This window comes from Streptomyces sp. NBC_00239 (genome assembly GCF_036194065.1).
Taxonomy (GTDB): domain Bacteria; phylum Actinomycetota; class Actinomycetes; order Streptomycetales; family Streptomycetaceae; genus Streptomyces.
Genome location: NZ_CP108095.1, coordinates 2,004,661 through 2,062,331, shown reverse-complemented (window position 1 = coordinate 2,062,331; position 57,671 = coordinate 2,004,661). Strand labels below are relative to the sequence as shown.

Below are 57,671 nucleotides of genomic sequence, written 5' to 3'. Positions count from 1 at the left end.
GGGTCGGCGGCGGGGTCCGCGGGGAGGGCGGGCAGCGGGAGCGGTACGAGTCCGGCGGACGGGAAGAGGTACGCCCGGTTCCCGCCGCCGGTGGCGCTCCACTCCTCGCACTGCCCCGGGTCGTTGCCGCACATGAAGACGGAGAGGACCCCGCGGTCGCCGTCGAGGACGATCTGCGCGATGAACCGGAGCGGTCCCGAACAGGCCGTGCAGGTGGGCCACGTGGTGCCGGCGGGTGCCAGGGGCAGGCCGCCGACGCGGGTGACGAGGGCGTGCGGCGCGGCCGGGCCGCCATTGATCAACAGGGTGGTGTCACTCACCCCCCGACCCTAACCACCGCCTCCGACAACGCCCGGCGCCGCTGGTGTGACCCGTTGGGCGGCAACTCCAGCCTCGCCGGCAACGCCCGCGACGCCCGCGACGCCCGCCACGCCCGCGGGGCAACCTCCAGCCTCGCCGGCGCTGCGTGCGGCAACTTCCAGCCTCGCCGGCGTTTGAGGCGCGGGGTTTGGGGCGGAGCCCCAACGAACAACCCGGCTCCGCCGGGTACCGGGCTCTGCCCGGACCCGCGCCTCAAACGCCGGCGAGGCTGGGGGTGGGCTCTGCCCAGGCCCGTGCCTCAAACGCCGGCGAGGCTGGAAGTTGCCCCTCGGGCAGCCGGGAAGGCTGAAGGGGCGTCACGGTCAGCCGGCGAAGCTGAGGGCGTGCCACGGTCAGCCGGCGGGGCTGGAGGTTGCACCTCAGGGTGTCGGCGGGGGTGGGGGTTGCGCCTCAGGGCGTCGGCGGGGGTGGCGGTTCAGAGGCGTGGCAGGGACGCCGCCAGCCAGTGCAGCGCCGCGTCGACGGACTCCGCCACCGCGACCCCACCCGGCACCGGCGGCCGGTCCACGACGAGTACGGGGATCCCGGCCTCGCGGGCCGCGGCCAGCTTGGGGGCGGTGGCCGAGCCGCCGCTGTCCTTGGTGACCAGCACGTCGATCCGGTGCGCGCGCAGCAGCTCCCGCTCCTCGTCGAGCCCGAACGGCCCCCGGTCCAGCAGCACTTCGCACTGGGCCGGCACCGGCGGCTCCGGCGCGTCCACCGAACGCACCAGGAACCAGAGCGAGTCCAGGCCGGCGAACGCGGCCAGGCCCATCCGCCCGGTGGTGAGGAACGCCCGCCGCCCGAGCCCCGGCAGGACCCGCGCGGCGGCCGCCAGATCGGGGACCCGGTGCCACACGTCGCCGGGCCCCGGCGACCACGCGGGTCGGCGCAGCGCCAGCAGCGGAACTGCTGAAGCGGCCGCCGCGGCCGCCGCGTTGAAGCTCATCCGTTCCGCGAACGGGTGCGTGGCGTCGACCACCGCGGCCACCCGGTGCTCCCGGATCCAGTCCGCGAGGCCCTCGGCACCGCCGAAGCCGCCGATCCGCACCTCACCGGGAGGCAGGACCGGCCGCGCCACCCGCCCGGCCAGCGAACTCGTCACCCGGTACGGAGCCCGCCCGGGAGTCGGCCCCGGCCCCTGCCCGGGAACCTGCCCCGGAGCCCGCTCCGCTACCCGCCCCGGCGCCTGCCCGGGAGCGCGCTCCCGCTCCGGAGTCCGCCCGGGCACCCGCTCCGGACCCGGCGCCAGCGCCTCCGCCAGTCGTCGGGCCTCCGTGGTGCCGCCCAGGATCAGGACGTGCGCGGGCTCCCCGGAAGTCCCCCCGCCCGGCCGGCCCGGCCCGGCGGGCTCAGCAGACATGCCGGTCGCGTTCCGCCGAGTACAGGTGGCTGTCGCGGAACTGCTCCGCGCCCAGCGTCCGGCCGACCAGGATGACCGCCGTGCGGACCAGGCCGTGCGCCTTCACCTGGCCCGCGATGTCCTCCAGCGTGCCGCGCAGGACGAGTTCGTCGGGGCGGCTGGCCATCGCGACGACCGCGGCCGGGCAGTCGGCGCCGTAGTGCGGGAGCAGCTCGTCGACGACCCGGTCGACGTACCGCGTCGCCAGGTGCAGCACCAGCAGGGCCCCGCTGCGGCCCAGCGTCGCCAGGTCCTCGCCCTCCGGCATCGGCGTGGCCTGCTGCGCGATCCGGGTCAGGATGACCGTCTGGCCGACCGTCGGCACCGTCAGTTCCCGCTTGAGGGCCGCGGCCGCCGCCGCGAACGCCGGTACGCCCGGCACCACTTCGTACGGCACGCCGGCCGCGTCCAGGCGCCGCATCTGCTCGGCGACCGCGCTGAAGACCGACGGGTCGCCCGAGTGCAGGCGGGCCACGTCCAGACCCGCCTCGTGGGCCCGTACCAACTCCCCGATGATCTCGTCCAGGTTGAGCTGCGCGGTGTCCACCAGCCGTGCGCCCGGGGGGCATTCGGCCAGCAGTTCGCGCGGCACCAGGCTGCCCGCGTACAGGCAGACCTGGCTGGCGGCGAGCCGGCGGGCGCCGCGGACCGTGATCAGGTCGGCGGCGCCGGGGCCCGCTCCGATGAAGTACACGGTCATGCTTGCTCTCCAGACGTGAGGGACTTGGTGACGGACCACTGGGTGATGGGCATCGCCTGCCGCCAGCCGGTGAAGCCGCCGACCGCGACGGCGTGCGAGACGGCCAGCTTGGCCAGTTCGCCGCCGTGCCGCCGGTACCAGCCGGCCAGCAGCGCCTCGGATTCCAGCGTCACGGTGTTCGCGACCAGCCGGCCGCCGACCGGGAGCGCGTCCCAGCAGGCCTCCAGAAGACCCGGCGCGGTCAGTCCGCCGCCGATGAACACGGCGTCGGGGGACGGGAGTCCGGCGAGCGCGCCCGGCGCGGCGCCCCGTACGACCCGGAGCCCGGGCACCCCGAGGCGGTCCGCGTTGCGGCCGATCCGGTCGGCCCGTACGGCGTCGCGCTCGACGGTGAACGCCCGGCAGGACGGGTGCGTGCGCATCCACTCGATCGCGATCGAGCCGGAACCGCCGCCGACGTCCCACAGCAGCTCGCCGGGGGCGGGGGCGAGCGCGCTCAGCGTCACCGCCCGCACGTGGTGCTTGGTGAGCTGCCCGTCGTGCTCGTAGGCGGCGTCGGGCAGGCCGGGCGCCGCGGCCAGTCGCAGCGCGCCGTCGGCCCGGCGGCACTCGACGGCGATCACGTTCAGCGGGTCGCCCGCCGGATGCGCCCAGTCGGCCGCGGTACCGGTGTGCGCGTCCTCGCGCTCGGAGCCCAGTTGCTCCAGCACGGTCATCGGGCTGGGGCCGAAGCCGCGTTCGCGCAGCAGTTCCGCCACCACGCGCGGGGTGTCCGCGCCCGCGCTGAGCACCAGCAGCCGCCGGCCGTGGTGCAGGGCCGCGGCGAGCCGGGCCGCCGGGCGGCCGACCAGCGTGACCACCTCGGTGTCCTCGGCGGGCCAGCCCAGCCGGGCGCACGCGTACGAGACGGAGGACGGGTGCGGCAGCACCCGCAGCCGCGCGGGGCCCAGCTCCTCGCTGAGCGCCCGCCCGATCCCGTAGAACATCGGGTCGCCGCTGGCCAGTACGGCGATCCGGCGGCCGGCGTGCTCCGCGAGCAGCCGGGGCACGGCGGGACGCAGCGGCGACGGCCAGCCGACCCGCTCGCCCGGGCACTCGCGTACGGGAAGCAGGTCGAGCTGGCGGGGGCCGCCGATGAGGACCTCGGCCTCGCCGAGTGCCTGCCGGGCGGTGGGGGACAGCCCCGGCCACCCGTCTGCGCCGATCCCGACGACGAAGGCCGGGGGGGACGGGGGGACCATGGTGCTCACTGCCGGGTACCTCGGGATCGGGAGGGGATGGATCCGCACTCTACTGGCCCCCTCCGTGCCCCTGCCGGGGGGCCCGGGAGATCACCGTCCGCGGGTGCCCCGGCCCTGTCCGCGCAGGTCCGGCCCGTCAGTCGGTGGGGTGGGGCGGGCGGGTCACCGAGGTGCCGGCAGGTCGGCTGCCGCGCCGCCGCGCCGCCGGGGCGCCGGGGCGCCGGCCCGTCAGTCGGTGAGGTGGGGGAGCGGTGCCAGGTCGGGTTCCACCCAGCCGGTGCGGGCGGCTTCGCCGGCGAGCGTGTCCGCCCGGTAGAAGCGGGTCAGCAGCGCCCGGTCGAGGAGTTCGGGATGGCGCTCGGCGAACTCCGCGGAGTCGTCGAACGCGGCGTAGTCGGAGAACCCGGCCTCGCGGTCCAGCAGCACGTGGTGCGCCACCAGCTCCACCCAGGCCCGCGTCATGGTGACGTGGAACTTGCCCGGCGCGCCCGCGCCCGCGGCAGTGCGCCGGATGCCCTCGCCGACGAAGTCGACCGCGGCGGGCATGCCCAGGCGGCGTACGGCCAGCCAGGTCAGCCGGACGTGCTCGCGGTGCCCGAACCGGCCCGCGTCCGCGGTGACCCCGGCCAGCAGCTCCTCGAAGGTGGTCGTCCCGTTCACGCGCGCACCTCCGCGAGGGCGTGCAGCGCGGTGTTGAAACCGGCGAGGGCCTGCGCGGACAGCCCGCCGAGGGCCCGCTCCTCGATGCCGGCGACGGCCTCGCGGACCGCGCCGGCCGCCTCCCGGCCGGAACCGGTCAGCTCTACGACCACGACCCGGCGGTCGCCGGGCCGGGCGCCGCGCGAGATGTGGCCGCGCCGCTCCAGCCGGTCCAGCACGCTGGTCAGCGTGGTCGGCCGGGTGCCGGCCGCGGCCCCCAGCTCGGACACGGTACGGGCCCGGCCGTCGGCGAGGATGGCCAGCGCGTTCGTCTCCGAGGGGGTCAGCTCCAGGGCGGACAGCTCGGCCGCGAGCAGCTGGAGCGTCACGTGCGTGGCCCGTTGCAGGGCGAGCAGGGGAGATCCGGCCGGCTCCGGGGCGGGCGGCGGAACCGCGGGAAGAGAAGTCACGAGGTCGGAATATACGAGATCGTACTAACGCCCCGCCACCCCGACGCGCCGCCACCGGCCGCATCAGCAGCCGGCCCCGACGTGCGGCCGCGGGCCGCGTCGGCCGCCCGCCGCGTCAGCCGGTGAGCGCGGAGACGAGTCCGGCGAGCTCGGGCTCGCCCGCGGCCGCGTCCAGCGCTTCGCGCAGGGCCGCCTCGTTGGTGGGCCGGGCCTCGGCGAGGAGCGCGGCGCCCGCCTCGCTGACGTTGGTGTAGATCCCGCGGCGGTCGGTCGGGCACAGGTAGCGCGCCAGCAGCCCGCGGTCCTCCAGCCGGGTGACGAGCCGGGTGGTCGCGCTCTGGCTGAGCACCACCGCGTCCGCCACCTGCTTCATCTGCAGGTGGCCGCCGGGTCCGTCGTGCTGCCGGCTGAGGACGTCGAGGAGCGAGTACTCGCGCACGCTCAGCCCGTGCCCGGCCTGCAGGGCGCGTTCCAGGTGGCTCTCGATCCGCCCGTGCAGCAGGGACAGGGCGCACCAGCGCTGGGCGAGTCCGGTCAGGGCGGGGTCCGTGGCGGTCATGCCCCCCAATCTACCGCGTTTGCCAATAACCCGCGTCTGCAATTATTGTGGTCGCAGGTTAAAAGCTTCTGCAATCAATGCGTCACGCGGTCGGCGCGCGATCAGCGCGGTCCACCCGTCGACGCGATCAATCGATAAGGCTGAGATCCATGCCCCTCGCGCTCCTGGCCCTGGCGATCGGCGCCTTCGGCATCGGCACCACCGAATTCGTGATCATGGGACTGCTCCCCGAGGTGGCCGCCGAGTTCGGGGTCACCGTCCCCACCGCGGGCCTCCTGGTCACCGGCTACGCGCTCGGCGTGGTGCTCGGCGCCCCGCTGATGACCGCACTCGGCACCAAGATCTCGCGCAAGCGGATGCTGATGCTGCTGATGGCCCTCTTCATCGCGGGCAACGTCCTCTCGGCGCTCGCCCCCGGCTTCGGGGTGATGCTCGCCGGCCGGGTCGTCGCCTCGCTCGCGCACGGCGCGTTCTTCGGCATCGGCGCGGTCGTCGCCGCCGAACTGGTGGCACCCGACCGCAAGGCCGGCGCCATCGCCACCATGTTCACGGGCCTCACCGTGGCCAACGTGGTGGGTGTCCCGCTCGGCACCTGGATCGGCCAGAGCGCCGGCTGGCGGGTCACCTTCCTCGGCGTCGCCGCGCTCGGCGTGCTCGGCCTCCTCGGTGTCGCCCGGCTGGTCCCCGACCTGCCCAAGCCGGAAGGCGTACGGCTGCGCCACGAACTGGCCGCCTTCCGCAACGTCCAGGTGCTCCTCGCCATGGCCATGACCGTCCTGGGCTTCGGCGGCGTGTTCGCCGCCGTCACCTACATCGCGCCGATGATGACCCACGTGGCCGGCTTCGCCGACTCCTCCGTCACCTGGCTGCTCGTCCTCTTCGGACTGGGCATGGTCGCCGGCAACCTGGTCGGCGGCCGGTTCGCCGACCGCGCCCTGATGCCCATGCTGTACGGGTCGCTCGGCGCGCTCGCCCTGGTCCTCGCCCTGTTCACCGTCACCGCCCACCACCGGGCCGCCGCGGCCGTCACGATCACCCTGATCGGAGCCCTCGGCTTCGCCACCGTCCCGCCGCTCCAGAAGCGCGTACTCGACCAGGCGGCCGGCGCGCCCACCCTCGCCTCGGCCGTCAACATCGGCGCCTTCAACCTCGGCAACGCGCTGGCCGCCTGGCTCGGCGGGCTGGCCATCGCGGGCGGCCTCGGCTGGACCGCCCCCAACTGGGTCGGCGCCGCCCTCGCCGCCTCAGCCCTCGCCCTGGCCCTGCTCTCCGGCACCCTGGAGCGCCGCGCCCACCGCCGCCAGGCCGCCCCCGCGGCGCCCGCCGACCGCACGCCGGCCCCCGCCCTCGCCCCCCGTTGACCGGGGCCGGCGGGCCTCCGACGGCCGGGACCGGTGGCGGTCAGGCGGCGAGCAGCCAGGTGATCACGGACAGGGAGACCATCGAGCAGACCGTGGACAACAGCACGGTGTCCCGGGCCAGGTCGGTGTCGAGCCGGTACTCCGAGGCGAACAGGAAGGCGTTCTGTGCCGTGGGCAGCCCGGCCACCAGGACCACCGACAGCAGCGCGTGACCGTCGAGCCCGAACACCCACCGGCCCACCGCGTACGCCAGCGCCGGCTGCGCCACCACCTTCAGTGCGACGAGCACCCGGCGTTCGGCCCGGCCTTCGGCGTCCGGCCGGGTCCGGGAGTGCAGCGACATGCCGAGCGCGAAGAGCGCGGCGGGCACCGCCGCCCCGCCCAGCAGCTGCAAGGGGTCCACGACCGGGGCGGGCAGCCGCAGCCCCAGCGCGGACACGGCCAGCCCGCCCGCCGAGGCCGCGACGATCGGGTTGCGCAGCGGCAGCGACACCATCCGCCGCAGCCGCCCTTCGGAGTCCGGCCGCACCCCGAGGTCGATCAGGACCAGGATCAGCGGGGTGACCAGCAGCGTCTGGAAGAGCGCCACGGTCACCACGAACGAGGTGTCCTTGAGGACGTGGATGGCCACCGGGATGCCGAGGTTGGCCGAGTTGACGTGCGCCGCCGCCATCGAGGCGATGGCCCGGTCGCCCGGGCCGCGCCGGAACACCCGGTGGGTCAGCACCTGCGCCACCGCGAACACCGACAGCAGACTCAGCGCGAAGACGAGGACGCCGGGGCGCACCAGGTCGGCCGGCCGCGACCGCGCCATCGTCAGGAACAGCAGGGCGGGCATCGCGAAGGTGAAGGCGAACCGGCCGAGCACGGACGGGGCGTGCGGGCCTAGTACCTCGTACCGGCCCGCCGCCCAGCCCACTCCCGTGATCGCCCAGATCGGCAGGAAGGCAAGAAACCCCGCTAGCACCCCACTCGTCACCGAGTCAGCATGCCGGACCGGACGTTCGGTCCGGCGGGCGGGGTCGCCGCGGGCGGTCCGGGCGTGCGCGCAGCCGCCCGGACGGGCGCACGCGCTCCGGCGGTCGGGCGTGGTCGGACGTACGGGCGGGGGAGCCGGTCAGGCGAAGGAGCCGGTCTCCATGTAGGCGACGGTGCCGGTGCGCCGGGCCTCGTCGATCCGGGCGAGCCGCGCGAAGCTCGCCGGGGTCATCTCGCGTTCCCACTCGGCCAGCGACGCCACCCGGTACGCACTGTGCTCCGCGGGGTCCAGGACGATCCCCGCGATCTGCCGGTCCGTGAGGACCCCGCCGTCGAAGATCACGCCCATGTGGTTGGACGGCCATTCCTCGCCGCGCGGCGCGGCGAAGTGGAAGCCCAGCAGCCGTGGTTCGCCGTCGAACACGATCCCGGTCTCCTCGCGGCACTCGCGGACCGCGGTCTCCCAGGGCGTCTCGCCCGGGTCCATGTTCCCGCCCGGCGACTGCCAGGGCTCCGACTCGTACGCCGCCCGCAGTTGCAGCGGCCGGCCCGCGCGGTCGGTGAAGTACAGGCAGGCGTACGCCGTGTTCTGCGGCAGGGTGGCGATGTACTCGCGGGGCGGCAGCCAGGTGTCGGTCATGGTCGGCTCGCTCTCGGTGCGTCGGCGGGCAGGTGCGCCGGCGGGCCGGCCCGGCCGGCCGCCGGGCTCCAGCCTGGCAGCCGACGACGGCCGGACGGGGGACCCCGCCCGCGCGTCGGCCCCACCGGACCGGCTGACGGCCCTGCCCGGCGGGTTCGGCCCGGCCGGGCCGAACCCCGGCCGTACCGGTGCCCGTTGCCCCCCTGATGCGTGCGCGTACGCGTACGCGCGCGCGTGCTCGCGCGAGGGCTACGCCATCATCATCCGGCCGAGGGTGTGCGGCGAGACCGCCGAGGGGGCGATCCGCAGCTGGATGATGGCGCGCACGGCCGGCCACTCCTCGTCGAGGATCGAATAGAAGGCGGTGCTGCGCACGGCCCCGTCCAGCCCGCGCGAATGGGCCCGGCGGACCCCCTCGCAGGTGGCGCCGAGCCGCTCGATGGCCACGCGCGACCGCGTGTTGCGGGCGTCGGCCCGCAGCGAGATCCGCCGCACCCCCCACGTCTCGAAGGCGTGCCGGAGCATGAGCAGCTTGGCCTCGGTGTTGATCCCGGTGCCCTGCGCGCGCGGCGCGAGCCAGGTGTTCCCGATCTCCGCGGCGTCCGGCACCGCCGTACGGGGATCCCCGTACGGGACTCCCGGAACGGCGGGCCACACCAGCGGCCCCTGCCAGTAGTCGAGATCCAGGAACCGGGTCGATCCGACGACCCGGCCGTCCGCGGTACTGACCACGGCGAAGGGCAGTGACCGGCCGGCCGCCTGATCGGCGAGCGCGCGGTCGATGTACTCGTGAGCCGCCTCCAGGCCGTGCGGCACCGGAGTGTAGGCATAACTCGTACGATCCTCTGCGCCGGCTTCGGCGAGTGCCTCTGCGTGGTGCGCTGCGAGGGGCTCCAGCCGCGCAACGCGGCCGGTGAGGACAACGGATACGGGCACGGAGCCTTCGGTCCTTCGAGGAGTCGGAATGCCTCCCACCGGGTCGCGGCTGAGGCTGGTGGGACAGTGTGCGACAGCCGCATCTCAGAGTGGGAAAAGAGAAAGTAAAGGGCGGTGGTCAACCAGGTGAATCCGAGCGATCGGACGCGTGTGCGGGAGCGGGTCCGCGGCAGGGGTCTTCCGGAGGGGCCGCGCGGCCCCTCCCGTAAAGTCGGAGCCGTATCCGCGCACCGCCCGAACCGACCCGAGGAGCAGCCGTGACCGACCCGGCGTCCACCGCCCTGCAGCAGGAGATCGCCCGGGATCTCCAGGTGTCCGAGACCTTCGACGCGGAGCTGGAGATCGAGCGCCGGGTGGCCTTCCTCGCCGAGCGGCTGACCTCGTCCGGCCTGCGCTCCCTGGTCCTCGGCATCAGCGGCGGAGTGGACTCCACCACCGCGGGCCGGCTCTGCCAGCTCGCCGTGGAGCGCGCCCGCGCCGCCGGCCACCCCGCCGTGTTCTACGCCATGCGGCTCCCGTACGGCGTCCAGGCCGACGAGAAGGACGCCCAGCTCGCCCTCGGGTTCATCGCCGCCGACGAGGTCCTGACCGTCGACATCAAGCCCGCGAGCGACGCGGCCCTCGACGCCGCCGCCGCGGCCGGGGTGGCCTTCCGCGACGCCCACCACCAGGACTTCGTCCACGGCAACATCAAGGCCCGCCAGCGCATGGTCGCCCAGTACGCCGTCGCGGGCGCCCGGGACGGCCTGGTCGTGGGCACCGACCACGCCGCCGAGGCGGTCTCCGGCTTCTTCACCAAGTTCGGCGACGGCGCGGCCGACCTCGTGCCGCTGACCGGCCTGACCAAGCGCCGGGTGCGCGCCGTCGCGGAGCGCCTGGGCGCCCCGGTCGAGCTGGTGTGGAAGACCCCGACCGCCGACCTGGAGACCCTCGACCCGGGCAAGCCCGACGAGGACGCGCTCGGCGTGACCTACGACGACATCGACGACTTCCTGGAGGGCAAGCCGGTCGACGAGGCCGCCCACGCGACCATCGTGCGCCGCTACCGCCTCACCGAGCACAAGCGTCAGCTGCCCGTCGCGCCCTGACGGGACCCGGACCCGGACCCGGACCCGGACCCGGAACCGGACCCGGACCCGGACCCGGACCCGGAACCGGAACCGGAACCGGACCCGCGCACCGGCGGGCGGAGCGCCACGCCCCGTCCGCCGGCGCGGCGCCCGGCCGACGGGGCGCGTGCGGGCGCGGCTCACGCCACCCGCGGTCGCTCCCGGACCGCCGCCGGCGCCGCGCACGACGCGGCCCACCGCACGCCCCGGCCCGGCACGCCGCCTCCGTCACGGCGCTAGCCGTGCTCGGCACCGCTGTGCTCCGTGGGCACGCACAGCACCGGCAGCGGCGACAGGTGCAGCAGCTTGTGCGGGGTGGAGCCCAGCAGCGCGCCGCGGATCGGGCTCTCGCCCCAGCTGCCGACCACGATGACCCGCCCGCCGTGCCGCTCGGCGGCTTCCAGCAGTGCCTGGGCCGGCTTCGCGTCGACGATCTCCACCGCGGACGGCACGCCCGCCGCGTCGGCGGCCTCCACGGCGTGCGCGAGCGCGCTGCGCCCCGCCTCCCGTACGGCCTCCTGGTGCGAGCGGTACTCCTCGCCCAGCGCGCCCGGGGCGGCCGCCCCGTACACGAGGACCAGCGGCTCGCCGAAGGCGGCCGCGACCTCGATCGCCACCCGCAGGGCCCGTTCCGCGCCCGGCGACTCGTCGTACCCCAGGACCACAGACATCCTCGCGTCCCCTCGGACTCAGGTTCGAAAATTCGGGTGCCGGGCCGGGCCCGGGGATCAGGGCTTGCGGCCGTGGACGAGGTCCGGGTCGGCGACCCCGCGCCGCTCCTGCCAGAACGTGCCCGACCGCACCCGCCAGAACAGCATCACCAGCACACCGGTCAGCGCGATCCCGATCCCGATCACCAGCGGCGGCCCGAGGCCGAACCAGGAGACCCCGCTGTACGAGTTCTCCGGGTCGGCCATGTCGACGACCGACTCGACCAGCAGCCAGCCCAGCAGCAGCGCGCCGACCACCGGGCCGATCCCGATCAGCACCAGGTTGTGCAGGCTCTCCGTGAGGTGGCGGCGGTAGTAGATCGCACAGGCCAGGCCGGTGAGCGCGTAGTAGAAGGAGATCAGCAGCGACAGCGCCGTGAGCGAGTCGAACAGGGCGTTCTCGCTGATCTGGTTGACGATCAGGTACCAGGCGATCGCGATGCCCGCGACCCACCACGTGCTCACGTCGGGCGTGCGGAAGCGCGGATGGATGCGCGCCAGCCCGTGCGGCAGCGCGTGCCGGCGCGCCATCGACAGGGCCGTCCGGGACGCCGGGATGATCGTGGTCTGCGTCGAGGCGAGCGCCGACGTGCACACCGCGAGCAGCACCACCCAGTCCCAGCCGCCCATCACCTCGTGCGCGAGGACCGCGAAGACGGCCTCCTCCTCACCCGCGTTCTCGGCGAGGAACTCGGTGCCCGCGTAGCCCACCACCGCGAAGCCGACCGACAGGTACGTCACCAGCAGCACCACCGTCGACCAGATGCCCGCCTTGCCGGGTGCGGTCGCGGAGTCCTTGACCTCCTCGGTGAGGTTCACCGCGGACTCCCAGCCCCAGTAGATGAACACGCCGAGCAGCAGCCCGCCGGTGAGCGCCGCCCCGCCCGCGCCGAAGGGGTTGAGCCAGCCGAACTCCGGTTCGATCGAGTCCAGCGTGCTGGTGCCCGCGTACACCCGGTAGATGGCCACCACCGCGAACACCAGCAGGAAGAAGACCTGCGCCAGGATCAGCACGTCCTGGACCCGCGCCGACATCTCCGTGCCGATCACGCACACCGCGGTCATGGCGATGATCACGACCACCGTCAGCGACTGCCGGACGACCTCGTTGTTGGCCGCGCTGTCGGCCCCCGCCGCGAGCAGGCCGAACCGCACGGCCACATCGGCGAGCGAACCGATCACCAGGACACCGGTCATCGTGATCGCCCAGCCGCCGAGCCACCCGGCCCACGGCCCCATCGCCCGGGTCACCCAGGAGAAGGTCGTCCCGCAGTCCTGGTCCACCTTGTTCAGGTAGTAGAACGCCGCGGCGATCAGCAGCATCGGCACGAACGAGGCCAGCATCACCCCGGGCGCGTAGATCCCCACCAGCGCCACGATCGGCCCGATCGCGGCGGCCAGCGAATACGCGGGGGAGGTGGAGTTCAGACCGATCACGAGGGCGTCGAGAAAACCGATCGCATCGGCCTTGAGCCCCTCGTCCGGGGGGCTGACGTCCTCGATGTCCTGACCCATGTACGCAGGATCACGCACACGACCGCGGGCCGCACCACGGGCTGCTGCGCCCGGGGCCGACCGCCCGGTGGGCCACCGGGCACCTTGGTGCCGGGGGCCGGCACCACCCGGTGGGCTAAAATGAGGGTTTTACGGCCGCACGGGAACTCGCTCGCTGCGCGCGATTCGAGGATGGTTCCCCGTGGACGGCTCAGCCCGTACGAACGACGGCACGCCCGCACTGCCGCCGGTGGCCGCATTCGCCGAGCTCGACCTCCCCCGCCCGCTGGCGGAGAAGCTCGCCGCCCTCGACGTCACCGAGCCGTTCCCCATCCAGGCCGCCGCCCTCCCCAACGGCCTCGCCGGCCGCGACGTGCTGGGCCGCGCCCGTACCGGCTCGGGCAAGACCCTCGCCTTCGGCCTGCCGCTGCTCGTGCGCACCGCCGGCCGCCGCGCCGAGCCGAAGCGGCCGCTGGCCCTGGTCCTCGTCCCCACCCGCGAGCTCGCGCAGCAGGTCACCGCGGCCCTCACCCCGTACGCCGAGGCCCTGCGGGTCAGGCTGGCCACCGCGGTCGGCGGTCTCGCGATCCAGCGGCAGATCGTCGCGCTCCGCGAGGGCGTCGACGTGCTCGTCGCGACCCCGGGCCGCATGAAGGACCTCGTCGAACGCAAGGCCTGCCGGCTGGACGAGGTCGCCGTCACGGTGCTCGACGAGGCCGACCAGATGTGCGACCTCGGCTTCCTGCCGCAGGTCACCGAGCTGATGGACCTGGTGCGCCCCGACGGCCAGCGGATGCTGTTCTCCGCCACCCTGGACCGGGACGTCGACACGATCGTCCGCACGTACCTCAAGGACCCGGTGACGCTCAGCGTGGACCCCGCGGCGGCCGCGGTGAACACGATGGAGCACCACGTCCTGCACGTCCACGGCGCCGACAAGTTCGCCGCGGCCACGGAGATCGCCGCCCGTGACGGCCGCGTGATCATGTTCCTGGACACCAAGCAGTCCGTCGACCGCTTCACCCGGCACCTGCGCGACAGCGGCGTACGCGCCGCGGCGCTGCACGGCGGCAAGTCGCAGCCGCAGCGCAGCCACACGCTGGACCAGTTCCGCAAGGGCGAGATCACCACGCTGGTGGCCACCAACGTCGCCGCCCGCGGCCTCGACATCGACGACCTCGACCTCGTGGTCAACATGGACCCGCCCGCGGACCACAAGGACTACCTGCACCGCGCCGGCCGCACCGCCCGCGCCGGCGAGTCCGGCACCGTCGTCACCCTGGTCACCCCCGACCAGCGCCGCGACGTCGCCCGCCTGATGTCCGACGCCGGCATCCGCGCGAAGACCACCCAGGTGCGCTCCGGCGAGGCCGAACTGACCCGCATCACCGGCGCCCAGGCTCCCGCGATCACCCGCAAGGGCGAGCCGCAGCGCGCCTTCAAGGGCATCGGCACCCGCCCGGCCAAGGCCAAGGAGTCCCGCAAGGCCGCCGAAGCCCGCAAGGCGGCGGAAGCCCGCAAGGCCGCCCGCATCCGCCGCGGCAACTAGGGGTCGGCGCGACTCCGGGTTGCGCTGAGTAACGATTCGATCGCCGTGTGTGAGTGAATCGGCATGTTCGATTCCGAGTCTGGGCAGAACCCGTCCGGGGGCATTCCTCCCGTACCGGAAGGGGCGGCTTGCGCACTCTGCTGATCGACCTCGGCGATGACCTGTTCGGCCGGCTCAGGCGGTGGACGGGGCGGTTGCGGCCGTCCGGCGCCGAGCCGCCCGGGCGCGACGGCCCGGCCGTGTTCGTGGCCGACTTCGGCTCGGAGGCCCAGTGGGTCGCGGGCCGCTCCTGGGCGTATCCGGACGGCGGCCCGGTCAATCCCGGCGACAACAAACTCGACCACCTCGTGGCGGACCCCGCCTACAGCCGCAGCGGGGTATTCCGCGCCACGCCCCGGCCGGACGGCAACTGGGACGCCGGGCTGCTCACCACGGAAGGCAGCGACGAGGGGTTCATGGTGCGGACCGGGGACGTGCTGGAGGCGCGGGTCCGGCTGCCCGAGGAGATCGGCGCCTGGCCGGCGATCTGGACCTGGCGCGACGGCGGCAACGAGATCGACGTGTTCGAGTACCACCCCGACAATCCCGACCTGCTGGAACTGTCCAACCACGTCCGCGAGGCCCACCGCTACCACCGGGACCCCGCGGTACGGCCCGGTGGCTGGGTGGAGCTGACCGTCGAGTTCGGGGCCCGCTCGGTGGTGTGGTGGATCGACGGCACCCGGGTCTTCGCCGACCGGCGGGGCGTCGGCCGGCGCTGGGCCGCGTACCTGATCGTCAACCTGTCGGTGTGCGCCGGGCGCTACCACCCGGCTCCCGGCCCCGAGGTGTCGGAGATGAGCTTCGAGGTGGCCCACCTGCGCGTCCACCGCCCCGGCTGGGGCGGTAGCGGTGGCAGCGGCGGCCTCGGGCGGTCAGGAACCGGCGGGGCGGGGCGCGCCGGAGGTGCCGGCGGCGGCGGGTGAGACGGCCGCCGTCGACGTGCCGGCCGGCGCGGTCGGCGACGGGGTCGGCGACGGGGTCGCGGCGCCGGAGGCGGGAGCGGTGGCTCCCGAGGCGGACGGCTCGGCCGCGCCGGAGGTGGTCGCGCTCGGCGTTGCCTCGGGCACGCAGGTGACCTTGTCGCGCGGGGTGTAGTGGGTCCGGAAGGTCTCGTGACCGACCTCCCGGCCGCCCGTCACCATGATCCGGTCGACCGCGACGTCGAAGCCTTCGTACGGGGTCTGCGCCTCGCAGGCCGGTCCGGAGGCCTCCCGCTCGACGGGCTGCGTGACGTGCGTGCGGGGCCCCTTGACCGCGCGCACCTCGTCGAAGCGCTTCGTGCCCAGGAAACTGATCGTCACGGAGTGGTCGGTGGAACGGGCATGGATGTAGATCGGGTGGCCGGAGTCGTTGAGCCACCGCAGGTCGAGGGTGCCCCACGCCACCGTGGCCTCGCGGCCCTCGGGGTAGCGCTCTATGTAGAAGGAGTGCGCCCCGTGCTCCAGCGGCTTGACGCCCGCGAAGAACATCGCGTTGTACATCGTGGTCGCGACGGCGGAGACACCGCCGCCGGGGGACTTCACGTACCGGCCGTCATTGATCATGATGCCGTCGACGAAACCGTTCTCCTTGGTCCGCTCGCCGACCGTCTTGTTGAAGCTCCACGTCTCGCCGGGGAGGACGATGGAGCCGTTGATCAGCTCGACGGCGCGCCCGACGTTGGTGGTCCGGTACGGCGCGGCCGGGAACTTCACGGTGAAGGAGGACATCTTCTCCTTGATGTCGAGCTGCCGGGCCGCCTCGGCGGACAGCCCGGGGGCGAGCGGCGGCGCCACGGCGTCCCGGCCCTGCGTGCCCGTGCCCGAGCCCGCGCCCGTGTTCGCTCCGGAGCCGGAGCCTGCGCCCGAAGCGGCGCCCGCGCCCGTGTTCGCGCCCGAGCCGGTGCCTGCGCCCGAGCCCGCCTTCGGGCCGGAGCCGGCGCCGGGCCTCGTGTCCGTATCCGCCGCGCCGGGCCCGGACGCGGCCTGGGCGGCCGTGGCGGTGACGCCGCCCAGGCAGAGGGCGGTGGCCACCCCCGCAGCGGGCAGGGCGGTACGGGTCCAGTGGGGGCGGCGCATGTCTCTCCCGGGCATCTCGGCATGAACGGGATCAATCATTCACTCTTTATGTCCAATTTGGGCAAAAATGTGGCTTACCCCACGAGGATGCGCCGAAGCCACCGGGTACGCGCGTCCTGGGCGTCCCGGCTGAGCGCCGCCTGGGGTGCGTAGGAGTCGAAGCCGTGGTAGGCCCCGGGCCATACGTGGAGTTCTGCCCGGCCGCCGGCCCGCCAGAGCGCGTCGGCGTACGCCACGCCCTCGTCCCGGAAGCTCTCGGCCGACCCGACGTCGATGTACGCCTGAGGGAGCCCGGTGAGATCCGTCGCCCGGGCGGGAGCCGCGTAGGGCGGCAGGTCCGCGTCGCCGTACCGGTCGCCCAGCAGCGCCTGCCAGGCCGTCGCGTTGGAGGTGCGGTCCCAGGTGTCGATGCCGGCCATCTGGTGGCTGGAGTACGTGCCGCCCCGGTCGTCGAGCATCGGGCAGAGCAGCAGCTGCCCCATCGGTGCGGGCCCGCCGCGGTCGCGGGTCAGCAGGGCGAGCGCCGCCGCGAGTCCGCCGCCGGCGCTCTTGCCCCCGATGACGATGCGGTCCGCGTCGATCCCCAGCTCGGCGGCGTGTGCGGCCACCCAGACCAGCCCGGCGTAACAGTCCTCCACCGGTCCGGGATACCGCGTCCGCGGCGCCAGCCGGTACTCGACGGAGACCACGGCGAGCCCCAGCGGCAGCGCCCATTCGCGCAGCAGCTGCGGGAGCACGGACCACGCATTGCCCATGATCATCCCGCCGCCGTGCATGTAGTACAGCGCCGGCAGCGGGCCGGCGACCCCGGCGGGCCGTGCGCACACGAGCGTGACCTCCGGCGCGCCCGCCCCGCCCGGCACCCGCACCTCGGACACCTCGAAGCGGCCGCCGTCCCGCAGCTCCCGCACCGAAGGCCTGGGCCGCCTCGCCGCGTCCCGCTCCTGCAGCGCCGCGAGGTTCGCCGGCGTCACCGGCTCCCGGTCCTCGCTCGCGACCCCGGCCAGCGTCACCGCCAGCTCGGGGTCGAACGGAGGCACCCCGCCGGCCCGCGCCCGGGCCTCAGCCTCTTCCCTCGCCATACCCACCCACTCCAGACAGGCCCGCGGCCCCCGCGGGCCCGTTCCCTGCCAGTCTCGCCTCTCGCGGACCGCGCACGGGCCGGCGCGGACGACGAACGCCGCGGCCGCCCCGGGGCGTGTCAGACGCCGACCGCTGCGACCGGCGCCGCGCCGCGCTCCCGGGACCGCTCGGCCCAGCGGGCCACCGAAGGCGCCGCGCAGCCGGCGGCGGCCAGCATGGCGCCCATCACCAGCCAGCCGATCCAGCCGTGCTGCACGATCAGCAGCGCGGTGACGGCCGGGGTCATCGCGGTGCCCATCTGGGTGGTCAGGCCGAACATGCCCTGGTACTGCCCTTGGGCGTGTTCGGGAGCCAGCTCGTACGACAGCGCCCAGGAGCCGGCGCTGTAGAGCAGCTCGCCCACCGTGTGGATCGCGACACCGGCCACGAGGAACACCACGGCCAGCCACGCCGAACGGCCCGAGGCCAGGGCGATGGCCGCACAGCAGGCCGCCAGCCACAGCCCGGACCGGAACAGCGCCCTGGCGCCCCCGCGCACGTCGTCGACGCCCTTGCTGACGGGGACCTGGAGGAAGACCACCATGACCGTGTTGACCAGCAGCAGGGGTGCGAACACGGACATCGGCGCGTCGGTCTTCTCGGCGATCCAGATCGGCAGGGCGACGTCGAGGATGCCGGCGTTCATCATCAAGACGGCATTGATCATTCCGACGGCCACGAAGGGGCCGTCGCGCAGCACCCCCCACGGCGAGGCCTCGGCGGGACGCGGCACCTTCGGCACCGCGTCGAGTGCGAGGAAGGCCAGGCCCGCCACGATGAAGAGGGCTCCCGAGGCGAGCAGCGCACCGGTGTAGACGGCGGGCGAGTTCCTGCTGAGCACCAGGCCGCCGAGGAGGGCGCCGACGGAGAACCCGACGTTGGTCACCGACCGGAGGTAGGCACGCGTGCGCACCCGGTCCTGCTGCGGAACGGCGAGGGCGACGAGTGCGCCGCGCGAGGCGTTCGACGCGGAGTCGGCGACCGCCACCAGGGCCGCGGCGGCGACGAGCGCGGCGAAGCCCCCGACGAGGACGTACCCCCAGACGGCGATGCCCTGCAGGACCACGGACCAGATGGCCGCCGGCCGCGCTCCCAGCACGTCGGTGGCGTGTCCGGCCGGGATGCTGACGACCATGCCGACGACGGCGGCGACCGTCAGGGCCAGGCCCACGTGCGTCGAGCTGATGTCCACGGAGTGCGTGAGGTACAGCACGATGATCGCGACGACGACGCCGTTGCCGGTGCTCCGGGCGAGCGTGCTCAGTGCCAGCACCCACAGGGGACGCGACGAGGGCAGCAGCGAGCGAAGGGATATCGCCCTTTTCTTCTGTTTCAATGCGGTCTCCATGAAGTGCAAGATTGAGCAGAATGGATCTAATCAGGGTCTATTCTGGTGATCAACATGCTTCAGCGGGGATGCTTTGTGATCTTCCTCACGTGGCCGCTCCGGGAGTGTCGGCATTAAATTGAACCGAATCGGAAAATAACCAGGGGGACCCTGTGGCAAATGCACCTGAATCCGTTCTCCATATCGGCTGGATGTTCCGCGCGGTCGACGCCCTGCATCGCTCGGGAGCCGAAGTCACCTGTGTTCTGACGCCGGGTGATGTCGAAGCCGCTCGGCAGGAATTCCCGCACATGCGGACCGTGCTGGTGACCGACCAGGCGAGCGTCGACCAGGCCCTCGCCGGGCTGACCAGGAACGGACTCGACCTGCGCGATTTCGATGCGGTCTGCAGTGGGCTGGAGTTCTGCCTGGCGACCGCGGCCGTGCTGTCCGACCTCGCCCGCATCACCGAGCGGGCGGCCTTCGGGGCTGTCGCGATGCGGGACAAGGATGTCCAGAAAGCGCTGGTCAGAGCAGCTGGAGTGGCTACCGCCCAGTGCGTGACGGTCGCCGGGCATGCGGACGTGGCCGCCCACCCCGACCGGTTCCCCGTCGTGGTGAAGCCGCTCAGCGGCAGCGGCGCCCTCGACACGTTCCGCATCGACGGCCGGGACGGGCTGGCCGCATACGTGCGCGGCACGGACACCGCCGGGCCCTGGCTCGTCGAGGAATTCATTTCCGGGGCCGAGTTCCAGGTCGACGGCGTGGTGCGCGGCGGTGCGGTGACATTCCTTTCGATGGGCCGCTATCTGGAGAACATCATCGACATTCACGACGGTGGACTCGTGGGGTGCATCGCCGTTCCGCCGGCCCTGCATCCGGAGCTGTACGAGAATGCCAAGGCGGTCGCCCACGACTCCCTCAAGGCGCTGGAACACGTCGACGGCGTATTCCACATGGAGGTTTTCGTACGCGACGGCGAAATCGTTTTCGGTGAATGCGGCGCACGTGTCGGAGGCGGCCGGACCGACGAGGTGGTGGAGCGCTCGTTCGGTGTGAACCTGCACGATGAATGGGTCCGCGGGGTGCTCCGCCGGCCGGCCGTCCCGGAGCCCGCCGACGTCGGCGGCGCGGGCGCCGTCCACGGCGACATGCACCTCTACGCCCCCCAGGGCCTGGTACGGGAGATGCCCACGAGGGAAGAGGTGCTCGCCCGCCCGGGTGTCGTGTACGCCGAACTGAAGATCGCGCGGGGCGCGACCATGCCCGACGTCACCTCCGCCTCGTACCTGCGCGCCGGCGTGGCCGTGGTCTCCGGGGCCGACGAGCAGGAGGTCGAGGCCCGCATGAAGGACCTGTCCGCCTGGTTCGCCGCGAGCGTGGTCACCGAGCGGGCGCCGGAAGGCCCGTGAACCGAGCAGGTGCCGGAAGGCCCGTGCGGGGTCGCCCCGCACGGGCCTTCCGGGGCGCGCGGTGAGGCGCCCGGCGCCCGGCACCCGGTCAGGCCGGATCGGCCACCGCGTGTCGGGCCTCTCGCCGCAGGCGCGCCACGGTGTACGGCAGGACCCCGCCGGCCGCGAAGTAGGCGCATTCACGTCCCGTCTCGAGCGCGGCGACGACTTCGAACGTCCGCTCCGCACCCCCCGGCCGGCGGACGCGTACGGTCACCGTGCCGCGCGGGCCCAGACCCGCCAGTCCCAGCAGGTCGAGTTCCTCCGTGCCGTCGAGGCCCAGGGCCGCGGCGTCCAGCCCGGCGGGGAAGAGCAGGGGCAGCACGCCCATGCCGACCAGATTGCTCCGGTGGATCCGCTCGAAGCTCTTCGCGAGCACCGCCCGGACGCCCAGGAGAGCGGTCCCCTTGGCAGCCCAGTCACGGGCGCTGCCACAGCCGTACTCCGCCCCCGCGACCACGACGAGCGGTACCCCCGCGGCGCGGTAGGACTCCGCCGCCCCGTGGATGGACAGCAGTTCACCCGTCGGCTGCAGCCGGGTCCAGGGCCCCTCCTTCCCGCCGGCCAGCGCGTTGCGGAGCCGGACGTTGCCGAAAGTGCCCCGCACCATGACGTGGTGGTTGCCGCGGCGGGCCCCGAAGCTGTTGAACTCGCCCTCGGCCAGGCCCAGTCCGCTCAGGAACCGGCCGGCGTCACTGTCGCGCGGGATGGCACCGACCGGCGAGATGTGATCGGTGGACACCGCGTCGCCGAGCAGCGCCAGGATCCGCCCGCCCGTCAGATCCCCGTCGGCCGCGGGCCCGTCCGACGCCGCGTCGAGGTACGGCGGCTCCAGGATGTAGTCCGATCCCGCGGGCCAGTCGTACCGGTCGCTCCGGGGGGTGTCGAGGGCGCGCCAGGAGGCGCCGCCCTCGTACAGGCCCGCGTACGCGGTGTCGTACAGCTCGGCGCCGACGGCCGTCCTGACCGCCTCTGCGACCTCCTCCGGCGTGGGCCACAGGTCCCGCAGGAACACCTCCCGCCCGTCGGGGGCGACGCCGACCGGTTCCGTGGTCAGGTCGCGGGCGACCGTACCGGCCAGGGCGTAGGCGACCACCAGGCCGGGCGAGGCCAGATAAGCGGCCTTCACGTGCGGATGGATCCGGCCCTCGAAATTGCGGTTTCCGCTGAGCACGGCCGCGCCCAGGACCCCGTCCTCGGCGAGCGCCCGGGAGGCCTCGGGCAGCAGGTTCCCGCTCATGCCGTGGCAGGTGGTGCAGCCGAACGCCACGACGTGGAAGCCCAGTTCCTCCAGAGCGGGCAGCACACCGGCCCGGTCCAGGTAGGCGGGGACCGTGCGACTGCCGGGGGCCAGACTGGTCTTCACCCACGAGGGCACCGTGAGGCCGTACTCCACCGCACGCCGTGCCACCAGGCCCGCGGTCAGCATCGATCCCGGGTTCGAGGTGTTGGTGCAGCTCGTGAGCGCGGCGATGAACACCGCGCCGTCGGCCGGCCGGGCGCCGTGGTCCCCGGCCGCGGGCCGGAGGTCCAGACTCCGCGGGACGGCGTGCAGGGCGACCCTCTGGTCGGGTCGGCCCGGGCCCGCGACACAGGCCTCCACCTCGCCCAGGTCGAGGGTCAGCACCTCCGCGTAGCGCACCCGCGCGTCGGAGGCCGGCTCGCGGTACAGGCCCTGCGCCCGGCAGTAGCGCTCGACCAGCTCGATCTGCTGCTCGGACCTGCCGGTGATCCGCAGGAACGCGAGTGTCTCGGCGTCCACCGGGAAGAGGGCCGTGGTCGCCCCGTAGTCGGGCGCCATGTTCGCCAGCGTCGCCCGGTCCGGGACACTCAGCCCCGCGCATCCCTCCCCGAAGAACTCGACGAAGGCGCCCACGACGCCGTGGCGGCGCAGCCGTTCCGTGAGGGTGAGCACGAGGTCGGTGGTCGTGGTGCCGGGCGGCAGCGACCCGGTCAGCCGGACACCGACGACCCGGGGCGCGGCGAGCAGCACCGGCTCGCCCAGCAGGACCGAGGTCGCCTCGATGCCTCCGACGCCCCAGCCGAGGACGCCGAGCGCACCCACCATCGGGGTGTGCGAGTCCGTGCCGAGCACGGTGTCCGGACGGGCGAGGAGGTGTCCGTCCGGTCCTTCGGTCCGCACCACCACCTGCGCCAGGCGCTCCAGGTTGACCTGGTGCACGATGCCGTTGCCGGGCGGTACGACGCGGAAGCCGTCGAACGCCTGCTCCGCCCAGCGGAGCAGGGCGTACCGCTCCCGGTTGCGCGAGAACTCCAGCCGCATGTTGACGCGCAGCGCGTCCTTGGTGCCGGCCTCGTCCACCCGCACCGAGTGGTCCACGACGAGATCGGCGGGGATGGCCGTGCCCACGGCGTCCGCGGGCAGGCCGTGCCGTACCGCCGCCGCGCGCAGCGCCGCGAGGTCCAGGGCGACCGGGACGCCCGAGAAGTCCTGGAGCACCACGCGGGCCGGATGGAAGGCCACGTCCGCGCCGTCGGCCGGCCGCAGGACCGCGTCGAGTACCTCGGGCCCCGCCGTGCCCGCCGCCACGAGGTGCGCGGCGTTCTCCAGCAGCAACCGCACCGTGTACGGGAGGGTGTCCAGCTCGACGCCCGCGGCAGCCGCGAGGTCGCGCAGCGGATACACCAGGACGCCGGGGGCCACCTCGTCGCAGCGCACGGGTCCGTGTCCCGGCCGGGGGCGGGTGGCGGTTCGGTCGCTCACAGGCTCTCACTCCTCGCAGAAGGCGGGTTCGCGGCGGCGGAGCCGGCCTGCTCCAGCCAGGCGCCGAGGCTCAGCAGGGGGAACACCAGGCCCGTGGCGCCGGGCCGGCCGGCGCGCACGTCGCCGAGCAGCCGGTCGATGCCGTCGGATCGCAGCCCGGCGGAGGCGAACAGGTCCCGGCGCGCCGCCAGTTCGCCCAGTACCGCGTCGCGCCGGGGTCCGGTGAGCCACGCCTCGACGGGAGCCCGGAACGGCTTCTTGACCTCGTCGCTCCAGCGGGGCAGCCGATCCGCGTACGCCTGCCGCAGCGGCACCTTGGTCTGCCCTCCGCGGACCAGGGCCGACATGGGGAAGGAGCGCCCCAGCGCGGGCAGCCCGCCGTGCAGGAACGGCGTACGCCCTTCGATGCCCCGGGACATCAGGAGGTGGTCGGCGCGGCGGAGCAGCGGCTCGAGGCTGTGCTCGTACTCGAACTCGCGCGTGATCTCGGCCGGGGGCCGGCCCCGGTCCGCGGGCAGCGCGGCCCGGAGCGCCTCCCGCGCCGCGGCCAGGGCCTCGGGCCCCAGCAGGCCGCCGGCCAGCGCGAGCCGGTCCGGCGAGAGGTAGAACTCCTCCGCGGAGGCGAGTCCGTCGAGCCCGAGGTAGCTGCGGTACCCGCCGAACACCTCGTCCGCGCCCTCGCCCAGCAGGAGGACGACGATGCCCGACTCGCGGGCGAGACGGGCGAGCGCCGCGTACATCGGGACGCTCGTCAGCGCGCTCGGCTCGCCGAGCACGGCCACCGCGTCGCGGACGCCGGCGAGCAGGTCGGCCGGCCCGAATCCGGTCCACGCGTGGCGCCAGGAGCGCCAGGCGGTGCCGGGCAGGCCCAGCTCGGCGACGTCGCGCACGCCGTCGCCGTTGCCGTGGGGCACCACGCTGACGGTGGCGAGGTCCGTGACCCCGCGGTCGGCGAGTTCGAGCGCGAGCACCGTGGAGTCCAGTCCGCCGCTCAGCGCCAGCCCCAGCGGCCGGTCGGAGACGAGCAGCCGGTCCACCGCACGCGAGACGGCGGCGCGTACGGCTTCCGGTGTCGTCTGCGCGGGGGCGGCCGCCACGTCGGCCTGCCAGGACCCGGATCCCGGCAGCAGTTCGCAGCGGCCTTCCTTCAGGAGGAGGCGGGCACCGGGCGGTACGGGCTCGATGTCCTCGTAGCACGTGCCGCCGTCCACGACCCGGCCGAGCAGCACGAACTGGGCGACGGCCGCCGGGCGGACCCGCGCCGGACCGAACAGGTCCAGCAGCGCGGGTATCTCGGAGGCCACCGCGACGCCCTCGGGAGTGCGCCGCAGGTAGAGCGGCTTGATCCCCAGCGGGTCGCGGCAGACTTCGACGGATCCGTCGGCGGCCCGGCGGACCAGGGCGTACATGCCGTCCAGCGCGGAGGTGTCGTACGCGGCGACCGCCTGCGCCTCGTCCAGCCCGCCGCGCGGTGCGGTCACCGCGGTCGTCCCGCCCGCCCCGGTCGCGCCGTCGCGCGCGCCGGACCCCACGGCGTACACCTCACCGTTGTAGGCGAGGTGTACGCCGTCGTGGCCGGCGGTGAAGGGGACCCCGTCAGCGGGCCGGCTGCGCACGCGGAGCCGGCACATGGCGACCGCGGACGACGCGGTCCCGGCCACGCCGTGGCCGTCCGGTCCGCGGTGCGCCATCAGGCCGATGGCGTGCCGCGCGAGAGCGCGGGCGTCCGGGGCGCTCCCCGCTCCGCTCCCGGCCGGCGCCAGGCTCACTCCGACGACTCCGCACATGGGTCAGGCGTCCTGGCGCGGACGGACGGCCGCGGCCGTGTACATCCGGGTCTTGGGCGCCTGTCCGAACTCGGTGGCCGAGACCAGGGACAGGCCCCGGTCCTCGACCGCGGCGGTGGCGACGAGGGCGAGGACGTCCTCGTGGTCGAAGCGCTGCTCGCGGCCGCGTCCCCGGTACCAGTCGAGCAGCAGGCCGGAATCGATCCCGCCGTGCGGGAGCAGCGAGTCGGTGAGGACCTCCCCGGCCGCGGCGAAGTCGATGACCTTCGCGTCGGCGTCGAAGAAGGTCTCCAGCGTGCCGCGCTCACGGCCGTTGTCGATCATCCGCTCGTCCATCGGGTACAGGCCGAGCTTGATGGAGGCCCGCAGCTGACCGCCGTCCGCGAGCAGGTCCAGCATGCCTTCCAGCCCGCGGCGCGCCTCGTCCTCGCTGAAGCGGTTGACCAGGCGGTCGTTGAGGACGAACTGCTGCGTTCCGCGCAGCTCCTGGGGGGCCCGCTGGGTGATGTCGTGGCGCAGGATGCGGCAGGAGCCCTCGGGCAGCGCGGCCCGCAGGTCCTCGCACATGCGCTCGGAGAAGTCCATGACGGTGACGTCGGCGCCGAGGGCGATCAGGGCCTCCACGAGGTCCTTGGTGGAGGCGCCGACGACCGTACAGCGGGTGCCGGCGGTGATCCCGGCGAGGAACAGGCCGATCTCCTCGTCGCTGGGCTTCGCGGTGGTGCGTCCGGTCTCCCAGAACAGGGAACCGATGAGGTCCCAGGCGGCGGCCTTGGTGTTCTCGGTCTGAATGGTCATCAGTTGCTCCCTACAGGGTCGATCAGGCTGGAGTTGTACTCGCCCGCGAGGACGTGGTTGAGGTAGGTGCCGGCGCCGCCGACCACCCGGTATCCGTGCGCGACACCGGCCGGGATGAAGACCGAGGCGGGGCTCTGCACGGGGAAGACCCGGTCGTCGAGCGTCACTTCGACGGACAGGCCGGTGTAGCCGTCGCCTTCCCCGAGGAACATGAAGAGGCTGTCGCAGTGGTGCACGTGGGTGTCGACGTGGCCCGCGCCGTAGTCGTCGAGCTGCGGGATGCGGCGCGCGATGCAGTACTGGTCCGCGCCCGGCACGAAGCGGTTGTCCACCAGGACGTAGCGCTCGCCGGGACCGGCCCGGTGGTGGCGCAGCTCGGTGGCTGAGATGACCTGCGGGTCGACGATCCAGGACGCGGGGTCGGCGGGCAGCTGCGGGCGGGTCACGCTGCCGGTCCGTCCGAACGTGGCCGGATCGGCCCACTCGTACGATCCGGGCTCGCGCTCCACCGCACGGACGTGCAGCTTGGCGACGTGGTGGAAGACGTCGCGGCCGACCACGGGCCGGCGGTGGTCCGGCATGGAACGCGCGTACGCGCCGACGCGGCGGCTCAGGTCGTTCAGGAGGCCGCCGTCGGCGAGCTCACGGGTCCCCCGGTAGTGGAGGTTGGCCAGCAGGGCCGCGTAGTCCGTGATGCCGGCGCGTTCGCCGAGACCGTTGACGGAGGTCGACATCCAGGTGGCGCCCGCGTCGACGGCCGCGAGGGCGTTGGCCATGGCCAGCCCCCGGTCGTCGTGCAGGTGGACCTCGATGTCGACGCCGGGACACCGCTTCCGCAGCTGCCGGACCCGGTCGGCGGTGTCCTGGGGCTCCAGGATGCCGAGGGTGTCGGCGAAGCAGATCCGCTCGGCGCCCGCTTCGATCGCGACGAGGTAGGCCTCGACGAGCTCGGCGGGATCGGTACGGCTGCTGTCCTCGACGGTGAACCGTACGCGCAGCCCCAGCTCGCGGGCGTGGGCGACGGTCTCCCGGATGCGGCCGTACAGGTCGGTCAGGGCGCTGCCGGGGAGCCGGGAGCGCCGCGACACGTCGTTGACGCCGAGGAAGATGCCGACCCAGGCGGCGCCGGTCTTGGCCACGGTCTCGATGTCGCCCAGGTGGGCGCGGGCGTGGGCGAGCACGGGCGTGTTACCGGCCGCTTCGACGACGGCCGCGACGCGCAGCATCTCGGTGTTGTCGACAGCGGGGTGGCCGCACTCGATGGCGTCCACGCCGGATCGGATCAGCAGGGTGGCGATTTCCACGCTCTGTTCGAGGGTGAAGCAGCCGTGTGCCGACTGCATCCCCTCGCGCAGGGTGCTGTCGATGATGAAGGTCACCTGGTCTCCGGCGGCTGAGAGGGTTGCGGGGTCTTGGGCGGTCACTCGGCACCGAGCGCGTGCAGAGCGTCCAACGGGAAGTGGTCCTTCGCCGCGAAGCCGGGGGCCGAGGAGTCGGCGAAGACGACGACCATGCCCCGGCGGTCGGCGGGCGAGGTGTTCGCGGCGCTGCCGTGGGCGAAGAAGCGGTCCCACATGACCCCGTCGCCGGGGCGGAGTTCGAACTGCACGGGCTCGCGCAGGCCGTCCTCCGCGGCGTCCAGGCTGGCGTGCCAGCGGTACTCCGGCCGGTCGCGGTGCGGCACCTGACCGCCGCTGTGCGAACCGGGGCTGCCGAAGAGGCCGCCGTTGGCGGGCGACACCTCGGTCAGGGCGAACCACACGCTGAACGCGCCGGGGTAGGTGTGGGTCCACAGCGCCTGGTCCTGGTGGAGCGCCACCTCGGTGCCGACCAGCGCCGGCTTGAGGAACGCCGCGTGGAAGACCACCCCGGCACCGTCACCGATGACCTGCCGGGCCAGGTCGGTGACGCCGGCGCGGTTCAGCAGGGGCCCCCAGACCTGCGGGTCGTTCCACAGCAGCCGCCGGAGCTTGCGCAGCCGGCGTACACCGCCCCCTTCGTCGTACTCGGGCTCGTACGAGGGGGCCACCTCCGCGGCGCCGTCGAGGTCGTCGAAGAACGCGACGGCCCGGCGGCGGTCCTCGTCCGTGAGGAGTTCCGGGAGCAGCTGATATCCGTCCCGTCGATAGCGGTCCGGGTCGATGACAGGCATTGCGGCACCTGCTTTCTTTTCGGGGATTACCTGCAGTACGTAAGTCGTCCCGGAACGAATTCCGGGCAGCCTTTACGTCAAAGGCGGAAGGCGAATCAATCGGTCGCCGGAAAATGAATTGCCGGATGCGGCAGACCTGATGGTTCGAGAAAGGAATCGGAACTCGGTGGAATGTGGATCCACGCACCGTGGGGGAGGGCAGGGGAGGGCCCGGTCCCTCGCACGGAAAATGAGTGGCGGGGTCGCGGAACTTCCGCTACCGCGAGCGCGGGGAGGAAACCGCGGAGCGGTTCATCCGAGTTCGGAAACCTGCCGGCCGAACTCCGCGGGGATCGTCCCGGGGGCCCACACGCCGCCCCGGTAGCTGCCGGCCGCGACCGCTCCGTACAGCGACGCGTAGTGCTCGGGAAGCTCCGGGCTACCGGCGAAAGCCAGCCACAGGCGCAGGAGGAGCCGCCCCTTGCCGCCGCCGTCCGCGAACGCCGTGCGCGCGTGCAGGATGTGGAAGTTGTTGATCAACTGCAGGTCGCCCCTGCGGAGTTCCATGTCGAGGGAGACGCCGGGCCGGTCCAGGACCTCGTCCAGTGCCGCCATCGCCTCGAGCTGGCGCTCGGTGAGGCGCGGGGCCGAGGCGTGACGCTGGGATCCTTCGATGAACCGCCGCAGGTACCGGGTCGCGAACGAGTCGCCGGTCCGGCTGAAGACGGGGATCGACGACCAGGGCGCCTCCCCCGGCTGCTCCTCGCCCCGCCGATCGTTCGGGAACGGCCGGTGCAGCACTTCCAGCAGGTCAGGACGCTCTTCGAGGAGCAGGTCGTGGACGGCTTTCGAGGAGACGAGCCGACTCAGACCGCCGGATACCGCGGGCCGGACGCACAGGAGTCCGATCACGTCGGTGCGGTCCGCGTGGAAGGGGAGTGCCGCGGAACTCTCGTAACCCCGCTGGACGGGACTGGCGATGTCCGCGCCGCGGTCCTCGACCCTGCCGAGCAGGTCCGCCTTGCGGCTCTGGGTGACCGGGCGGCCCAGCAGGAGCCCGAAGAGCCAGTAGGCCTTCTCGGTTTCCCGCGGGTCCTCGGCGTCCACGGGGAAGTCCTCGACGACGGCGAAGCCGGGGCTGCCGGCGAGTCGGTGGCTCAGATCGGCGGCGAACTCCTCGGTCAGGCGCAGGCCTTGGGGGCGGGGAGCGGCGAGATCCAGCCGGGCGCCCGCGGCCAGCGCGGACCGTGCGGCACGGGTCAGCTCCGCCGCGACCGCGGGTGCCATGGGCACGCGCCACTGTTGTTCGTCGTCGGCCAGGGAGGCTCCCAGCCAACCATCGCCTACCAGAATTCCCGGCCCGTCCGCCGGTGAAGGTCCTGATTGATCGGGAGAAAGCACAGAAATCGCTCTTCACTAAATCGATATGCGCAACAAAGGCTTTTATTCATTGTGTAAATTTCGGCCCTTTATTGCACTTGGAAAACGTGATCACACCCTAGGCAGGCTCAAGCGAGAGTGTCGATGTGACGATGATCACGAACGGTCGGGAGATCTTCCGTTCCCTTGTCCCGCTTGCCGCGAACAATTCTGTGAAGGGGTTCGGGAAGTACTGAATCATTCATTCCGCATCCCGTCGCTTGAAAGGTGACCTGGGTCATACCGGAGCCTCGGTTGATCATGGGTATGGTGCACCGACCCAGGAGAGGCCGTCCCCGCCGGAGGCTGCGCGGACCCGCCCGGAACACCATCGCGGTGCCCTCCTTCCCGCTGCTCACTCCCTGGCGATCGCATGCACTTGACCCAGTCGACCCTGGAGCACCATGTCCCGTCGCCTGTTCACCTCGGAGTCCGTGACCGAGGGGCATCCCGACAAGATCGCTGACCAGATCAGCGACACGATCCTCGACGCACTGCTGCGCGAGGACCCCGCCTCTCGCGTTGCCGTGGAGACCCTCATCACCACGGGTCTCGTGCACATCGCGGGCGAGGTGACGACCAAGGCCTACGCGCCGATCGCCTCCCTGGTCCGCGAGAAGATCCTCGAGATCGGCTACGACTCCTCGACGAAGGGCTTCGACGGCGCCTCGTGCGGCGTCTCCGAGTCCATCGGCGCGCAGTCCCCGGACATCGCCCAGGGTGTCGACACCGCGTACGAGCAGCGGGTAGGGGGTGCCCGCCGGGGCGACGGGACCGAGGATCTGGACCGTCAGGGTGCGGGCGACCAAGGGCTGATGTTCGGCTACGCCACCGACGAGACCCCCACCTTCATGCCGCTGCCGATCGAGCTGGCGCACCGGCTCTCGCGCCGTCTCGCCGAGGTCCGCAAGGACGGGACCATCCCGTACCTGCGTCCCGACGGCAAGACCCAGGTCACCATCGAGTACGACGGCGACAAGCCGGTCCGCCTCGACACCGTGGTCGTCTCCTCGCAGCACGCGTCCGACATCGACCTTGAGTCGCTGTTGGACCCCGACATCCGTGAGTTCGTCGTCGAGCACGTCCTCGAGCAGCTTGTCGAGGACGGCATCAAGCTGGACACCGAGGGCTACCGCCTGCTCGTGAACCCGACCGGGCGCTTCGAGATCGGCGGCCCGATGGGCGACGCCGGCCTCACCGGCCGCAAGATCATCATCGACACGTACGGCGGCATGGCCCGCCACGGTGGCGGCGCGTTCTCCGGCAAGGACCCGTCCAAGGTCGACCGCTCCGCCGCGTACGCGATGCGCTGGGTTGCCAAGAACGTGGTCGCCGCCGGTCTCGCCTCGCGCTGCGAGGTCCAGGTCGCGTACGCCATCGGCAAGGCCGAGCCCGTGGGCCTGTTCGTCGAGACCTTCGGCAGCGAGAAGATCGAGGTCGCCAAGATCGAGCACGCCATCGGCGAGGTCTTCGACCTCCGCCCGGCCGCGATCATCCGCGACCTCGACCTGCTGCGCCCGATCTACGCCCAGACCGCCGCCTACGGCCACTTCGGCCGCGAGCTGCCGGACTTCACCTGGGAGCGCACCGACCGCGTCGACGCCCTGCACACGGCGGCGGGCCTGCGATGACCACCATGCGTCCCACGCCCGCCACCGACGCCCCGCGCACCCTCGTCGACGTGTTCACCGCCGCCGCCACCGCCTGCCCCGACCGCCCCGCCGTGTCGGACGAGACCACCCGGGTCACCTACCGCGCGCTCGACGAGTGGAGCCGCCGCATCGCCCACGCCCTGCGCGCCGACGGAGTGCGCCCCGGCGACGCGGTGGCCCTGCGGATGGAAGCGGGCTGCGCGGCCGTCGCCGCCATCCTCGGCATCCTGCGTACGGGAGCCGCGTACGTTCCCCTCGACCTGCGCAACCCGGCCGAACGCAACGAGTTCATCGTCACCGACAGCGGCGTCCGGCACCTGGTCGGCGAGCGGGACGCCGACTGGGGCGCGGCGCTGACCTGCACCGCCACGGCGACCGTGACCGGCCTGAGCGAGGGCGGCCCGGCGCCGGCCGAGCCCGAGCCCGCCGCCGCGCCCTCGGGCGAGGACCTCGCGTACGTCATCTACACCTCCGGCACCACGGGGCGGCCGAAGGGGGTTCCGGTGCGCCACAGCAGTGTGGTCGCCCTGCTGACGGCCGCCCGGGACCTCTTCGCGTTCGAACGGGAAGACCGCTGGCTGCTGTTCCACTCCCTCGCCTTCGACTTCTCGGTGTGGGAGATCTGGGGCCCGCTGTCCTCGGGCGCGGCACTCGTGGTGCCGCCGCAGTGGGTGACACGGGCGCCGGAGGACCTCATCGCCCTGATCGCGGACGAACGGATCTCGGTGCTGAACCAGACCCCGACCGCGTTCACCATGCTCGCCCGGGCCAGGGAGAGCGCGGACCGCCCCCTGCCCGACCTCCGCTACATCGTCTTCGGCGGGGAGAAGCTCGCTCCGTCCGTCCTGCGCGACTGGGCGCGCGCGGTGGGACTCGACCGGCCGCGGCTGGTGAACATGTACGGCATCACCGAGGTGACCGTCCACGCGACGTTCCACCACGTCACCCCCCGCGATCTCGAGGGCACGGAATCCGTCGTCGGCACCCCGCTGGACGGCTTCACGGTCCGGATCGCCGGGCCCGACGGCACCGAGGTCACCGAGCCGGGCGTACCGGGCGAACTCTGGCTTTCCGGACCGCAGGTGACGGAGGGATACCTGAACCGCCCCGAGCTGAACGCGGATCGCTTCCCGGCCGTCCCGCCGGGCCCCGACGGGGTCCGCCACTACCGGTCCGGGGACCTGGTCAGCCGGAACGCCGACGGCGCCCTCGTCTACCACGGCCGCGCGGACCTCCAGGTCAAGCTGCGCGGCCACCGGGTGGAACTCGGCGACATCGAGGCCGCGGTGCGCTCGCACGACTCAGTGCTGGAGGCCGTCGCCTGGCCGCGCGAATCCGCGGACGGGGGCCGGCGGCTGTTCTGCGTGGTGCTCGGCAAGGAGGGCGCGGAGCCGGACATCCGGGCGCTGCGCCGGCACGTGGCCGCGAAGCTCCCCTCGTACATGCACCCGTCCCGCTACCAGGTCGTCCACGAGCTGCCCCGGACGGTCAACGGGAAGACCGACCGCGCCGCTCTGGCGAAGACGTGGAGTGAGAACAGTGGCTGAACCGGCACCGGCTCCTTCCGGGCCCTACCTGCGCGACGTCGAGCACGTCGCCCTGCTCGACCACGACCTCGTCCCGGGACGCCCCGGTGTGCGCGGGGCCGGCGCTCCCCTCCTCCTGCTGCACGGACTGGAGGACGACAGGACGCAGCTGCGCTTCCTCAGCGACGCGCTGTGTCCCGAGGGCGAGTTCGCCCTGCTGCCCACGCTGCGCGACCATCCGCCGAGTCCGGCGCCCGCGTGGGGGTACTCGCCGCTCGACTACGCCGCCGACGTGCACCGCCTCACCGACTGCCTCCGCTCGCCCGCCCATGTCATCGGCTACTCGTACGGCGCGCTGGTCGGTCTGGTCCACGCCGTGGCGATGGGCCCCGCCCGGGTCCGCAGCGTCGTCGTGCTCGACCAGTCCCTGGAGCGGCGGCCGGCCCGGATCGAGGGCGGCGAATGGGCCGAGTCGAGCTTCCTCAAGTGGGAGTTCGACTACACCCACCTCCTCGGGATGCTGACGGCGGCCGGCATCCCCGTACTCGTGGTGATCCCCGCCGAAAGCCATGTGATTCCGCCGGCCGAGCGGGCCGCGCTCCTCGCGCGCCGCGATCCGGGCTTCTCCTGCGTGGTGATGCCCGGCGTGCACGCGGACGTCGTGCGCCCGGACGGCCCGGTCACCTCGATCATCGAAGACTTCTACGCCACGCACTGCCCGCTCCCCCCGAAGGAGAACGCATGACCCGCGATGCCGGTCACGAGCAGATGATCCGCACCAGGGTCCTCGACATCCACCGCGCCGTCCTGGAGGACGATTCGCTCCTCGCGGAGGACAACTTCTACGACATGGGCGGCGACAGCCTGCTCTCCCTCCAGGTGCTGGGCCGCATCGAGCGGGAACTGGGCGTGAAGGTGCCCCCGCGGACGTTCTTCACGGCGGAGTGCATCGCCGAAGTCGCGGACCGGGTGGCCGAGTTGACGCAGGTCGGTCCTGCCGACGACGCGCCCCGCCGGGCGGGCGGCCACGCCGGTCGTGCCTCCATGGCCCAGGAGTGGGCGCTGCTCTCCTCGCTGCGCGACCCCCGGGCGCCGATACTCCAGTTCCACGCCGTGTTCCGGGTCTCGGGCCCCCTCGACACGCAGCGGCTGGAGGCCGCCCTGAACCGGGTCTGCGAGCGGCACGGATCGCTGCGCACGTCCTTCACGGCGGTGGACGACACGGCCCGGCAGGCCGTCGACCCCGGGGCGCGGGCGGATCTGACGGTCGTGGACCGACGCGGTGTGCCGGACGCGGAAGTCGACGACTTCCTGCGCGGGTACGTCCGGGAGCCCTTCGACCGGTCCCGCGCCCCGCTGTGGCGGACGCTCGTGGTGCGCCGCGAGGACGCACAGGCCCTGCTGGTGTTCGTGTTCGACCACATGATCGCGGACGGCTGGTCGCTCGACACCTTCGTCGAAGACCTCTCCGCCGCCTACGAGGGGGTCGAACTCCCGGACCGCGAGGGCCAGTCCGGGCCGTACGCCGACTGGGCCGCCGGACAGTGGGAGAGCTGGGAGGGGTCCCGGGCCGGGGAGCTGGTCGACTACTGGCGGGACCAACTGCCGACGGATCCCGCAGACTTCGCGCTGCGGCTGCCCGGCTACCGGGGCGCCGAGGAACTGTCGAAGCCCTCGTCCCTGGTGTGGGACCTGGACCCGGCGACGGCCCGCGGCCTGCGTACCGCCTGCCAGGAGCTGCGGGCCACCGCGTACTGCGTGGCCATGTCCGTGGTGAAGGCCCTCGTCGCCCACGCCACCCGGCAGCGGCGCGTGACCCTGCTGACCACCAACGCGAACCGGCTGGACGGCGCGTACCAGAGCACCATCGGCTGGTTCGCCAACGGCGTCTTCCCGACCACCGACGTGGACCTCTCCGGCACCTTCCGGGAGTTGGTGTCCGCCGTGCAGGCAAGCATCCTGGGCGCGACCGCGCACGGCGACATGCCCGCCATGTTCGTACGGCGCAGGATCTGGCCGGAGCTGCCCGCGGGATTCCGCAAGGACCCCGGGGTGTACTTCATGTACAACGACGTGTGGGGCGGCGGCCTCCGCTTCGGTGCCGGCGTGACCGTGTCGACGCACCACCTCTCCGAGGACGCGGACTCGCCCGGCCTGCACATGTGGCTGCTGCGCGAGGGCGAAACCCTGCGCCTGCAGGCCCTGCACTACGAGTCCGAGTACCCGGCCGAGTACGTCGAGGGGTTCGCCGGCTGCCTGGTGAAGGCCCTGGACCTGCTCACCGGCCGGCCGGACCGGCCGATCCGCGACCTGCTGGACCCCGAGGAGTTCGCCGCCGTACGCGGCTGACCCGCGCGGTACGACCCCGCGCGGTCCATGGGCGGCGGCGCGGGCCTCTCCGGGGAGCAAGTGGTCTCGGTCCGCGTGAACTTGACCGCCATCCTGCGCGACCGCTTCCCCGGCGACGTCCTGCCGGTGCCGCACCGGGCCCGGTCGGCGGTGGCGACTGCGGCCAGTCGCGCCTCTTGAAGATGACCTTGCGCGTTCGCGCCCGTGACACCGCGCGGGTCTCGTCCTTCACCGGTTGTGCGCCGTCGTGCCAACCCCTGGGCGCAGAAGGTCAACACGGTCGATGGGGTCGCTCGTAGCTTGAAGGAGTGCCGAGCCGCGGACGCGGGGGGCACGTTACCGATTGCTTCGAGAGGACCCCTCATGTTCGACATCACCAAGGTGCAGGCCGCCCCGAGCAAGGACCTGCTCACGCCCGACAACGCGGTCATGGTCTTCGTGGACCACCAGCCGCAGATGTTCTTCGGCACCGGAAGCGGCGACCGCGCCGCGATCATCAACAGCACCGTGGGTCTCGCCAAGGCGGCTCGGGCCTTCGACGTGCCGGCCGTCCTGACCACGGTGGCCGCCGAGTCGTTCTCCGGGCCCCTGCTGCCGCAGCTCGCCGAGGTGTTCCCCGAGAACGAGACCATCGACCGCACCACCATGAACGCCTGGGAGGACGAGGCGCTCGTGGCGGCGGTCAAGGCGACCGGGCGCAAGAAGATCATCCTGTCGGGTCTGTGGACCGAGGTCTGCCTCGTGCTGCCCGCGCTCTCGGCGCTCGAGCAGGGGTACGAGGTGTACGTCGTGACCGACGCCTCCGGTGGCGTCAGCCCGGCCGCCCACGAGCACGCGCTGCAGCGGATGATCGCCGCCGGCGCCGTCCCGGTGACCTGGGTCCAGGTCCTCCTGGAGCTGCAGCGCGACTGGGCCCGTCAGGAGACGTACGGCGCGGTCATGGAGATCGTCAAGGCCCACGCGGGTGCGTACGGCCTGGGCGTCGTGTACGCGCAGAGCATCATCGGCGCGCACGCAGCCGGCTGACCCCCGTGGACACCGGCATTCTGATCCTGCGTCTGCTGGTGGGACTGCTCGTCGCCGGCCACGGTGTGCAGAAGATCAGCTCGCACCTGGGCGGCAAGGGACTCGAGGGCGGCACGGAGGAGTTCCGCGCCGACGGCTTCCGCGGCGGCGCCCTCACCGCCCTGGCGGCGGGCGGTGGTCAGATCGGATCGGGCCTGCTGCTCGCGGCCGGCCTCCTGACCCCGCTCGCCGCGACCGGCGCCATCGGGGTCATGACGGTCGCGCTCACCGTGAAACGGCGCCACGGGCTCTGGGTGCAGAACGACGGGTACGAGTACCCGCTCGTCCTCATCGGCACCGCCGCCGCCCTCGCCGCCACCGGCCCCGGCGCCTGGTCCCTCGACGCTGCCCTCGGCCTCGCGCCGTACCCGCTGTGGTGGGCCGCCCTCGCGCTCGTGGCCGGTCTCGGCAGCGGACTCCTCACCCGGCTCGTCCTGCACCGGACCGCCGCCCCGGCGATCGCCGAGCGCTGAGCGCGAGCCGCGCAGGCCGGGTCCGGCCGCCCGCGCACCCCCGACCGGGCGGCCGGGCCCTCCCCACCTTCCCTCCCGAACAGGAGCACTCGATGGACACCCGCACGCCCCCGCACGGCGGCGGCCAGCCGCTGCTGCACCAGAAGGGCGCCGAGACCCAGGCGTTCGGCACGCTCAAGCAGTTGCCGATCGGCCTCGGCCACGACACCCGCATGTACGCCTGCCAGCGGCTGAACCGCGTCCTCGCCGACACGCAGATCCTCCACTCCCTCTACAAGAAGCACCACTGGCTCATGCGAGGGGCGACCTTCTACTCGCTCCACGTCATGCTGGACAAGCACGCGGAGGCCCAGCTGGCCATCGTGGACGCGCTGGCCGAGCGGGTCCAGAGCCTCGGCGGCGTCGCCGTCGGGGACCCGCGCCACGTCGCGGAACTGACGGCGATCCCCCGTCCGCCGGACGGCGTCGAGCCGGTGCCCGTCATGCTGTCGCGGCTCCTCGACGCGCACGAGCGGATCCTGATCGACGGCCGGGACGCCGCCGCCCGGCTCTCCGGAGAGGGCGACGAGGGCAGCGCCGACCTGCTCGTCTCCGATGTCATCCGCACCGGCGAGGCGCAGGTGTGGTTCCTGGCCGAGCACCTCGTGGACACCCCTCTGGTGCGCGGCTGATGGACACCTACGACGTCGTCGCGGTCGGCGGCGGTCCGGCCGGCGAGGTCGTCGCCGATCGGACCGCCCGGGCGGGGCTGACCGCCGTCGTCGTCGAGGCCGAGGCGGTCGGCGGCGAGTGTTCCTACCGCGGGTGCGTGCCGAGCAAGGCCCTGCTGCGACCCGGCGCCGCCCGCGCGGCGGCCCGGTCGGCCGACGGGGCCCGGCAGGCGGTCACGGCGGCACTCGACCCGGCGCGCGTCCTGGCCCGGCGCGCCGGCCCGCACATCACCGAAGCGGGCGCGCCGCACGCCCTGGCCGTCTGCCCTCCGGCCGTGGTCACCTACGTGGTCCCCGACGCCGTACGGGCGGCCCGCCGATCCCCCGACCCGCGCACTCTCGTGCATCCCGAGAAGGAGAACCCCTTGTGAAGAACCGTCCGATCCTCGAACCCGCCGCCCAGGCCTTCGCCGACGCCACCGCCCGGCCGCCGTACCTCCACCAGATCCCCGTCGCAGAAGGCCGCAAGGCCGTGGCCGGTGTCCAGAGCGGTCAGGGCGTCCCCCTGCCCGAGGTCGACGAGGCCCTCGCATGACCGGGCCGTCGACGAGCATGCCGGTGGCGGGCCTCGTCCCCGCCCCGCGTCGGGAACACGAGCACGCCGACCTCCTCGTCCGCAACGCCAAGGTGTTCACCGGTGACCCCGACCGCCCCGAGGCCCGTGCCGTCGCCCTCCGCGGCGGCAGGGTCGCGGCCCTCGGCGACGACCACGACCTCGCCCACCTCGTCGGGCCGGGAACGAAGGTCGTGGACGCCCTCGGCCGCCGGGTGATCCCCGGCCTCAACGACTCGCACCTGCATGTCATCCGGGGCGGCCTGAACTACGTCCTGGAGCTGCGCTGGGACGGCGTACGAACCCTGCGACACGCCCTCGCGATGCTGCGCGAGCAGGCCGGCCGCACCCCGAAGGGGCAGTGGATCCGCGTGGTGGGCGGCTGGACCGCCGAGCAGTTCGCCGAGCGCAGGATGCCGACCGTCGCGGAGCTGAACGCCGCCGCCCCCGACACCCCGGTCTTCGTCCTGCACCTGTACCAGTCGGCGCTGATGAACCGCGCCGCGGTGCGGGCAGCCGGCTTCACCCGCGACACCCCGGATCCCCGCGGCGGGCAGATCGTCCGCGGCCGGGACGGCGAACCCAACGGCGTGCTCCTCGCGGCGCCGAGCGCCCTCATCCTGTACTCGACCCTGGCCAAGGCGCCGACACTCGACGAGGCCGACAAGCGGACGTCGACGCGCCACTTCCTGCGCGAGCTGAACCGCTTCGGACTGACGTCCGCGGTCGACGCCGCCGGCGGGTTCCAGAACTTCCCCGACAACTACGCGACGGTCGTCGACCTCGCCCGGTCGGGAGAGCTGACGCTCCGGATCGCCTACCACCTCTTCCCGCAGACCGCCGGGCAGGAACTCGCCGACCTGAAGCGCTGGACCGAGATGGTCAAGCCCGGGGAGGGGGACGAGTGGCTCCGCCTCAACGGCGCGGGAGAGAACCTGACCTGGGCCGCCGCCGACTTCGAGAACTTCTCCGAGCCCCGGCCCGAGCTCGCCGCAGGGTACGAGGCCGAGTTCGAGAGCGCCGTCCGGCTTCTCCTCGAGAACGGCTGGGGCTTCCGGCTCCACGCGACCTACGACGAGACGATCCGCCGCGACCTGGCCGTCTTCGAGAAGCTCGCCGCGGAAGGACTCTTCCCCGGCGGCAACCGCTGGCTCTTCGACCACGCGGAGACCGTCTCGGCCGACAGCCTCGACCGGATCGCGACCCTCGGCGGCGCCCTGTCCGTCCAGAACCGCATGTCCTTCCAGGGCACCGCCTTCCGCGACCGCTACGGCGCCGAGGCCGCCGCCCACACCCCGCCCGTCCGGGCCATGCTCGACCGGGGCCTGACCGTCGCCGCAGGCACCGACGCCACCCGCGTCTCCTCGTACAACCCGTGGGTCGCCCTCCACTGGCTGGTCGCCGGGCGCACCGTCGGCGGCACGGCCCTCTACCCGGCCGGCAACCTGATCGACCGGGAGACCGCCCTCGGTCTCTACACCCGGGGCGGAGCGCAGCTCACCGGCGAGGCGGACGTCAAGGGAACCCTGCGGGAGGGGACTTACGGCGACCTCGCGATCCTCTCCGACGACTTCCTCACCGTGCCCGAGGACGTCATCCCCGACATCGAGTCCGTCCTCACCGTCGTCGGCGGCCGGATCGTCTACGCGACCGCCGAGTACGAGGGGCTCGACGAGGCCATCCCGCCGGTGACCCCCGGGTGGAGCCCGGTGGCCCACTTCGGCGGGTACCAGAGCGGTGCCCGCCAGGCATCGGCCGTGGCCGAGGCCGTCGCCGAGTCCGAGCAGCACCGCCGCTGGCGCGTCGCACGCGGCTCCGTTCCCGACTCGGCGCCGTCCCTCGTCGATCCCTGCTTCGATCACTGAAAGAGAGATCCCACCCGATGTCCGCAGCCTCCCCCGCCGCCGACGGCGGCGACACGCCGGCAGCCCTGCCGGACGTTCCCCCGGGACGCCGTTTCGAGCCGGACCTCCGGTCGATGACACGCATCAACCTGCGCCCCATCGCCTCGCCCATGCCGCTCGGCTTCTTCACGATAGCCATCGCCTCCGTGATGACAGGCTGCCTGCAGCTCGGGATCTTCGACGAGACGGCCCGCAGCGCCGTCGCCCTCACCGTGCTGCCGGCCTTCGCCCTGCAACTCCTGGTGAGCTTCCTGGCCTTCGGCGCCCGTGACGTGATCGCGGCGACGCTGATGGCGGTGTTCGCCGGCAGCTGGCTCCCCTACTCGCTCATCATGCTCAGCGGCGCGGCCGACGGCCTCCAGGTCCTCGGCGTGTTCAACCTGGCGCTCCTGTGCTTCGGGGCCCTGATGACCGCCGTGACCCGGCCCAAGCGCGCGCTGTGGTTCGTCCTCGCGGTCTCCCTGCCCCGCTGGGCGGCCACCGGCCTCGCGGGCATCACCGGCGTCGAATGGCTGACGCGCATGTCCGGCGCGCTCGGCCTCGTGGTGGCGCTCGTCGCGATGTACACGGCGTTCGCCCTGATGCTCGAGGACATGCGCAGCGAGCAGGTCCTGCCCATCGGCCGCAGCGGCCCCGCCCACCTCGCCGTGGAAGGCGACCTGTCCGTCCAACTCCGCAACCTGGAACGCCAGGCAGGCGTACGCCGCACGCTCTGACGGCACCCACCCACCCCTTCATCCGCGGCTGGATCGGCAAGCACCCCGAGCACACCGACCTGGTGCCCGAGGCGAGGCGCGCCCGCTTCGGCCTGTGAAGCACCACGCGAACCCCACGCATCCGCCTCCCGCATCCCCGTCCCCAGCCCCATCCCCAGCCCCAGTCACGCACCGAGGAGTTCCCCCATGCCCCGACACGCCCGCCCCACCGTCGTCCTGGTCCACGGCGCCTTCGCCGACGCCTCCAGCTTCGCCCGCGTCATCCCCGAACTGACCGCCGCCGGCATGGAAGTGGTGGCCCCGGCCGTGCCCAACCGCGGCCTCGTCGACGACGCCGCGTACATCGCCTCGGTGATCCGCGCCGTCGAAGGCCCCGTGATCCTGGTCGGGCACTCCTACGGCGGCGCCGTCATCACCCTCGCCGGGACGGAGGACAACGTCCGCGCACTGGTGTACCTGGCGGGATACGCGCTGGAGGAAGGAGAGAGCCTGGGCGAGCTGCAGGGCCGCTTCCCCGACTCCGGCCTCGCCGACGCGCTCGTCCACACCCCGTTCCCGGTGGCCGGCTCCACCGAGACCGGCACCGACGTCTCGGTGGCGGTCGACCGGTTCCCCTCCCTCTTCGCGGCGGACGTCGACCCCGACCTCGCCGCGGTGCTCGCCGTCTCCCAGCGCCCCCTGGCCGCACGTGCCTTCTCGGAGGCGGCGCCCGTCGCGGCGTGGAAGACCAAGCCCTCGTGGGGCCTGGTCGCCTCCTCCGACCGCACGATCAACCCCGATGTGGAGCGCTACGGGTACGAGCGCGCCGGCATGACCACCGTCGAGGTCGACTCCTCCCATCTGGTCATGCTCGCCCAGCCCAAGGCCGTGGCGGAGCTGATCCAGGACGCGGCCCGGTCCACCGCCCACTGACCAGATCGTTCAGGATCGAACGATTAGTCGATAATGTTCGAGCGCTGGTAGCTTCTGATCGCCCCCGAGGAACCTTCGGCGGGCGATCGGAGAAGATGTACCCATGAGGTTCGGCGCGAGGCTCGCGCTCGCCGTCATCGCCCTCGCCGCCCTTGCCACCGCCTGCGGTGTTCCGCAGGACAGTGTTTCCCGGTCGCAGATCGCCTCGGACTGCGGGCCGTACGCCAGGTACGGCAAGCACCCCGGCAGCAAGGTCACCGTCTACGCGGAGAACCGGGACCGGGAAGCCGACCTGTTCGAAGAGACCTGGGCGGACTTCGCGGACTGCACGGGAATCGACGTCCAGTACGAGGGGGACGGGGAGTTCGAGGCCCAGATCCAGCTGCGGGTCGACGGCGGGAGTGCGCCGGACGTGGCGTTCTTCCCGCAGCCCGGGCTCCTGGAACGCTTCGCGCGGGCGGGGAAGCTCAAGCCCGCGAGCGCCGGGGTCGTGGCCCTCGCGAAGCAGGGCTGGTCGGCTGACTGGAACGGCTACGCGACCGTGGACGGCACCCTCTACGGCACGCCGCTGGTCGCGAACGTGAAGTCGTTCGTCTGGTACTCGCCGAAGTTCTTCCGCGACAGGGGACTGAGCGTTCCCCGCACGTGGTCCGAACTGATGGCCGTGACGGAGAAGGCCGCGGCGTCGGGCGTCAAGCCGTGGTGCGCGGGCATCGAGTCCGCCGAGGCGACCGGCTGGCCCGTGACGGACTGGATCGAGGACGTCCTGCTGCGCCAGCAGGGCACGGACGTCTACGACCAGTGGGTCGCCCACACGATCCCGTTCAACGATCCGCGGGTGATCAGGGCCATGGACACCGTGGGGTCCATCCTCAAGAACGATCGGTACGCCAACGGCGGTTTCGGTCCGGCCCGTTCGATGGCGTCGATCTCCTTCCAGGAGGCAGGCACACCGGTTCTCTCCGGCGACTGTGCGATGCACCGCCAGGCCTCGTTCTACGCCGGCATGTGGCCGAAGGGCACCGAGATCGGACCGGACAAGGACGTCTACGCCTTCCTCCTGCCGGGAGCCGACCCGGCCGGCCGCCCCGTACTGGGCGGTGGGGTGTTCACCGCGACGTTCGCCGACCGTCCCGAAGTGCGGGCGTTCCAGGAGTACCTGGCCTCCGCGGCCTTCGCGAACGCGCGCATGAAGAGGGGCCCGTTCGTCTCGGCGAACAGGGGCGTGGATCCGGCGAACGCCGCGACCCCGGTCGACAGGCTCTCCATCCGGCTGCTCCAGGACCCCAGGACACAGTTCAGGTTCGACGGTTCCGACCTGATGCCCGCGTCGGTCGGCGCCGGGACGTTCTGGAAGGGAGCCGTCGACTGGATCGGCGGCGCGAGCACCCGCCAGGTCGCCGACTCCATCGAACGGTCCTGGCCGAGCCGCTGATGTCGTTCGACGCCGTCGCCCAGCAGCCCAAGCTGCTGTACCTGCTCCAGGGCGTCGCCGCCTTCGCGGCGGTCGTCTCCCTGACCCTGCTGGCGCTGCACCGGGGGCCGGTACGGAGGAGGGCCGCGGCCCTGATCCTGCTGGCCCCCGCACTGCTGCTGCTCACCGTCGGTCTTCTCCTGCCCGGTCTGCGCACCCTGGTCCTGTCGTTCACCGACAGCGGGGGAGACGCGTGGGCCGGCTTCGACAACTACGTGTGGATGGTCACCGACCCCCGGGCGCTGGTCGCGCTGCGCAACACCCTGGCGTGGGTGGTGCTCGTGCCGTTGGCGGCGACCTCGGTCGGTCTGCTCTACGCGGCGGCCGTCGTACGGTCGCGGTGCAGAGCGCTCGCGCTGTCCCTCGTCCTGATGCCGATGGCGATCTCCTCCGTCGGCGCGGGCGTCGTCTGGAAGTTCGTCTACGCCTACCGTCCCGCGGAGACCGGGCAGATCGGGCTGCTGAACCGGCTCGTCGTCGCGTTCGGCGGCGAACCGAGGCAATGGCTCGTGGAATCCCCCTGGAACGTCCTCTTCCTCATCGTGGTGATGGTGTGGACACAGGCGGGCTTCGCGGCCGTCCTGCTGGCCGGCGCGATCAGGGCCGTTCCCGGAGAGCTGACCGAGGCGGCCCGACTCGACGGCGCGTCCCCCCGGCAGATCTTCCGGTGGATCACCATGCCGTCGATCAGGCCCACGCTGCTCGTCGTGGTCCTCGCCCAGGCGATCGGCACCTTCAAGGCCTTCGACATCGTCAAGACCATGACCGGCGGACAGTTCGACACGGGCGTCATCGCCCACGGGATGTACGACCAGGCCTTCCGCTACGGCGAGACGGGCCGCGGTGCGGCGCTCGCCGTGCTCCTCTTCGTCCTCGTCACCCCCTTCGTCGCCCACCAGGTCCGGGCACGGCGGAGGACAGCGTGAACGGCGTCCGGGAGCGTCTGGCCTCCCGCGCCTTCACGTCGATCGCCGTGGTGATCGCGGTCCTGTGGACGACACCGACCCTCGGTCTGCTGCTCTCCTCGTTCCGTCCCGAGGAGGAGATCAAGACGACGGGCTGGTGGAACGTGTTCGGTGCGCCGCACCTCACGCTCGACAACTACGGCGAGGTGCTGTCCGGCGGCGGGAACGGGTCGGGGCGGCTCGCGGAGCACTTCGTCAACTCCGTCGTCATCACCCTTCCCTCGGTGCTGTTCCCGCTCGTGCTGGCGTTCCTCGCGGCGTACGCCCTGGCGTGGATCGACTTCAGGGGGCGGGACGCGCTCGTCGTCGGCATCTTCGCGCTCCAGGTCGTGCCGCTCCAGATGGCGCTCGTCCCCCTCCTGAAGCTGTTCTCCCAGGGCTGGCTGTTCCTGCCCGCGTGGAACCTCACCGGTCCCGCGCGTTTCGGCCAGGCCTGGTTCGCCCACACGGTCTTCGCGCTGCCGTTCGCGGTGTTCCTCCTGCACAACTTCCTGGCAGGGCTGCCCCGGGACCTGATCGAGGCCGCCCGCGTCGACGGCGCCTCGCACGGGACGCTGCTGCTCCGGATCGTGCTGCCCCTGGCCCGCCCGGCCCTGGTCTCCTTCGCCATCATCCAGTTCATCTGGGTGTGGAACGACCTCCTCGTGGCACTGACGCTGTTGGGCGGAACGACCGAGACAGCGCCGATGACGGTCAGACTGGCGAGCATGGCCGGGACGTACGGCAACGAGTGGCAGCGGCTCACCGCAGGAGCCTTCGTGGCGGCGTTCGTCCCGCTGCTCGTCTTCTTCTCCCTCCGGCGGCACTTCGCGCGGGGACTGCTCGCCGGATCGGTCAAGGGATGAGCCCCGAGCGACCCGGGGGAGAAGGCACCGCGGTGCCCGGGAGCGCGGGGCTGAGCCGGCCCGGGCTGCGGGGCCGCGAAGCCGAGCTGGAGCGGCTGCGCGCCCTGGTCGAGGCGGTGCGCGACGGCGAGGGAGGAGCGATCGCGCTGATCCTGGGCGAGCCCGGGATCGGGAAGACCGTACTGCTGCAGGAGACCGTCTCGATCGCGCGGGCCCACGGGTTCGTCGTCAGCCACGGACGCGCCGAGGAACTGCACGAGCTGGCACCGCTCGCCTCACTGGCCTCCGGCCTCCTGCACGGTGACCCGCCGCTGCTGTCCAGCACGGACTTCGCAGACCTCGCGGGCCACCACGACCAGCGCATCTGGCTCGTCGAACGACTGGCCCAGCTGATCGAGGAACGCTCCGCGGGCACGCCGGTACTGATCGCGGTCGACGACGTCCAATGGGCCGACCCGCTGAGCCGGTTCGCCCTGAGCGTCATGCCGGCACGGCTGCTCAGCTCCCCGGTCCTCTGGCTGCTCACGGGCAGGAACGACCCGGAACCGTACGGGCAGGGACCGCGGACGACGACCCTCCCCCTCCGGCCGCTGTCCGACACGGCCCTGGCCGAGCTGGGACGGGACGTCCTCGGCTGTGACGTGCCGGTGAAGGTCGCGGAACTCCTCGACGGGGCGGGAGGCAACCCCTTCCTCGCGGCCGAGCTGCTCACGGGGATCGCGACGTCGGACGCGGACGCGCCGGAGCCGCCGGAGCGGCTGGTCCTCGGTGTGCGCGACCGGCTGGCCGACCTCCGGCCGGACACCCTCCACTTCCTGCGGATCGGCTCGGTCCTCGGCCGCGCGTTCTCGCTAGCGGACGCCGCCGCCCTGTGCGGCCGGCCCGCCTCAGGACTCAGCGCCGAAGTGGACGAGGCGATCGCCGCCGCCCTCCTCCACGACGACGGCGAACGCCTCCTGTTCCGCCACGACCTGCTCCGCCAGGCCGTGTACGCCGATCTCGCCCCCTCCGTACGCCGGGCGCTGCACCGGGAGGCCGCGAGCCGGCTCGTCGCGGCGGGCCGGAGCTCCACCGACGCGGTCCCGCATCTGCTGAAGAGCGCCGAACCCGGTGACCAGGAGGCGATCGGGCTGCTCGGCACGGCCGCCACGGACGTGATCGCCGTGATGCCCGACCTCGCCGCCGACCTGGCCGTACGCGCCCTGGAACTCGTACCGCCCCATGCGCCCATGGTGTTCGACGTGGGAGAACGGGCCATCGTCGCGCTGACCCGCGCGGGCCGGTACACCCAGGCACGGGACACCGGCGACACGCTTCTCGCCCGCCGGCCACCCCTGGACGTCTTCGCCCGTCTGCAGTCCGTACTCGGCGACACGCTGTGGCACCTCGACGACGTCCACGAGCTGACCCGCCGCTCGACGGCAGCACTGGCAGCCGTCACCGACCCGACGATCCGCGCCCGTCTCACCGCCCGGCAGGCCCTCGCCCGGTCCCGCGGGCGCGACCTCGGGGCCGCTCGCGAGACCGGCGAACAGGCGCTCGCCGAGGCGGAGCGGTCCGGTGACCGGGAGGCCCGTGTCCTCGCGCTGTGGGGCCTCGGCGAGATCGCCCTCAACGCGGGCGACTGCGCCGCCGCCGTCGAACACCACACGGCCCTGAGCGTGTTCGACACGGCCTTCCTGCCCGAAGAAGCCGTCGCCCGGATCCACATGGACGACTTCGACACCGTACGGAGACTGCTCCGGACTGCGGGCGACGCCCCCCTGCGCCCCGCCATGCTGATCTGGGCCCAGGGAACCCTGAACATCGGGCTCGGCCGGCTCGACGACGCGGACGCCGACCTCGTCACCGCCGAGCGGCTCGAAGCGGACCTCCACCTGCCCGGCAACCTGGTCAACATCCGCGTCAACCGCGGCCTCCTCGCGATGCTGCGCGGCGACCGCGAAGCCGCGCGGGAACACCTGGACCTCGTGCGGGCGACCGTGGCCGAGCGGCCGAACACGGGCAACCACGCCACGCACCAGTACTTCGAGGCGGTCGTCGCCGACGCCGACGGCGACCACGCGGCAGCGGCCGAACTGGTCCGATCCGTGCAGCGCGACCATCCCTTCCTCCGATGGCGGCTCCTGCGCCCCCACGTCGTGACGGCCGTGCGGATCGCCCTGCGCGGCGGGGACCGCAACCTGGCCGAGGACCTCGCGGCCCAGGCCGTCGAACACGCCACCCGCAACCCCGGCGTGCCGACCGCCCAGGGGGCGGCCGCCCACGCGTCCGCCCTGGCGAACGCCGACCACGGACTCCTGGAGCGGTCGGTCCGCATCCTCCTCACCGGCCCCCGGCCGCTGCCCCTCGCCGCCGCATCCGCCGACCTCGGGCGCGCGCTCCTCGCAGCAGGCGACCCCGCCGCGACACCCGCCCTGACCAGGGCCCACGACATCTACGCCCAGGCGGGGGCCGATGCCGAGGCCGACCGGGTCCGGGCCGATCTGGAACGGGCCAGCAGCCGCTCCGGCCGGCGCACCGGAGGTCTCCGGCCGCGCCCCGGCCAGGGCTGGGACGCCCTCACGACCTCGGAACGCAAGGTGGCCCGGCTGATCGCCGCGGGCCACACCAACCGGTCGGCCGCACAGGTCCTCGTCGTCTCCCCGCACACGGTCAACACCCATCTGGCGTCGATCTTCCGCAAGCTCTCGGTGCGCTCGAGGGTCCACCTGGCCCGGATCGTGCTTGCGGAGGGCGACGCCGGAACAGCCGACGGCGGCTGAGAGACCCCTGCGCCTGCGTGCCAGGTGTGGTGCGCGGTACGGCAACAGGAGGTGCGGGACCGGTCCTAGCGTGACGGGCGTACCGCGCCGCTTCGACGCGCGGACCAGCCGACCTGAATCGAGAGAGCATCCCCATGCCGTACATCACCGTGGGCCAGGAGAACACCAACCCCATCGAGCTGTACTTCGAGGACCAGGGCGCCGGGCAGCCCGTCGTCCTCATCCACGGCTTCCCGCTCGACGGCCACTCCTGGGAGCGCCAGAGCGCCGCCCTGCTCGACGCCGGCCACCGCGTCATCACGTACGACCGCCGCGGTTTCGGGCGGTCCTCGCAGCCGACCGTCGGCTACGACTACGACACCTTCGCGGCCGACCTGAACACCGTGATGGAGACCCTCGACCTGAACGACGCCGTCCTGGTCGGCTTCTCCATGGGCACCGGCGAGGTCGCCCGCTACGTGTCCACGTACGGATCCGGCCGGGTCGCCAAGGTCGCCTTCCTGGCCTCGCTCGAGCCCTGCCTGCTCAAGAGCGACGACAACCCGGACGGCGTCGCCCCGAAGGAGTTCTTCGACGGCGTCGTCGCCGCCGTCAAGGCCGACCGCTACGCCTACTACACGGCCTTCTTCAACGACTTCTACAACCTCGACGAGAACCTGGGCACCCGCATCAGCGAGGAGGCCGTCCGCAACAGCTGGAACACCGCGGCCCGCGGCGGCTCCTTCGCCGCGTCCGCCGCGCCGGCGACCTGGTACACCGACTTCCGCGCCGACATACCCGCCGTCGACGTGCCGGCCCTGATCCTGCACGGCACCGCCGACCGCATCCTGCCGGCCGAGGGCACGGCGCGCCCGTTCCACAAGGCGCTCCCGTCGGCCGACTACGTCGAGATCGAGGGCGCCCCGCACGGTCTGCTGTGGACCCACGCCGAGGAGGTCAACACCGCCCTCCTCGCCTTCCTGGCGAAGTGACGCCGCACCGTTGACCCGCCGGGTGACGCCGGAGCCCCCGGCGTCACCCCGGCCCCCGGTTCCCCGGCGCGGGAACCGGACGAGCCCAGGAGGGCAGACACCCCATGCAGTTCGGCATCTTCACCGTCGGGGACGTGACCCCCGACCCCACCGACGGCCGCACTCCGACCGAACGCGAGCGCATCAAGGCGATGGTCGCCATCGCGCTCAAGGCCGAGGAGGTCGGCCTGGACGTCTTCGCGACCGGCGAGCACCACAACCCGCCGTTCGTACCGTCGTCGCCGACCACCATGCTCGGCTACATCGCCGCCCGCACCGAGAAGCTGATCCTGTCCACGTCCACGACGCTGATCACCACGAACGACCCGGTGAAGATCGCCGAGGACTACGCGATGCTCCAGCACCTGGCCGACGGCCGGGTCGACCTCATGCTGGGGCGCGGCAACACCGGTCCGGTCTACCCGTGGTTCGGCCAGGACATCCGCCAGGGCATCAACCTCGCCAAGGAGAACTACGCGCTGCTGCGCCGGCTGTGGCGCGAGGACGTCGTGGACTGGGAGGGCACGTTCCGGACACCGCTCCAGGCCTTCACCTCGACACCGCGGCCCCTGGACGGCGTCCCGCCCTTCGTCTGGCACGGCTCCATCAGGTCCCCCGAGATCGCCGAGCAGGCCGCCTTCCACGGCGACGGCTTCTTCCACAACAACATCTTCTGGCCGGCCGACCACACCAGGCGCATGGTGCAGCTCTACCGGCGCCGGTTCGCGCACCACGGCCACGGCCGGCCGCAGGACGCCGTCGTCGGCCTGGGCGGACAGGTCTTCATGCGGAAGAACTCCCAAGACGCCGTACGGGAGTTCCGGCCCTACTTCGACAACGCGCCCGTGTACGGCCACGGCCCGTCGCTCGAGGACTTCACCGAGCAGACCCCGCTGACGGTGGGCTCTCCCCAGCAGGTCATCGAGCGGACCCTGTCGTTCCGGGAGGCCGTCGGCGACTACCAGCGCCAGCTGTTCCTGATGGACCACGCGGGCCTGCCCCTGAAGACCGTCCTCGAACAGCTCGACATCCTCGGCGAAGAGGTCGTGCCCGTGCTGCGGAGGGAATTCGCCAAGGGGCGTCCGGCCGACGTGCCGGAGGCCCCCACGCACGCGTCCCTTCGCGCCGTCGGGGAGGTGTCCGCCGCATGAAGCTGATCGTCGTCTCCGCGGGGCTGAGCACCCCCTCCTCCACCCGCCTGCTCGCGGACCGGCTGGCCGAGGCGGCCCGCGACGAACTCGCCGCCCGAGGGCAGGCGCCGTCCACCGGGGTCGTGGAGCTGCGGGAACTGGCCGGCGACATCGCCGACCACCTCGTGACCGGCTTTCCGCCGCCGCGACTGAGCGCCGCGATCGACGCGGTGACGGCGGCTGACGGGCTGATCGTGGTGACTCCCGTGTTCGCGGCTTCCTACAGCGGCCTCTTCAAGTCCTTCTTCGACGTGATCGATCCGGACGCCCTCACCGGACACCCGGTCCTGATCGCGGCGACGGGCGGTACCGCCCGCCATTCCCTGGTCCTTGAGCACGCCGTGCGCCCGCTCTTCGCCCATCTCCGCGCCGTCGTCGTCCCCACCGCCGTGTTCGCGGCCTCCGAGGACTGGGGCTCGGGGGGAGACGAGTACACCGACGGCCTGCCCGGCCGCGTCCGCCGGGCGGCCGCCGAGCTCGCCGTGCTCATGGCGGCGCGCCCGGTCGGTGAAGAGCCCGAGGACGACGTCACCGTCCTCGAACGGCAACTCGCCGACCTGCGCTTCGACTGAGGCGGGCACCCGGTCCGGGCACCCCGGGCCGGGCGACGGCGGGGTGGTTCACGTGGTCCATACTGTTCGGCCGTATGAGCGTGAACCGAGTGACGACGAGGACCGTGCCCGAGGAACTCGAGGGTGTACGGACGCCCCTGCGCGGCAGGGACGCCGAACTGGCGTTCATCGAGGAGCGGCTCGACGCGCTCGACCGGGGCGAAGGCGGGATCGTCCGCGTCGAAGGCTTCGTCGGCATCGGCAGGTCCAGGATCCTCGCGGAGGCCGCGGCATCCGCGAGGCGGCGGGGGACGAGGGTGTTCGAGGGAGCGGCGGACCCCGACGAACAGTTCGTGCCGCTCGGCCCGCTCCTCGACGGTCTGCTCTCCGGCGAGCAACCGCTGTCGGGCGCCGTCCGTCTCAGGGACCTCGCCACGACGCCCGGCCAGCGCTTCTGGCTGCTCCAGGAACTGGGGGACCGCCTGCGGGAGACGGCTCGAAACGGCCCCCTGCTCGTCGTCCTCGACGACCTCCAGTGGTGCGACGACCTGACCCTTCTCACCTTCAACACCCTCGCGGCCGGCCTCTCGTCGCACGCGATCCTGTGGCTGGTCGCCGTGCGCGGCGGCAACGTGCCGTCGGGAGTGCGCACGACCCTGGACCGGATCCGGCAGGCGGGCGCACACGAGCTGGCGCTGGGAGCGCTGGACGACGGGGCGACCACACGGATCACCGAGGACGTCCTCGGCGCCGCTCCCGACCCGGACGTCCTCCGCGCCGCCCGCCGCGCCGAAGGAGTCCCGCAGCTGCTGGTCGAGCTGCTCGGCTCGCTGCGGGAGGCAGTGACGATCGAGAACGGCACGGCCAGGCTGCCGGCCGGACCCCCCGCCCCACGGGAACTCCCCTCCGTCGTGCGCCGCCTCGCCCAGCTGTCCGACGAGGCACGGGGGCTGGTGCAGACGGCGGCCGCCGCCGGCGGCCCGGTCACCGTGGCGCTGCTGGCCGAACTGCTCGGCAGGTCCTCGGCGGCGCTCATCACAGCGGTACGGGAATCCCTCGACGCCGATCTGCTCACCGAAAGCGGCGATCGCCTCGCCTTCCGCCACGACCTGATCCGTGAGGCGGTGGACGCCGGCCTCCCCCTGCCCCTGCGTCAGGCCCTGCGTCAGGCCCTGCGTGGTCAAGCCGCCGAGCTGCCGCCGGGTCGCGCGGCCTCCTCCGTCGAGCGTCCCGGGCCGTCGGCAGGGAGAGCGCCGGCAGATGCGGCGGAGGCCGGGAGAGCGGGGGCGGGAGACGCGGCGGAGGCCGACCGGCTGCGCGCCGCCGCGGCGGAACTCGCGGCCACCGCTCCCGGACCCGCCGCGGAACGCAGCCTCAAGGCGCTGGAACTCACCACGGCGGACGCTCCGGAACGGCCGCGGGTCATCGCCGAGACGATCCCGCTGCTCTGGCAGACGGGCCGGGCCGCCCAGGCGCGTGAGCTGGGAGCATCCGCCCTGGCGACCGGCGGCCTCCGACCTGAGGACGAGGCGCGCATACGCCTCGCCCTGGCACGCCTCGCCGTACCGTTCGACTTCTCCGAGGCGGCCCGGCAGGCCCGCGCCGGGGCGGCACTGCCCGGGATCCCCGTGGACGTGAGGGGGCGCCTGCTCGCCATGCTCGCTGTCGGCCTGTCGATGGCGGGCGAGCACGCGGCGGCCGAGCAGGTCGCCGCCGAGGCGTGGGAGACCGCAGCGGCAGCGGGGGACCGCTCCGCCGAGGCCACGTTGACGACGGTCCGCTCGGCCTTGAGTTTCCACCGCATGGACCTCACCGAGGCGTTCCGGCAGGCCGAGCGGGCCGCCGCGCTGGCCGACGCCCTGGGCGTCAGCACCTCGCTGTGGGTTCCGGAGGCCTTGTGGCACGCTCTCCTGTCGAACACCACCGGACGTTCCGCGGCTGCCCTCGCCGCCGCGGAGGAGGGCATCCGGATCACCGGGGAGCAGGGCCGGACGGCGGCCACCCGTATGTGGCTCATGACCCGCTCCCGCATCCTTCTGGAGGCCGGACGGCTGACGGAGGCCCGGGCCGATGCCGAAGCCGCGTCCGCGACGACCGACGACCTCGGCCCGGGCAACCTCGCCGACGTCACGCTCCGGTACGTGATGATGCGCGTCGCCCTCCACACCGACGACCGGCAGACCGCCCGCGCGTACGCGGCGGAGGCGAGGCGCATGCGGAGCGACGGCGCACCCGTCGTCCGGCACTTCGGCTCCTGGATGCTGGCACTGATGGCCGACTTCGAAGGCCGGCCCGACCGTGCCATGGCCGAACTCGACGAGGTGATGACGTCGCCCGCCGCGGACCGGCCGGCCTACGGCGGCTTGGTCGACCCCGCCGACGCCCCGGTCCTCGTCCGCCTGGCGCTGCGTGCCGGCGCGCACGAACGGGCCGCGCAGGCGGTGGCCCTGGCCGAGCGACTGGCCGTGCTCAACCCCGACCTCGCGTTCCTCACCGCCACCGCCGCGCACGCCCGGGGGCTCCTCGACAACGACCTCGCCCCTCTCGTACGTGCCGTCCGGCTGTACGAGGACTGCCCTCGGCCGATGGCCCGGGCGTCGGCACTGGAGGACGCCGGACGCAAGCTGGCGGCCACCCGCACGTCCGAAGCGGTGCCGTACTTCGAGACGGCCCTCGCGCTCTACGTGCGAGCGGGCGCCGAGCGGGACGTCGCCCGCGTCCGCCGGCGCCTGCGGGCCGCCGGTGTCCGCCGCCGGCCCTCGACGGCCGGTCTCTGCGGTGCATGGCCCGAGCTGACGGCCGCGGAGATACGGGTGGTACGGCTCGTGGCCCGTGGGCTGACCAACCACCAGGTGGCCGAGCACCTCTCCCTCTCGCCGCACACGGTGGGTTCGCACCTGCGCCGGACCTTCACCAAGCTCGACATCACCTCGCGCGTGGAGCTGACCCGGCTGGCGAAGCATCGCGACAGCGGAGAGTAGTCGCTTCGCATCCCCCGTGGGCGTCATGGCAATGGACGATTCGTGTGATGTGCCGACGTCCTCGCTTCCTCAAAATGATCAAGAGCCGCGGAATGGAGAAGTCCGCGGGGAACCCGGTCGAGAGAGGAACAGCGCATGACCGCAAGGCTCCAGCGAGCCCGCCCCGGCAGCCCCGAGCTCCAGGCGCTTGTCGACGAGCTCGCGGAGCGGCTCGGCCGGTCCGTCGCCGTCGACGACCCGCTGGTCCGCATGGTCTGCACGAGCCGCCACTTCGGCGACGAGGACCCGGTGCGCATCGGCACCCTGTTGCAGGGCCGCGCCGACAACGCGACCATCCGCTACGTCCTCGCCCAGGGCGTGACCCAGTGGCCCCGGGCCGGATTCATCGATGGCCGCGACGACCTTGGACTGCTGCCCCGTTACGTCGTGCCCCTGCGTGAGCGCGGGCACCTTTTCGGACTGCTCATGGTGGTCGTGCCCGAGAAGACGCTCGCAGAGCACGAGACACGTGCCATCGCCCGGGCCGCGGACGCCATGGCCGCCCAGATGCACGGAGAGCACATCGCCACCGACACCCGGAAGGCCGACGAGCGGGACCTCGTCCTCGAACTCGTCGGCACCGACGTCGCCGCCCGTACCACCGCACGGCGGCGAGGCAAGGAACTCGGACTGCTCGGAGCAGCCGAGCACGTCCTGGTCACCGTCGTCCAGCTGAGCTGCGCGAGCGAACTCGGGCGGCAGTCCGAGGCGGCCCTGTGGGGGGCGCTGGAGGGGTTCCGGCAGACGCGTTCGGCCCAGGGCCTCATCGCGATCGGCAAGGAGCGGGCGACACTCCTCCAGCTGCGCGACCGCCCACCCGGCCAGGACGAGGTCACCGCACAGTCCGCTCGCATCCTGGACGAACTCCGCACCTTCCTGGGCCCGTCGGCGGACCCCGTGATCGGCGTCGGCGGCCGGCACCCCAGCCTGGACGACGCATGGACGTCGTACGAGCAGGCGCTCGTGGCGGCACGCGCGGCACGCCGTCTGCCCACCCTGAAGAGCGCCGGTGACTGGGAGCTGCTGGGGGAGCTCGCGGTGCTCCTCCAGCTCCCCGAGCACGCCCTGAACGCCTCTGTGGTCCCGAAGCCGCTCCGTACCCTGACCGACACGCACGGCGGCGACCGCCTGCGGGACACCCTGCGCTGCTTCCTCGAACACGCGGGATCGATTCCCCGGACCGCGGACGCGCTGGGAATCCACCGCACCTCGCTCTACTACCGCCTGCGCCAGATTCATGAGATCACCGGACTCGACCTCGACAACGGCGCCCACCGGCTCACTCTGCACCTCGGCCTCAGGGTCGAGGAGCTCCTCGCCCCGGCCGGCGACGGGGCCGTGTGACCACGGACTCGCTTCGACAAAGCGAGGAGGATCCACGGCCCGATTCCTACAGCTCGCGGTGGTGCGGGCGGCGGGCCCCATTCGATGATGTTCGGGACGGGCGGGGACGATGTACCGCCTCTGACCAGGAGAGAGGTCATGAAGGAACTGATCACGACGGACGGCGCGCGGCTCGCGTACCAGGACACCGGCGGCGAGGGCGTCCCGCTGGTGATGCTGCACGGCTGGGGGCAGACGCAGGCGATGTTCCGCCACCAGATCGAGGGCTTGGCGCCCGGCCGTCGCGTCGTCACCGTCGACCTCCGCGGCCACGGGAAGTCCGGCAAGCCACGTCACGGCTACCGCATCGCCCGGCTCTCCCGCGATGTGCTCGAACTCGTCGACCACCTCGGTCTCGACCGTTTCGACGCACTGGGCTGGTCCATGGGTGTCTCGGTGTGGTGGAGCTTCATCGACCAGTACGGGACCGGACGGGTCCGGCGCTTCGTCGCCGTCGACCAGCCCGCGGCGGTCGCCGCCGTGCCCTGGATGACCGAGCGGGAACAGCGGGACTCCGGTGCCATCTTCGACGTGTCGGGCCTGTTGTACCTGGGTGCGGCCCTCGCGGGGCCGGAGGGCGACGCGGTCCGCGCCGACTTCGTGCGCGGCATGTTCTCCGGCGAGCCCGACCCCGAGGTGCTGGCCTTCGTCGGCGAGGAGATCCGGTCGACACCCGACTACGCGGGCGTACCGCTGCTGTTCGACCACTGCGCGCAGGACTGGCGCGACGTGCTTCCCCGGATAGATGTGCCGACCCTGGTGATCGGCTGTGAGGGAAGCCACGTGCACCCCGATTCGCAGCGCTTCGTCGCCGAACGGATTCCCGGCGCACGCCTGCACGTCTTCCCCTCCGACGTGGCGAGCTCGCACTTCCCCTTCCTGGAGAACCCGCCGGCCTTCAACGCCGTGGTGGAGAAGTTCCTGGCCGAGGAGCCGGCGAACGGGGCGTGAATCCACCCTCCGCTCGCACGCACCTACGGCTAGGAATCCCCATGACCCTCACACTCATGTCACCCGCGCCCCAACGGGTGCCCCGGCAGGCGCCCGATCCGGCCCCGCCCTCCTCCCGCTCGGGGTGGCTGGTCCGGATGCTTTCCGAGATGCCGGAGACGAACGACCGGACCCACGTCTACCTCGGCGTCCATGTCGGTGGGCCGGTCGCCGTCGTCCACGAGCGCGCCACGACCCTGTTGGAACCGAACGACCTGGTCTTCTGCGACCCGGCCCGACGCCACCTGCTGCGGTTCGGAGAAGACTGCCAGATGATCTTCTTCCGGGTGCCCCGGTGCTATCTGGGCGTCACCGAGTCGGAACTGAACCGGGTGCTCGGCGTACCCGTACGCGGCGGGGAGGGGATCGGGGCGCTGGCGTCCGGCTTCCTGACCGCGCTCGCCGCCGAGGCGGAGTTCCGACGGTCCACGATCGGGGACCGTCGTGCCCGGACGGCCGTACACCTCCTCTCCGTCCTGGTCATGGAGCTCCTCGAAGCGGACACGACGGACGAGGCCGACGACGGGTCCGGGGCCGTCAACGAGATGCTGTCCCGTATCCACGGCTACATCGAAGAGCATCTGATGGACCCGGACCTCTCACCGGAGTCGATCGCACGCGCCCACCACATCTCCGTCCGGTACCTGCAGAAGCTCTTCCAGAACGACGGCAGCACGGTGAGCCAATGGGTGCGGCGGCGCAGGCTCGAGTTCTGCCGGCTCGAACTGGGCCGCTCCAACCGGCGGATCACCATGGCCGCGGTGGCACACCGCTGGGGCTTCAGCAGCCCCTCGCACTTCAGCCGCACGTTCCGCGGGGCCTACGGCATGAGCCCCAGCGAATGGCAGGCGCTGGCGACCTCGGCCTTCGCGACGACGACTGCCGGCGCCCAGGACGAGCGACGGCATTGAGACGCCCGTGCGCCGTCGTGTCAGCGCGGATGCGCGCACGTACACGAGTACCGCTGCCACGGCCGTAACGTGCGTGACAGTCCCACGGACCTCTCGCCGAATTCCGGGCCGCGCCCCGACCGTCGTGGCGACGCCCCCACACGTGGCCCGACACCGAGAAGAGAACTCGCATGACCAACCCCACCGTCGTCCTCGTGCACGGTGCCTTCTCCGACGCGACGGGCTGGATAGGCGTCATCTCGGAACTGCGGAGCAGCGGTATCCCGGTGATCGCTCCGTCGAACCCGCTGCGGGGCCTGACGTCGGACGCCGCCTACCTCGCCTCCGTCCTGGCCCAGGTCGACGGCCCGGCCGTACTCGTCGGCCACGCGTACGGCGGTGCGCTGATCACCGTGGCCGGCGCCGCGGAGAACGTCGTGGGGCTCGTCTACGTGGCCGCCTACGTGCCCAACGAGGGCGAGAGCCTCGGCCGGCTCCAAGGGAGCTTCCCCGAGTCCCCGCTGGCGGGCAGCCTGAAGGAGTGGACCTACCCGCTCCTCGACGGCGACTCCGGGGTCGAGGTCACCATCGAGGAGAAGGCCTTTCCCTCCGTGTTCGCGGCGGACGTGCCCGAGGACGTCGCCGGCGTCCTGGCGGCGTCCCAACGCCCGCTCGCCACGGCCGCGTTCACCGAGACCGCGTCCGCGGCGGCGTGGCGGACCAAACCGTCCTGGGCCCTGGTGGCCGGGGCGGACCGCACGATCGGCCCCGAGGTCCAGCGCTTCGGCGCCGCACGGGCCGGCGCCGTCGTCGTCGAACTTCCGCACGCCTCCCACGCCGTCGCCCTCTCCGAGCCCACCCGGGTCGCCGACCTGATCAGGGACGCGGTCCGGGCGACGAGCTGACCGACCGACCTCCTCGAGACAGGACCGGGACCGGGCCGGTCGGGGTCTCGGTCGCTCCCTAGAGCCAGTCCCGTCGCTTGAAGATCACGTACAAACTGGTGCAGACAATGCCCATCAAGCCGATCGCGAACGGATACCCGCCCACCCAGTGCAGCTCCGGCATCGAGTCGAAGTTCATGCCGTAGATGGTTCCCACGAGTGTGGGGGCGAAGAGGATGGCCGCCCACGAGGAGATCTTCTTGATTTCCTCGTTCTGTTCGAAGCCGGCTTCGGCGAGGGCTCGCATTTCGGCGTTCTGTTGCTGGGTTACCAGGGTGGCGTTGACCGTGAGGATGTCGGTGAGGGCCTGGCGGAAGCCGTCGACGCGTTCGCTGGTGTGGGTGACGTGGTCGGCTACGTCGCGGAGGTAGCGCTGGAGTTCCTCGTCCGTGCCGTACTTGGCGAAGCCCGCCATCAGGGCGTGCAGCATGCCGACCAGGGGGCGGGTCGCGCGCTGGAACTCGACCATTTCGCGGGAGAGTTCGTAGATGCGGCGGGAGACCTCGGGGTCGCCGCGGAAGACTTCGGTCTCGATCTCGTCGATGTCGATCTGCACGCCCTCGACCACGGGCAGATAGCCGTCGACGACGGCGTCGAGGATCGCGTAGAGGACGGCCTCCGGGCCCAGGGCCAGGAGTTCAGGGGTTTCCTCCATGCGGCGGCGGACGGCCGAGAGGTCCGGGGCGGCCGCGTGGCGGACCGTGATGAGGAAGTCCGGGCCGACGAAGACGTGGAGTTCGCCGAAGTCGACCTCTTCGGGGGCGTCCAGGTAGCGGG

At 72.7% G+C, this 57,671-nt stretch carries 49 protein-coding genes and 2 pseudogenes (2 of these 51 only partly in view); 29 read left to right on the top strand and 22 right to left on the bottom strand.

The features are described from left to right. From OG764_RS08955 to OG764_RS08925, 7 genes are all read right to left on the bottom strand, one after another. Positions 1-320, bottom strand: partial view of a hypothetical protein gene (locus OG764_RS08955; RefSeq protein WP_328967872.1) — the beginning only. 349 nt of this gene lie to the left of the window's left edge; 320 of the gene's 669 nt are visible here — the first part of the coding sequence; its start codon is at positions 318-320; its stop codon lies off the left edge, out of view. 476 nt (positions 321-796) lie between these two features. Further along, the gene (locus OG764_RS08950) at positions 797-1,723 is read right to left on the bottom strand and encodes a cobalt-precorrin-6A reductase (RefSeq protein WP_328967871.1); all 927 of its coding nucleotides are present in this window, start codon (positions 1,721-1,723) and stop codon (positions 797-799) included. Then, complete coding sequence (gene cobM, locus OG764_RS08945) at positions 1,713-2,462, bottom strand: precorrin-4 C(11)-methyltransferase (protein ID WP_328967870.1); 750 nt, start codon at positions 2,460-2,462, stop codon at positions 1,713-1,715. The genes OG764_RS08950 and cobM overlap by 11 nt, the downstream gene beginning before the upstream one ends. Further along, positions 2,459-3,703: a precorrin-6y C5,15-methyltransferase (decarboxylating) subunit CbiE gene (cbiE, locus tag OG764_RS08940; RefSeq protein WP_328972926.1), complete on the bottom strand. Its 1,245-nt coding sequence runs from the start codon at positions 3,701-3,703 to the stop codon at positions 2,459-2,461. Before cbiE ends, cobM begins: the two co-directional genes overlap by 4 nt. Before the next feature lie 228 nt (positions 3,704-3,931). Continuing rightward, positions 3,932-4,363, bottom strand: a complete 432-nt coding sequence (locus OG764_RS08935; RefSeq protein ID WP_328967869.1) for a hypothetical protein — start codon at positions 4,361-4,363, stop codon at positions 3,932-3,934. After that, positions 4,360-4,812 (bottom strand): MarR family winged helix-turn-helix transcriptional regulator, encoded by a 453-nt coding sequence (locus OG764_RS08930; protein ID WP_328967868.1) that lies wholly within the window; start codon positions 4,810-4,812, stop codon positions 4,360-4,362. The genes OG764_RS08935 and OG764_RS08930 overlap by 4 nt, the downstream gene beginning before the upstream one ends. A 115-nt stretch (positions 4,813-4,927) precedes the next feature. Beyond that, complete coding sequence (locus OG764_RS08925) at positions 4,928-5,371, bottom strand: MarR family winged helix-turn-helix transcriptional regulator (protein WP_328967867.1); 444 nt, start codon at positions 5,369-5,371, stop codon at positions 4,928-4,930. 149 nt (positions 5,372-5,520) lie between these two features. Between OG764_RS08925 and OG764_RS08920 the strand changes: the two genes are divergently transcribed. Next, entirely contained in the window at positions 5,521-6,732 is a 1,212-nt protein-coding gene (locus tag OG764_RS08920) for an MFS transporter (RefSeq protein ID WP_328967866.1), read from the top strand. 40 nt (positions 6,733-6,772) lie between these two features. On the opposite strand, the gene OG764_RS08915 is transcribed toward OG764_RS08920, so the two are convergent. The 3 genes from OG764_RS08915 to OG764_RS08905 form a co-directional block, all read right to left on the bottom strand. Beyond that, positions 6,773-7,711 (bottom strand): AEC family transporter, encoded by a 939-nt coding sequence (locus tag OG764_RS08915; protein WP_328967865.1) that lies wholly within the window; start codon positions 7,709-7,711, stop codon positions 6,773-6,775. 138 nt (positions 7,712-7,849) lie between these two features. Next, positions 7,850-8,350 (bottom strand): NUDIX hydrolase, encoded by a 501-nt coding sequence (locus OG764_RS08910; RefSeq protein WP_328967864.1) that lies wholly within the window; start codon positions 8,348-8,350, stop codon positions 7,850-7,852. Between the two features lie 249 nt (positions 8,351-8,599). After that, positions 8,600-9,286 carry a GNAT family N-acetyltransferase gene (locus OG764_RS08905; RefSeq protein WP_328967863.1) on the bottom strand — a complete coding sequence of 229 codons (687 nt, stop codon included), beginning with the start codon at positions 9,284-9,286 and terminating at the stop codon, positions 8,600-8,602. A gap of 257 nt (positions 9,287-9,543) precedes the next feature. Here OG764_RS08905 and nadE point away from each other — a divergent pair, with 257 nt between their 5' ends. Then, positions 9,544-10,374 (top strand): ammonia-dependent NAD(+) synthetase, encoded by an 831-nt coding sequence (gene nadE / locus OG764_RS08900; RefSeq protein WP_328967862.1) that lies wholly within the window; start codon positions 9,544-9,546, stop codon positions 10,372-10,374. A 257-nt stretch (positions 10,375-10,631) separates the two neighbouring features. Here the strand turns inward: nadE and OG764_RS08895 are convergent, their stop codons facing one another. Both OG764_RS08895 and OG764_RS08890 read right to left on the bottom strand, forming a co-directional pair. Next, positions 10,632-11,066 carry a universal stress protein gene (locus OG764_RS08895; RefSeq protein WP_328967861.1) on the bottom strand — a complete coding sequence of 145 codons (435 nt, stop codon included), beginning with the start codon at positions 11,064-11,066 and terminating at the stop codon, positions 10,632-10,634. A gap of 57 nt (positions 11,067-11,123) precedes the next feature. Beyond that, complete coding sequence (locus OG764_RS08890; RefSeq protein ID WP_328967860.1) at positions 11,124-12,620, bottom strand: APC family permease; 1,497 nt, start codon at positions 12,618-12,620, stop codon at positions 11,124-11,126. A gap of 181 nt (positions 12,621-12,801) precedes the next feature. Between OG764_RS08890 and OG764_RS08885 the strand changes: the two genes are divergently transcribed. Next, on the top strand, positions 12,802-14,148 hold the full coding sequence (locus OG764_RS08885) for a DEAD/DEAH box helicase (protein ID WP_328967859.1): 1,347 nt from the start codon (positions 12,802-12,804) through the stop codon (positions 14,146-14,148). Positions 14,149-14,342: 194 nt separating this feature from the next. Beyond that, positions 14,343-15,113, top strand: a complete 771-nt coding sequence (locus tag OG764_RS08880) for a beta-glucanase (protein ID WP_328972925.1) — start codon at positions 14,343-14,345, stop codon at positions 15,111-15,113. Here OG764_RS08880 and OG764_RS08875 read toward each other — a convergent pair. The 3 genes and pseudogenes from OG764_RS08875 to OG764_RS08865 form a co-directional block, all read right to left on the bottom strand. Beyond that, positions 15,063-15,932 (bottom strand): annotated as a pseudogene (locus OG764_RS08875) (VanW family protein); the annotation flags it as partial. The gene OG764_RS08880 and the pseudogene OG764_RS08875 sit on opposite strands and share 51 nt — an antisense overlap. 389 nt (positions 15,933-16,321) lie before the next feature. Then, on the bottom strand, positions 16,322-17,329 hold the full coding sequence (locus OG764_RS08870; protein WP_328967858.1) for an alpha/beta hydrolase: 1,008 nt from the start codon (positions 17,327-17,329) through the stop codon (positions 16,322-16,324). Between the two features lie 119 nt (positions 17,330-17,448). Further along, complete coding sequence (locus tag OG764_RS08865; RefSeq protein WP_328967857.1) at positions 17,449-18,705, bottom strand: MFS transporter; 1,257 nt, start codon at positions 18,703-18,705, stop codon at positions 17,449-17,451. Positions 18,706-19,007: 302 nt separating this feature from the next. Between OG764_RS08865 and OG764_RS08860 the strand changes: the two genes are divergently transcribed. After that, positions 19,008-20,108 (top strand): ATP-grasp domain-containing protein, encoded by a 1,101-nt coding sequence (locus tag OG764_RS08860; protein WP_328967856.1) that lies wholly within the window; start codon positions 19,008-19,010, stop codon positions 20,106-20,108. 88 nt (positions 20,109-20,196) lie between these two features. On the opposite strand, the gene acnA is transcribed toward OG764_RS08860, so the two are convergent. The 6 genes from acnA to OG764_RS08830 all read right to left on the bottom strand — a co-directional run bounded on the left by acnA (position 20,197) and on the right by OG764_RS08830 (position 28,875). Then, positions 20,197-22,872: an aconitate hydratase AcnA gene (acnA, locus tag OG764_RS08855; protein WP_328967855.1), complete on the bottom strand. Its 2,676-nt coding sequence runs from the start codon at positions 22,870-22,872 to the stop codon at positions 20,197-20,199. Further along, positions 22,869-24,659: an asparagine synthetase B family protein gene (locus OG764_RS08850; protein ID WP_328967854.1), complete on the bottom strand. Its 1,791-nt coding sequence runs from the start codon at positions 24,657-24,659 to the stop codon at positions 22,869-22,871. The genes acnA and OG764_RS08850 overlap by 4 nt, the downstream gene beginning before the upstream one ends. 3 nt (positions 24,660-24,662) lie before the next feature. Continuing rightward, complete coding sequence (locus OG764_RS08845) at positions 24,663-25,457, bottom strand: hypothetical protein (RefSeq protein ID WP_328967853.1); 795 nt, start codon at positions 25,455-25,457, stop codon at positions 24,663-24,665. Then, positions 25,457-26,836 carry a hypothetical protein gene (locus tag OG764_RS08840; RefSeq protein WP_328967852.1) on the bottom strand — a complete coding sequence of 460 codons (1,380 nt, stop codon included), beginning with the start codon at positions 26,834-26,836 and terminating at the stop codon, positions 25,457-25,459. Before OG764_RS08840 ends, OG764_RS08845 begins: the two co-directional genes overlap by 1 nt. Positions 26,837-26,877: 41 nt before the next feature. Then, entirely contained in the window at positions 26,878-27,609 is a 732-nt protein-coding gene (locus OG764_RS08835) for a phytanoyl-CoA dioxygenase family protein (RefSeq protein WP_328967851.1), read from the bottom strand. Between the two features lie 291 nt (positions 27,610-27,900). Further along, entirely contained in the window at positions 27,901-28,875 is a 975-nt protein-coding gene (locus tag OG764_RS08830) for a TauD/TfdA family dioxygenase (RefSeq protein ID WP_328972924.1), read from the bottom strand. A 536-nt stretch (positions 28,876-29,411) separates the two neighbouring features. Here OG764_RS08830 and metK point away from each other — a divergent pair. The 24 genes and pseudogenes from metK to OG764_RS08710 all read left to right on the top strand — a co-directional run bounded on the left by metK (position 29,412) and on the right by OG764_RS08710 (position 56,855). After that, positions 29,412-30,638, top strand: coding sequence for a methionine adenosyltransferase (gene metK, locus OG764_RS08825; RefSeq protein WP_328967850.1), 1,227 nt, complete (start codon positions 29,412-29,414; stop codon positions 30,636-30,638). Between the two features lie 5 nt (positions 30,639-30,643). Further along, positions 30,644-32,206, top strand: a complete 1,563-nt coding sequence (locus OG764_RS08820) for an amino acid adenylation domain-containing protein (RefSeq protein ID WP_328967849.1) — start codon at positions 30,644-30,646, stop codon at positions 32,204-32,206. Then, a complete protein-coding gene (locus OG764_RS08815) occupies positions 32,199-32,930 on the top strand; it encodes an alpha/beta fold hydrolase (protein WP_328967848.1) in 732 nt (243 codons plus the stop codon). The genes OG764_RS08820 and OG764_RS08815 overlap by 8 nt, the downstream gene beginning before the upstream one ends. Next, entirely contained in the window at positions 32,927-34,534 is a 1,608-nt protein-coding gene (locus OG764_RS08810; RefSeq protein WP_328967847.1) for a condensation domain-containing protein, read from the top strand. Before OG764_RS08815 ends, OG764_RS08810 begins: the two co-directional genes overlap by 4 nt. 363 nt (positions 34,535-34,897) lie before the next feature. Further along, positions 34,898-35,560, top strand: coding sequence for a hydrolase (locus OG764_RS08805; protein ID WP_328967846.1), 663 nt, complete (start codon positions 34,898-34,900; stop codon positions 35,558-35,560). 5 nt (positions 35,561-35,565) lie between these two features. Further along, on the top strand, positions 35,566-36,072 hold the full coding sequence (locus OG764_RS08800; protein WP_328967845.1) for a DoxX family membrane protein: 507 nt from the start codon (positions 35,566-35,568) through the stop codon (positions 36,070-36,072). Between the two features lie 92 nt (positions 36,073-36,164). Further along, positions 36,165-36,743, top strand: a complete 579-nt coding sequence (locus OG764_RS08795) for a Dps family protein (protein WP_328967844.1) — start codon at positions 36,165-36,167, stop codon at positions 36,741-36,743. Next, positions 36,743-37,153 (top strand): FAD-dependent oxidoreductase, encoded by a 411-nt coding sequence (locus OG764_RS41720; RefSeq protein ID WP_443055874.1) that lies wholly within the window; start codon positions 36,743-36,745, stop codon positions 37,151-37,153. The genes OG764_RS08795 and OG764_RS41720 overlap by 1 nt, the downstream gene beginning before the upstream one ends. Then, positions 37,150-37,305: pseudogene (locus OG764_RS08785) on the top strand (esterase); the annotation flags it as partial. The gene OG764_RS41720 and the pseudogene OG764_RS08785, both read left to right, overlap by 4 nt. Positions 37,306-37,313: 8 nt before the next feature. Further along, a complete protein-coding gene (locus tag OG764_RS08780) occupies positions 37,314-39,200 on the top strand; it encodes an amidohydrolase (protein WP_328967843.1) in 1,887 nt (628 codons plus the stop codon). Positions 39,201-39,217: 17 nt separating this feature from the next. Continuing rightward, entirely contained in the window at positions 39,218-39,955 is a 738-nt protein-coding gene (locus OG764_RS08775) for a GPR1/FUN34/YaaH family transporter (RefSeq protein ID WP_328967842.1), read from the top strand. A gap of 186 nt (positions 39,956-40,141) precedes the next feature. Beyond that, complete coding sequence (locus tag OG764_RS08770) at positions 40,142-40,867, top strand: alpha/beta fold hydrolase (protein WP_328967841.1); 726 nt, start codon at positions 40,142-40,144, stop codon at positions 40,865-40,867. Between the two features lie 103 nt (positions 40,868-40,970). After that, a complete protein-coding gene (locus tag OG764_RS08765) occupies positions 40,971-42,302 on the top strand; it encodes an ABC transporter substrate-binding protein (RefSeq protein ID WP_328967840.1) in 1,332 nt (443 codons plus the stop codon). Further along, complete coding sequence (locus OG764_RS08760; protein WP_328967839.1) at positions 42,302-43,267, top strand: carbohydrate ABC transporter permease; 966 nt, start codon at positions 42,302-42,304, stop codon at positions 43,265-43,267. The genes OG764_RS08765 and OG764_RS08760 overlap by 1 nt, the downstream gene beginning before the upstream one ends. After that, complete coding sequence (locus OG764_RS08755; protein ID WP_328967838.1) at positions 43,264-44,151, top strand: carbohydrate ABC transporter permease; 888 nt, start codon at positions 43,264-43,266, stop codon at positions 44,149-44,151. Before OG764_RS08760 ends, OG764_RS08755 begins: the two co-directional genes overlap by 4 nt. Next, positions 44,148-46,916, top strand: coding sequence for an ATP-binding protein (locus OG764_RS08750; RefSeq protein ID WP_328967837.1), 2,769 nt, complete (start codon positions 44,148-44,150; stop codon positions 46,914-46,916). The genes OG764_RS08755 and OG764_RS08750 overlap by 4 nt, the downstream gene beginning before the upstream one ends. A gap of 134 nt (positions 46,917-47,050) precedes the next feature. Beyond that, the gene (locus tag OG764_RS08745) at positions 47,051-47,887 is read left to right on the top strand and encodes an alpha/beta fold hydrolase (protein ID WP_328967836.1); all 837 of its coding nucleotides are present in this window, start codon (positions 47,051-47,053) and stop codon (positions 47,885-47,887) included. Positions 47,888-47,991: 104 nt separating this feature from the next. Then, the gene (locus tag OG764_RS08740; RefSeq protein ID WP_328967835.1) at positions 47,992-49,077 is read left to right on the top strand and encodes an LLM class flavin-dependent oxidoreductase; all 1,086 of its coding nucleotides are present in this window, start codon (positions 47,992-47,994) and stop codon (positions 49,075-49,077) included. After that, positions 49,074-49,688, top strand: coding sequence for an FMN reductase (locus tag OG764_RS08735; protein WP_328967834.1), 615 nt, complete (start codon positions 49,074-49,076; stop codon positions 49,686-49,688). The genes OG764_RS08740 and OG764_RS08735 overlap by 4 nt, the downstream gene beginning before the upstream one ends. Positions 49,689-49,762: 74 nt before the next feature. Then, positions 49,763-52,648 carry a helix-turn-helix transcriptional regulator gene (locus OG764_RS08730; protein ID WP_328967833.1) on the top strand — a complete coding sequence of 962 codons (2,886 nt, stop codon included), beginning with the start codon at positions 49,763-49,765 and terminating at the stop codon, positions 52,646-52,648. A 135-nt stretch (positions 52,649-52,783) separates the two neighbouring features. After that, complete coding sequence (locus tag OG764_RS08725; protein ID WP_328967832.1) at positions 52,784-54,031, top strand: PucR family transcriptional regulator; 1,248 nt, start codon at positions 52,784-52,786, stop codon at positions 54,029-54,031. A 138-nt stretch (positions 54,032-54,169) separates the two neighbouring features. Beyond that, positions 54,170-55,021: an alpha/beta fold hydrolase gene (locus OG764_RS08720; protein ID WP_328967831.1), complete on the top strand. Its 852-nt coding sequence runs from the start codon at positions 54,170-54,172 to the stop codon at positions 55,019-55,021. Positions 55,022-55,062: 41 nt separating this feature from the next. Beyond that, entirely contained in the window at positions 55,063-55,971 is a 909-nt protein-coding gene (locus OG764_RS08715; protein ID WP_328967830.1) for a helix-turn-helix domain-containing protein, read from the top strand. A gap of 170 nt (positions 55,972-56,141) precedes the next feature. Beyond that, the gene (locus tag OG764_RS08710) at positions 56,142-56,855 is read left to right on the top strand and encodes an alpha/beta fold hydrolase (RefSeq protein WP_328967829.1); all 714 of its coding nucleotides are present in this window, start codon (positions 56,142-56,144) and stop codon (positions 56,853-56,855) included. 58 nt (positions 56,856-56,913) lie between these two features. Here OG764_RS08710 and OG764_RS08705 read toward each other — a convergent pair whose 3' ends face one another. After that, positions 56,914-57,671: the 3' portion of a magnesium and cobalt transport protein CorA gene (locus tag OG764_RS08705; protein WP_328967828.1), read on the bottom strand. The gene runs 415 nt beyond the window's last position; 758 of the gene's 1,173 nt are visible here — the last part of the coding sequence; its start codon lies beyond the right edge, outside the window — the gene reads right to left on this strand; it ends in the stop codon at positions 56,914-56,916.

What these genes read in the sequence shown, in the direction of transcription:
- OG764_RS08870 (WP_328967858.1), bottom strand. Translation starts at nt 17,329, where the DNA reads ATGGCGAGGGAAGAGGCTGAGGCCCGGGCGCGGGCCGGCGGGGTGCCT.
- OG764_RS08950 (WP_328967871.1), bottom strand. Translation starts at nt 1,723, where the DNA reads ATGTCTGCTGAGCCCGCCGGGCCGGGCCGGCCGGGCGGGGGGACTTCC.
- OG764_RS08805 (WP_328967846.1), top strand. Translation starts at nt 34,898, where the DNA reads ATGTTCGACATCACCAAGGTGCAGGCCGCCCCGAGCAAGGACCTGCTC.
- OG764_RS08845 (WP_328967853.1), bottom strand. Translation starts at nt 25,457, where the DNA reads ATGACCATTCAGACCGAGAACACCAAGGCCGCCGCCTGGGACCTCATC.
- OG764_RS08850 (WP_328967854.1), bottom strand. Translation starts at nt 24,659, where the DNA reads ATGTGCGGAGTCGTCGGAGTGAGCCTGGCGCCGGCCGGGAGCGGAGCG.
- OG764_RS08750 (WP_328967837.1), top strand. Translation starts at nt 44,148, where the DNA reads ATGAGCCCCGAGCGACCCGGGGGAGAAGGCACCGCGGTGCCCGGGAGC.
- OG764_RS08730 (WP_328967833.1), top strand. Translation starts at nt 49,763, where the DNA reads ATGAGCGTGAACCGAGTGACGACGAGGACCGTGCCCGAGGAACTCGAG.
- OG764_RS08830 (WP_328972924.1), bottom strand. Translation starts at nt 28,875, where the DNA reads ATGGCACCCGCGGTCGCGGCGGAGCTGACCCGTGCCGCACGGTCCGCG.
- OG764_RS08820 (WP_328967849.1), top strand. Translation starts at nt 30,644, where the DNA reads ATGCGTCCCACGCCCGCCACCGACGCCCCGCGCACCCTCGTCGACGTG.
- OG764_RS41720 (WP_443055874.1), top strand. Translation starts at nt 36,743, where the DNA reads ATGGACACCTACGACGTCGTCGCGGTCGGCGGCGGTCCGGCCGGCGAG.
- OG764_RS08715 (WP_328967830.1), top strand. Translation starts at nt 55,063, where the DNA reads ATGACCCTCACACTCATGTCACCCGCGCCCCAACGGGTGCCCCGGCAG.
- OG764_RS08775 (WP_328967842.1), top strand. Translation starts at nt 39,218, where the DNA reads ATGTCCGCAGCCTCCCCCGCCGCCGACGGCGGCGACACGCCGGCAGCC.
- OG764_RS08725 (WP_328967832.1), top strand. Translation starts at nt 52,784, where the DNA reads ATGACCGCAAGGCTCCAGCGAGCCCGCCCCGGCAGCCCCGAGCTCCAG.
- cbiE (WP_328972926.1), bottom strand. Translation starts at nt 3,703, where the DNA reads ATGGTCCCCCCGTCCCCCCCGGCCTTCGTCGTCGGGATCGGCGCAGAC.
- metK (WP_328967850.1), top strand. Translation starts at nt 29,412, where the DNA reads ATGTCCCGTCGCCTGTTCACCTCGGAGTCCGTGACCGAGGGGCATCCC.
- OG764_RS08780 (WP_328967843.1), top strand. Translation starts at nt 37,314, where the DNA reads ATGACCGGGCCGTCGACGAGCATGCCGGTGGCGGGCCTCGTCCCCGCC.
- OG764_RS08835 (WP_328967851.1), bottom strand. Translation starts at nt 27,609, where the DNA reads ATGCCTGTCATCGACCCGGACCGCTATCGACGGGACGGATATCAGCTG.
- OG764_RS08765 (WP_328967840.1), top strand. Translation starts at nt 40,971, where the DNA reads ATGAGGTTCGGCGCGAGGCTCGCGCTCGCCGTCATCGCCCTCGCCGCC.
- OG764_RS08745 (WP_328967836.1), top strand. Translation starts at nt 47,051, where the DNA reads ATGCCGTACATCACCGTGGGCCAGGAGAACACCAACCCCATCGAGCTG.
- OG764_RS08760 (WP_328967839.1), top strand. Translation starts at nt 42,302, where the DNA reads ATGTCGTTCGACGCCGTCGCCCAGCAGCCCAAGCTGCTGTACCTGCTC.
- OG764_RS08920 (WP_328967866.1), top strand. Translation starts at nt 5,521, where the DNA reads ATGCCCCTCGCGCTCCTGGCCCTGGCGATCGGCGCCTTCGGCATCGGC.
- OG764_RS08720 (WP_328967831.1), top strand. Translation starts at nt 54,170, where the DNA reads ATGAAGGAACTGATCACGACGGACGGCGCGCGGCTCGCGTACCAGGAC.
- OG764_RS08910 (WP_328967864.1), bottom strand. Translation starts at nt 8,350, where the DNA reads ATGACCGACACCTGGCTGCCGCCCCGCGAGTACATCGCCACCCTGCCG.
- OG764_RS08795 (WP_328967844.1), top strand. Translation starts at nt 36,165, where the DNA reads ATGGACACCCGCACGCCCCCGCACGGCGGCGGCCAGCCGCTGCTGCAC.
- OG764_RS08710 (WP_328967829.1), top strand. Translation starts at nt 56,142, where the DNA reads ATGACCAACCCCACCGTCGTCCTCGTGCACGGTGCCTTCTCCGACGCG.
- cobM (WP_328967870.1), bottom strand. Translation starts at nt 2,462, where the DNA reads ATGACCGTGTACTTCATCGGAGCGGGCCCCGGCGCCGCCGACCTGATC.
- OG764_RS08925 (WP_328967867.1), bottom strand. Translation starts at nt 5,371, where the DNA reads ATGACCGCCACGGACCCCGCCCTGACCGGACTCGCCCAGCGCTGGTGC.
- OG764_RS08860 (WP_328967856.1), top strand. Translation starts at nt 19,008, where the DNA reads ATGCGGACCGTGCTGGTGACCGACCAGGCGAGCGTCGACCAGGCCCTC.
- OG764_RS08895 (WP_328967861.1), bottom strand. Translation starts at nt 11,066, where the DNA reads ATGTCTGTGGTCCTGGGGTACGACGAGTCGCCGGGCGCGGAACGGGCC.
- OG764_RS08810 (WP_328967847.1), top strand. Translation starts at nt 32,927, where the DNA reads ATGACCCGCGATGCCGGTCACGAGCAGATGATCCGCACCAGGGTCCTC.
- OG764_RS08740 (WP_328967835.1), top strand. Translation starts at nt 47,992, where the DNA reads ATGCAGTTCGGCATCTTCACCGTCGGGGACGTGACCCCCGACCCCACC.
- OG764_RS08770 (WP_328967841.1), top strand. Translation starts at nt 40,142, where the DNA reads ATGCCCCGACACGCCCGCCCCACCGTCGTCCTGGTCCACGGCGCCTTC.
- OG764_RS08735 (WP_328967834.1), top strand. Translation starts at nt 49,074, where the DNA reads ATGAAGCTGATCGTCGTCTCCGCGGGGCTGAGCACCCCCTCCTCCACC.
- OG764_RS08890 (WP_328967860.1), bottom strand. Translation starts at nt 12,620, where the DNA reads ATGGGTCAGGACATCGAGGACGTCAGCCCCCCGGACGAGGGGCTCAAG.